This window comes from Dyella subtropica (assembly GCF_026283965.1).
Lineage (GTDB): Bacteria > Pseudomonadota > Gammaproteobacteria > Xanthomonadales > Rhodanobacteraceae > Dyella_D > Dyella_D subtropica.
Genome location: NZ_JAPDPD010000014.1, coordinates 111,403 through 155,437 on the forward strand (window position 1 = coordinate 111,403; position 44,035 = coordinate 155,437).

The following is a 44,035-nucleotide window of genomic DNA, read 5'->3' on the forward strand; positions in this document are numbered from 1 at the left end:
GGTTGCTGATGTTGCCGTTGTTGCTGCTGCCGCTTATGCCAGGTAACGCCCAGGCTGGCAGTTGGAGCGATCTGTGGCGACGGCCGGACCAACAGGCGGCACAAGCGCTGCGGCAAGGGCAAGCGAAACAGGCACAACAACTGGCCCGCGACCCGGCCTTGCGCGGCGCGGCCGCCTATCGTGCTGGCGATTACGCAGCTGCATCCCAGGCCTTGCAAGACGTGCCTGGCGCCGATGCGGCTTACAACCTCGGCAATGCTCTCGCCATGCAGGGCCGCTATCAGGAAGCATTGGCTGCGTACGATCGTGCGCTGAAGCAGAACCCAGCGAGCGAGGACACCAAAGCCAACCGCAAGGCCGTCGAGGATTGGCTGCGCAAGCAGCCACCGCCGCCGCAGCAGAACAAGAACACTCAAGACAAGAGCGGGCAGGACAAGGGCGACGATCACTCTTCCTCCGAGCCCAAGAGCGGCGAAAGCAAGCAAGGCGAGAACGGTCAGCCCTCATCGTCAGGGAAACAGGGCCAGGATCAGGCCGGCGCTCAGGGGCAACCCTCCGATCAGGCACACGATCCCTCGGGCTCCGGCAAAGACAGCGAACAGACAAAGAACGCATCTTCATCCGCCGCTGCGAAGCCGCTCACGGCACAGGAACAGGCCGAGCAAAAAGCGCGCGCAGAACAAGCGCAGCAGGCGTTGCAGCAGCAAATGAACCGCGCGCTGGAGGCGCAGGGCAAGCCGGCTTCCGATAAAAAGGACGCTGGTCATGAACTGGGTGCCGTAGCCGCGGATGACCCGCAATCCAAATTGCCTGCCGACGTCCGCCGCTCGCTGCAACGCGTGCCGGACGATCCGGGCGCGCTGTTGCGGCGCAAGTTCGAACTGGAATATCGGCAGCGCCACGGCGCGAATGCCGGGGAGGGTGACTGATCGTGCTGGCCCGTCGCATGTCCTGGTGTTTGTGCTTGCTGCTGTGGTGCTTGCCTTGGCTGGCCTCGGCCGCCGACGTGCAGGCCACGCTCGATCGCAACAAGGTGCAGCTCGGCGAAGCGGTGACGCTGAATCTGCGTGTGGCAGGCGGCGGTGCTTTCAGCGCGCCGGACCTGAGTGCACTGTCCGGCGATTTCACCGTGCTTGGCACGTCCAGCAACACCAGCCTCAGCATCGTCAATGGCCAGCGCAGCGCGGAACTCGTCTACGGCGTGGCGCTGCGGCCCAAGCGTATCGGCAGCCTGTCGATTCCCGCGCTGAACTTTGCCGGCGGCGCCACCGTGCCGTTACAGCTGGAGGTGGTGCCGCCGGATAGCCAGGCCGTGGTGGAGGGGCGCAAGGATCTGTTCGTCGAAGCTACGGCGGAGCCGCAACGCGCCTACGTTGGCGAGCAAATGACGTATGTAGTGCGTCTGTACTTCGCTGCCAGTCTCAGCAATGGTGCCATGGACGAGCCCCAGGCGAACGGTGCGGAGCTGAGCAAACTCGGCGGCGACCTCAATTACCAGGCCGAGCGCGGTAGCCGTCGCTACAACGTGATCGAACGGCGTTACGCGCTGATACCGCAGCATGCGGGGCGGATCGAGATACCACCGGTGTCGTTCCAGGGCGAGCTGATCGACATGGCTGACCCGAACAGCTTTTTCGGCAGCACGCGGCCGGTATCCGCCGCTTCGCCGGCCGTGTCGATCGATGTGCGCCCCGTGCCGGACAGCGCGGGTAAGACCGCGTGGCTACCGGCGCGCGAACTCTCGCTCACCCTCGAAGACAGTCCGACCCAGGGCGAACTGCGTGTGGGGCAGCCGCTCAACCTCAGCATGACCTTGCAGGCCACCGGCCTTCCCTATGAAGCCCTGCCGGCGCTCAGCTTGCCCGCGCTCGAAGGCGCCACGGTTTATCCGGACAAGCCGGTCAACGGCACCCATCTCAGTGGTTCTTGGCTGGTTGGGCGGCGTCAGCAGGCGTTCTCGGTCGTGCCCAGTCGCCCGGGTGAGCTGACCATCCCCGAGACCACGCTGACCTGGTGGAACGTCCAGACAGACAAGCTGGAAGTCGCCCGCGTTCCGGCACAGCACTACACCGTGCTGCCAGCGGTGGGCGCTGCAGCGACAACCGCGGCTGCTGTGCAGACGACAGCCGCCGCTCCGGTCGAGCCCAGCGAATCGGCCATGCCGCACCACGCGGTGCCGTGGCGCTGGATCGCTCTGGGCAGCGGCGGTCTGTGGTTGCTCAGCCTGCTCGGTTGGCTGGCGTGGCGCCGTCATCGGCTCGCGGAACCGAAGCGGGTCGCTGATGCCACGCCAGCGACGCCCCGTCACCTGCAGGCGGCGTTTCTCGCTGCGACGCGCAGCGAGGACGCCGCGTCGCAGGCCCATGCCCTGCTGGCCTGGGCACGCGCGGAGCGCCCGGGATGGTCGAATCTGGGTGCGCTGGCATCCGCGTTGTCGTCGGAGCCACAACGCGAGGCGATCCACGCTCTGCAGCGCAAGCTCTACGCAGGTGCCGGCGAGGCGGGATGGGGTGAACGCCTGGCGGCGGCATTCCGCGACGGCTTCCATTGGCGCGCATCCGGCGACACGTCGACCTCATCGGCGCTGCCGCCGCTGTATCCGTTCAAGCTGGATTGAGCGCCTCACGCCAGACCGACGCCATGCGCGCGTCGAAGCAGCACAGTTGCACCTGCATCTCGGCATGTTGCAGCAGGCATTCGCGCAAGGCAGCCAGTGCTACCGGCGCTGCGCGTTCGGGTGGATAGCCGTAGACGCCGCAGCTGATCGCCGGGAAAGCGATCGTATGCAAGCCATGCGCGGCGGCGAGTTGCAGGCTCTCCCGGTAGCAGCTCGCCAGCAGTGCAGGCTCGTCGCGGTCGCCGCCGTGCCAGATCGGCCCCACCGTATGGATGACATAGCGCGCCGGCAGCGCAAATCCGCCGGTGATGCGCGCTTCACCGACCGGGCAACGCACGCCAGGACTGACTTGAGGCAGGGCACGGCAAGCTTCCAGTAGCCCTGGGCCTGCGGCGCGGTGGATGGCGCCATCCACGCCGCCGCCCCCGAGCAGGGCCGGGTTGGCGGCGTTCACAATGGCATCGACCCCAAGGCGAGTAATGTCGGCGATGACGATCTCGATGTTCATGGCGTGGTTCCGCGGATTCTTGCGGGTCTCCCGCACATCATGACGGCTGCGTAGACTGGCTGAGAGCATCCCTGGAGGTTAGGCGGTCATGACCAAGACGGAAGACATCTCGTTCGGTTACCTGCTTAACGACGTGACCTTGCTGTTCCGTAAGCACTTCGACCGGCGTGCGGTGAAATTCGGCCTGACTCGCGCGCAATGGCGCGCGACCAAGGTGTTGTACCACCGCGAGGGTTTGCGTCAAACCGAGCTGGCCGAATTCCTGGAGATGGAGCCGATCGCGGTGGGGCGTGTGATCGACCGTCTGCAATCCGCCGGCTTCGTGGAGCGCCGGCCCGACCCGCGCGACCGCCGCGCATGGCGCCTGTATGTCACGGAACAGGCTCGTGGGGTCGTCGCCGATATGGAGCTGATCGGGCGCGGCCTGCGCAAGGACGCCACACGCGGCATCGAGCTGGCCGAGCTGCAGCAGGCGATGGACGTGCTCACCCGCATCAAGGACAACCTGCAGGCGCTGGATCAGCCGACGGATGGTGAGGCGCTTTGACGAGTCCAGTCGGAAGAGAGTTGCGGATTCAAGGCTGACCAGTGCCATCAGTCTCTGTGATGGCGTTGAATTCCGTGGGCATAGTGACGGTCTTTGTTTACCGAAAACCCGATACCGCAAACCCGTGCCAACGCTGGCATGCTTGCGCTATCCCCGCGCCAGTCGAACACGGCCGCGACCGAACTGCCCATAGCGAGTCCCCATGCCCTGGAAGAAATTACTCCTGATTGTGTTGCTGTTGGCGGTGCTCGCCGTCGCCATGCTGGCATTTCGCGGTCACGGTACGGCATCGTCCGGCGACAAGGCGGCTGCTTCGACGGCGAGCGCGGAAGTGCCCGTGCAGGTGGCCACCGCCATGCGTGGCGACGTGGATCTCAGCCTCAAATTGGTGGGCCGCGCCGAAGCCTGGTCCACCGTGACTTTGCGTTCGCGTGTTTCCGGGCAGTTGCAGGTGCTGGCGTTTACTCCCGGCGCACAGGTGAAAAAGGGCGCGTTGCTGGTGCAGATCGACCCTAGCCTGCTCAAGGCCCAACTGGACCAGACGCGCGGTGCCGTGGCGCGCGATCAGGCGCAGCTGCTCAAGGCCCAGGCCGACCAGCAGCGCTACAGCGACATGCTCGCCAAGGGCTTCGTCTCCAAGGCCGACTACGATACCTATCAAGCCAATCTTGCCGTGGCCAAAGCGGTGCTGCAGAGCGATCTCGCCGCCCAGGAAACCGCGCAAACCCAACTCGACTACTCTCGCATCGTCGCGCCGTTCGATGGCGTCGCCGGTGCGCCGCTGGTATGGCCAGGCGCACAGATCACTGCCGACAGCACCGACATCCTGGTGCTCAATCAGATTGAGCCCATCCGTATCGCCTTCAACATTCCCGAGGACAGCCTCGCCGCCGTGCGCGCCGCGCAGGCGCGTGGCGATGTGCCGGTGCAGGCGGTGATCCCTGGCGACAAGGGCGCGCCGCTGAGCGGCACGCTGGAATTCATCGACAATGCCGTCGATGTCACCACCGGCACCATCGTGCTGAAGGGGCGTTTCGACAACGCCGACCACCGCCTTACCCCTGGTCAGTTCGTGCAGCTCACCCTGCCCACCACGCGCATCGCCAACGCGGTGAACGTGCCGGTGGAGGCGTTGCAGAGTTCGTCCAAAGGCAGTTTCGTGTTCGTGCTCGGCCATGACGGCAAGGTGCAGCAGCGCTATGTGACCCCCGGTCCGACGTCGGGTGGGCGACTGGTGGTCGACAAGGGACTGGAGGCGGGCGAGCAAGTGGTGACGGAAGGCCAAATGCTGCTGATCGACGGCAGCCGCGCGCGCGTGAAGACGGGCGGGTAAGAGCCTGTTTATGGTCTCCCCGTGGCCCGCGTTGCTGTTGAGTGGCTGTCAGGTGGCAGCGCGTGGCGCAGCACCTGGCTGGCTGCCAGGTCAAGCTGGGCGCTGCCGCATGGCGGCCAATCAACAGCAACCCTCCGGGCCGGGTCTGTTTGCCCGCAGGCCGGCGTCATCACTCAGTCGTGTACGGCCGTACACTCCTTCGTTCTTCCTTGGCCTGCGTGCAAACAGATCCCGGCGCGGGCTACGGGGAGACCATAAACAGGCTCTAATGCCATGAATCTGCCTGAGCTTTGTATTCGACGGCCGGTGATGACCACGCTGCTGATGGCGGCATTGTTGGTGTTCGGCATCGCGGCGTATCCGCGTCTGCCGGTGAACGAACTGCCGAACGTCGACTTCCCCACCATCAACATCAGCGCCAACCTGCCGGGTGCTTCGCCGGAGACCATGGCGTCGGCGGTGGCGACGCCGTTGGAGGCGCAGTTGTCGACCATCGCCGGCATCAGCTCGATGAGTTCGACCAGCGCACTGGGCTCCACCTCGATCACGCTCACCTTCGAGTTGGAACGCAATATCGATGGTGCTGCGCAGGACGTGCAGTCGGCCATCTCCGCTGCGTTGCGTCAGCTGCCGAAAGAGATGACCACGCCGCCCACCTTTCGCAAAGTGAACCCGGCGGATGCGCCGATCCTGTTCCTCACCGTGACGTCGTCCACACTGCCTTTGTCGCAGGTGGACGAGTACGCGGAGACGGAGCTGGCGCAGCGCCTGTCGATGGTCGATGGCGTGGCGCAAGTGAATGTGTACGGATCGCAGAAATACGCCGTCCGGGTCAGCGTGAGTCCGGAGCGGCTGGTGGCCAGCGGCGTCGGCATCGATCAAGTGCAAAACGCCATCGCCAGCGCCAATGTGAACCAGGCGACCGGTTCGCTCTACGGCAGTCGGCAGCAGTTGCCGATTCGCAGCGAGGGGCAGCTGATGCGCGCGGCCGCCTATAACGACATCGTGGTGGCCTACCGCAACGGTGCGCCTGTACGCATCGGCGACCTGGGTCACGCCAGCGACAGCGTGCAGAACGACCAAGCCGCCAGTTGGTATAACGGCGAGCGCGCCATCGTGCTGGCCATCCAGCGCCAGCCCGGCGCCAACACGGTGGAAACGGTCAATCGCATCAAGGCGGTGCTGCCCGGCTTCACGGCCGGCCTGCCGCCTTCGGTCAAGCTCAACACCTTGTACGACCGCTCGCTGTCCATCCGCGCCTCGGTCGACGATGTGCAGTTCACCTTGTTGCTGGCCGGTGTGCTGGTGGTGCTGGTGATCTATCTGTTCCTCGGCAATTTCTCGGCCACGCTGATTCCGGCAGTGGCTTTGCCGATCTCGGTGATCGGTACCTTTGGCGTGATGTTCGCGCTGGGCTACAGCCTCGACAATCTTTCGTTGCTGGCGCTCACGCTCGCGGTCGGCTTTGTGGTGGACGACGCCATCGTGATGCTGGAAAACATCGTGCGTCACATGGAAGCCGGTCTGCCGCCGTACGAGGCGGCGCTGAAAGGCGCGAGCGAAATCGGCTTCACCATTTTTTCCATGACGCTGTCGCTGATCGCTGTGTTCATCCCGGTGATGTTCATGGGTGGCATTGTGGGCCGTCTGTTTCACGAGTTTGCGGTGACTATCAGCGTCTCCATCCTGATCTCCGGCATCGTCGCCATCACGCTGACGCCGATGCTGTGCAGTCGCTTCATCAAGGCGCACGACCACGAGAAGAAGAACTGGCTGATCGCGGGTTTCGATCGTGGCTTCGGCGCGGTGCAGCGAGGCTATGCCAGCAGTCTGCGCTGGTGCATGGATCGACCTCGCGTGGTACTGGCTGGCTTCGCCCTGAGTCTGTTGGCGACCGCGCTGTTGTTCTCTATCGCGCCGAAAGACTTCATTCCCGCGGGCGACACCGGTCAGCTGCGCGTGACCACCGAGGGCCCGCAGGACGTTTCCTTCGACAGCATGGCGGCGCGGCAGCAGAAGCTGGCGGAGATTGTCGCGAACGATCCGAACATCGCTGCCTATATGTCCAGCGTCGGTGCCGGCGGTCCGCGCAGCACGGTCAACAATGGCTCGCTGCTGTTGCTGCTGAAACCCGCCAGCGATCGCAAACTTGACCCGGACGGCATCATCCAGGAGCTGCGCAAGAAATTCGCACCGGTGCCGGGCATCCGTACCTACATCCAGAACCCGCCGTCGATTCAGATCGGTGGCCGCCAGTCCAAGGCGCAGTACCAATACACGCTGCAATCGATCGATCTGCCGCAGCTGTACGACTGGAGCGGCCGGGTGACCCAGGCCTTCCAGCAGCTACCGGGTTTTCAGGACGTCACCAACGACCTCGATCTCAACAGCCCGGCGATCATGGTGGAGGTGAACCGAGAAAAGCTCGGTCCGCTGGGCTTGACCATGGCGCAGGTGCAGTCGGCGCTGGGCACAGCATTCGGGCAAAACCAGATATCCACCATTTATGGTGCGGCCACGCAGTACTGGGTGATCCTGCAAGTCTCGCGTTCGCTGCAAAGCGATCCGAATGTGCTCTCGCAGCTCTACGTTGCCTCCGAAACCGGCAAGCTGGTGCCGCTAGCTACCGTGGCCACTTTCACGCGCAAGCCGCAGGTGCTCACGGTGAACCACCAGGGCCAGCTGCCGGCGGTCACCGTATCGTTCAACCTGGCACCGGGCGTGAGTCTTAGTGAAGCGGTGACGCGCATCGATGCGGCCATGCGCAAGATGGGTCTGCCCGCTACCATCAGCGGCAGTGTGCAGGGCACGGCGCAGGCGTTTCAGGATTCCATGCAAGGAATGGGCATGCTCCTGCTGTTGGCGGTGTTCGTGATCTATCTGGTGCTGGGCATTTTGTACGAAAGCTTCATCCATCCGCTCACGATTCTTTCGGGACTTCCTGCGGCAGCGGTGGGCGCACTGATTACGCTAGTGCTGTTCCACGCCTCGCTGGATTTGTTCGCTTTTGTCGGCATCGTGATGCTGATCGGCATCGTGAAGAAGAACGCGATCATGATGATCGACTTTGCGCTGGAGCGTCAGCGTGACGAGGGTATGGCGCCCGCGATCGCTATCTATGAAGCGTGCCGTGTGCGTTTTCGTCCCATCATGATGACGACGATGGCGGCGTTCGCGGGTACGTTGCCGATCGCACTGGGTGTGGGCGCGGGTGCGGAGACGCGGCGGCCGCTGGGTCTTGCTGTGGTGGGTGGTTTGGCGGTGTCGCAGGTGTTGACGTTGTATTTGACGCCGGTGATTTATTTGTATTTGGATCGGTTGCAGGGGCGGTTTTCTAAGGGTGGGAATGGGGCTTCTGCTGAGGCTCGTGCGAGCTGATGCCTTAGCAGCTTTAGCGCCCTATCCCTTCGGGCGAGGGCTGGGGATAGGGTTCAGTCGTTGTGATGTCCCCTCCTACTTCGTCATTCCGGCGTAGGCCGGAATCCAGAGCGTTTCCGCTTGGTTGTCGCGTCTGCTTGCCCGGGCTCGCCTGCGGCGGGCTTCCGAACCGCTGCCGCGGTCCGGGTCACTTTCTCTTTGCTGGTCCACGCACCCGCAGGAACGGGTGCGAACAGCGCAGCTGGCCCGAAGGGCGGAGGGCATGGATGCCCGGAGTAAAGAGAAAGTAACCAAAGAGAAATGGCCTGGGAGCACAGCGGTGTGCTCCGTAGCTACACGTCTTCCAGTGTCAGGCGTCGAGATAGTTTTCTTCGGGAGCTTATCTTGCGCCCTCACCGCTCACCGCTGCGCGGAGCTTCTGCTCCCTCCCCTGCAAGCAGGGGAGGGTTGGGGAGGGGTGAGTACTTGAGAAGGCGCTTAAATCCCGTGCAACAAAAAAGGCGGCCATGGGCCGCCTTTTTTGTTGGTGCAGTGAAACCGATCAATCGCTCGCGCCATCCTTCGCAAACGCACCTGGCGCCGAACCAAAGTCGCCATCGGCTTGTGCGGCCATGTACGAGAAGGCCGCATAGACGGCTACGTTCTGAGCCAGTTCCCGCGGGTCGATTTTGTCGAGGGTGTCGTTGGCGGTGTGGTGGTAGTCGAAGTAGTCGGTGCCGTCCTGGGTGAGGGTAAGGGCGGCCATGCCTTTGCCGTGCATCTGGGACAGGTCGGAGCCGCCGCCGCCGGGGAGCTTGGCGTCGTAGGCGACGCCGACGGGTTCGATCACTTTGGCGATCTGCTCGATGGCGCCGATGGCACTCGGTTTCACGCTGGCGCTCATACGCCAGATTTTGCGGGCGCCAAAGTCGGATTCGGTGCCGAGCTGGTGCTTGCCGACATCTGTCGCATGCTTGTCGGCGTAGGCACGACCGCCCCACAGGCCCATTTCTTCGTTGGCGAAGGCGATGACGCGGATGGTGCGATCGGGGCGCTGCGGCAGGTCGCGGATCATTTTGCCGGCGGCCATGGCAATCGCCACACCTGCGCCGTCATCGATGGCGCCGGTGCCCGGATCCCACGAGTCGAGGTGACCACCGATGGCGACGACCTGGTCGGGATGCTTCTTGCCGGTGATTTCGCCGATGACGTTGGCGCCGGTGTAGCTGCCGTTGAAGCCGACGTCGAGATCGAGCTTCACGCTGACCGGTTTGCCATAGGCCAGCACGCGCTCGAGCTGATCGGCATCCGGGTTGGAGAGTGCGGCAGCGGGGATGGCGTCTTTCGGATCGCGGAAACCGGTGACGCCAGTGTGTGGCGTGCGGCTATGCGCATCGGTACCGGCGGAGCGCAGCAGAAAGGCGGCTGCACCCATCTTGGCGGCGATCACCGGGCCGCCCACGCGCACGCCGGAACCGATGGCGTAGTCGTGGCCGTCCTTGTGGCGCTCCATGCGCGGGCCGACATAGACGATCTTGCCCTTCACGCTGGCCGGGTCGGCGTTCTTCAGCGCATCCAGGCTGTCGAACTTCACAACTTCGGCGGTGAGGCCGCCCTTGGGCGTGCCGGCGGAATAGCCCAGCGCGATCAGCGAGAGCGGCTGCGGGAACGGCGCGACGATTTCCGCGTGTTCGCTATGGCGCTCCCACAGCGGGTAGGTGACGGTCTCGGTGTAAACCTTGTCGTAGCCCAGTTCCTTGAACTTGGCCACAGCCCAGTCGCGGGCGCGCTGGTCGTTCGGGCCACCGGCGAGGCGTGCACCAATCTCGGTGGTCAGCGATTCCACGATTTTGTAGCCGGTGTTGTCGTCCATGGCCTTGTCACGCAGTTGCTCCGCCGTTTTCACGGCGTTCTGCGGGATCACGGTGGCCTTGTCGGCGGCGCTGGCGAGGCCAGTGGCAAGAGCGAGACTGGCGGCGAGCAAAGTAAGAGGCAGACGGCGCATCGGGGACTCCTCGGGGAAACCACGATTATGGCGTTGCGCCTGCAAGTCGCTTAGGCCAGAAGTCATGCTCATAAGTAATAAAGGCCGGACGCCTTTACAGGCCCCGGCCTTCGATGCTGACGACAGGCTTACTTCTTCAGCAGATCGCGGATCTCGGTCAGCAGCACCTCGGTCGCCGGCGGCGCGGGGGGCGCAGCCTGCTGCTTGCGGGTGAGCCGGTTGATGGCCTTGACCACCAGGAAGATGGTGAACGCGATGATCACGAACTGGATCATCACGTTGATGAAGGCGCCGTACTGAATCGCCACCTCGGCGATCTTGTGTTTGGGGTCGCTGTCGTCTGCCGGCTTGAGCACCCATTTCATGGCGGAGAAATCGATGCCGCCGGTGAGCACGCCGATCGGCGGCATGATGATCTGGTCGACCAGCGAGGTGACGATCTTGCCGAAGGCGCCGCCGATGACCACGCCGACTGCAAGGTCAATGACGTTGCCGCGCATGGCAAATTCTTTGAACTCTTTGATCATGCTCATGCTGCTCTCCAATGCTATGTATTAGCTTCGTATGGCGGAGCGACTTTAACCCAGCGTTCCGACCCACGAACAGGTCGCTCAGGCCACTCGGCCATCCAGCGTGGCGATGCCTTCCAGCTGGGCATGAAAATGGTCGCCGCGTTGCAAGGCTGCCACGCCGGCCGGTGTGCCGGTAAAGATCAGGTCGCCCGCCTTCAGCTCGAACAACGTGGACAGGATGGCGATGATTTCCGCCACGCTATGCACCATGTCCCCGAGATGGGTCTGCTGACGCACGCTGCCGTTGATGCTCAGGCTTAGCAGGGTGTCCGCGTTGGGCTGGACTTCCGTGGCGGGACGCAAGGCCGAGACCGGTGCGGAATGATCGAAAGCTTTTGCGACATCCCACGGATGGCTCTTGGCCTTGACCACGGCCTGCAGGTCGCGGCGAGTCAGGTCCAGGCCGACGCCGTAGCCCCAGATCAGCGACTCTGCGCGCTCAACGGGCACGTCGCGGCCGCCCGCGCCCAGCGCCACCACCATTTCCACTTCGTGATGCAGATCGGAGGTGGCTTGCGGGTAGGGCACGTCAGCTCCATCGGCCACCACGGCGTCGGCCGGCTTGCAGAAGAACAGCGGCGTGTCCTTGTCTACCGTGGTACCCATTTCGCGGGCGTGCTCGGCGTAGTTGCGGCCGATGCAGAATACGCGGCGTACCGGGAAGCGTTGGTCACTGCCTACAATAGGCAGGCTCGGAACAGATGAGGGCGGGATGACGTATGACATGGCGGGGAGGTTAGCAGTTCGACTGCCCTGGACCGATGACCGATAGATGTCGCGTCCAGAATCGCCTGTGCCGCTTTATCCATGTCGATTCCGGGGGTACAAGTTCGACGTATAAGGAGACAGCTGCCACCGAGACCCGGGCTCCACCCGCCCGATTCAGGTGACACCTGTCATTGCCAACGACTGATGGGGTGCTCTGGCTGCCGTGCGGCCCGTCCCTCATCGTGTCGGCCATCGTGCAACTGGCTGGGGCCAGGTAGGGAGCAGGTGTGAAGAACGCGGATCTTTTGAAGGAATTGCGCATCGAGCGTCACCAGCGCGACGAGCACAACCAGGGCCCGGGGCGGTGGCCATGGATCGTGGGCGCCGTGGTGCTGGTGCTTGCGGTGGCAGGGGCGCTGGGTTGGATGCTGCTGGGCCGCAGCGCGCTTGAAGTACAGACCGCCACGGCCGTCGCGCCCAGCGCCAGCACCGGGGCAGGTGCGGTGCTGCAGGCGACGGGCTACATCACGGCGCGCCGCCAGGCCACCGTCTCGGCACAGATCACCGGCACGCTGACCGAGGTGCTGATCGAAGAGGGCGACCACGTCGAGAAGGGGCAGGTGTTGGCCCGATTGGACGACAACGGCTATCGCGCCGCGCTGGATTCCGCCAAGGCCAATACCCTGGCCGCGCAGGCGCAGGTCGTGCAGTTGCAGGCGCAACTGGATCAGGCACAGCACGATGCCGTCCGCATGCACACCCTGGTTGCGAGCGGGCTGGTTTCCAAGCAGCAGGATGAGCAGGCGCGCACGCTGGCCGCCAGCACGGCCGCACAGCTCAACGCGCAGCGCAAGCTGGCCGCCGCTGCGCAGGCGCAGACCACGCAGGCGCAGGTCAACTTCGACTACACCGTGGTGCACGCGCCGTTCACCGGCGTGATTACGCAGAAAGCGGCCCAGGTAGGTGAGATCATTTCGCCACTGTCTGCCGGTGGCGGTTTCACCCGCACGGGCGTGGGCACGATCGTGGATATGGATTCGCTGGAAATCGACGTGGACGTCAACGAGGCCTACATCGGCAGAGTGAAGGCGAGCATGCCAGCCGAGGCCGTACTCGACGCCTACCCGGACTGGAAAATCCCCGCTCACGTCATCGCCATTGTGCCCGCCGCCGACCGCGGCAAGGCCACGGTGAAAGTGCGCGTGGCGCTGGACCAGAAAGACCCGCGCATCGTGCCGGACATGGGCGTTCGCGTGTCGTTCCTGGAGCAGGCCGCGAAGCATGAAACCGCGCAGATGCCGAAAGGCGTGCTGGTGCCGGGCAAGGCCATCGCACAGCGCGATGGGCACGCGGCGGTTTTCGTGGTGAGCGACGACACGGCGCATCAACGCACGGTGGAGCCGTCGGCGCAGGCGTATGGCGATCTGCGCCTGCTGCCCGCCGCGGTGCAGGCGGGCGAAACGGTGGTGGTCTCGCCATCGGCGGAATTGAAAGACGGCATGCGCGTGAAGCAGGCCGGCAAGCAGTAACTATCGCTGCACGACATCCAAGGTCAACGAAGCATCGGAGAGCAGGTATGAACATGGGTACGTTGATTGAAATCCGCGATCTTTCCAAGGTGTACGAGCGCGGCAAGCAGAAAGTGGAAGTACTGCATCACATCAACCTCGACATTGCCGAAGGCGAGTTCCTTGCGCTGATGGGGCCTTCGGGCTCGGGCAAGACCACCTTGCTCAATTTGATGGGTGGATTGGATTCACCCAGTGGCGGCAGCATCAGCGTGGGCGGCCAGCGCATCAACCAGCTCAGCGCCGGTGATCTGGCCAAGTGGCGCGCGGCCAATGTCGGTTTCGTGTTCCAGTTCTACAACCTGATGCCGATGCTGTCGGCGCAGCGCAACGTGGAGCTGCCGCTGTTGCTGACCAAGCTGTCGGCCGCGCAGCGACGCAAGAATGCCAGCATCGCGTTGCAGCTGGTGGGATTGGAGGATCGCGGCTCGCACAAGCCGAGCGAACTGTCCGGTGGTCAGCAGCAGCGCGTGGCGATCGCGCGCGCCATCGTCTCCGACCCGACCCTGTTGGTCTGCGACGAGCCCACCGGCGATCTGGATCGTCAGTCCGCCGAGGACGTGCTCGGCTTGCTGCGCATACTCAATCGCGAGCATGGCAAGACGATTGTGATGGTCACCCATGATCCGAAGGCAGCGGAGTACGCGAATCACACGCTGCATCTGGACAAGGGCACCTTGGTCGAGCAGGTCGTGGCGTGAGGACATCGCGATGAAATATCTTCATCTCATCTGGGCTTCGCTGTTCAGGCGCAAGACCCGCACCATTCTTACGCTGGTTTCCATCATCGCGGCGTTCCTGCTGTTCGGTTTGCTCGATGCGGTGCGCGTCTCGTTCGCCGAGGCAGGCCAGTCGGCGAATGGCGCCGAGCGCTTGCAGACCGGTGCACGTCTGTCCTTCATCCAGCCTCTGCCGCAAGGACTCGGTGCGCAGATCGCGGCGGTCAACGGCGTCAAGGACGTGGCCTATGCCAACTGGTTCGGCGGTGCCTATCAGGATCCGCACAATCAGATTTTCACCTTCGCGGTGAGCCCGAACTATCTGGATGTCTATCCTGAGGTCGAGGTTGCTCCAGAGCAGCGCCAGGCCTTCGACAAGAGTCTCAATGGCATCCTGGCGGGCGAAGTCATCGTCAAGAAATACGGCTGGAAGGTTGGCGACAAGATCCCGCTGCAGTCGCAGATTTTCCCCAACAAGGATGGCAGCAAGAACTGGAATTTCGAACTGCTCGGCGTCATGCATTCCAAGGATGAAAAGGCCTTCCAAAGCCAGATGATCGTCATGCATTGGAAAAACTTCGACGAGTCCACGCCCTACAATCGCGGCATGGTCGGCTGGTATATCAGCCGCGTCACCGACCTGAATCAAGCGGATCGCGTGGCCAAGAGCATCGATGCGCTGTCCGCCAATTCCGACCACGAGACGAAGACCCAGACCGAACAGGCGGCGACCAAGAATTGGATCAAGCAGATGGCCGACATCGGCCTCATCGTGACGTCGATCATGGGCGCGGTGTTCTTCACCCTGGTGCTGTTGACCGGCAATACGATGATGCAGGCCGTGCGCGAGCGCACCTCGGAGCTGGCCGTGCTCAAGACCATTGGTTTTTCCAGCCATAGCGTGTTGGCCATGGTTTTGGCGGAATCCGTGCTGCTGCTCTTGCTCGGCGGTGTGATCGGCCTGGGCTTGGTGAGTCTGCTGGCTCCCATCCTGACCTCGTCTAGCGGCGGCATGATCACTCACGCCAGTGTGGGTCCCAAGAGTTGGGCATTGGGCGTCGGGCTGGCCGTCGCGATCGGATTGATTATCGGTGGCCTTCCCGCGTGGCGTGCAATGCGCCTGAATATCGTCGACGCATTGGCCGGGCGCTAAGGAGCGATGCCATGAAATTTTTGATCGGTCTTCTTACCTTCGTGGTCGTCATCGCCGGCGTGGCCTTGTTTCTCTCGCTACCTTGGCCAGGCCTGCTGGTCTTGCTGGTCGTGCTGGCCTTGTGGATGTGGCTGACCCGGCACGGTCGGCAGGCGGCATCGATCACGGCCGTTGGCGTCAGCACGATGGCGCAGCGCCTGGGCTCTTCCGCGGTCATCGTCATCGGCATCGCCGGTGTGGTCGGTGTGCTGGTCGCGATGTTCGCGATGGCAGAGGGATATAGCGAAACCCTGCGCCGTACCGGCTCCGAAGATACGGCGATCGTGATGCGAGGCGCTTCCGCGGCGGAGGTTTCCTCGGTACTCGATCACGACAGCGCGCTGGTCATTGCGCAGGCGCCTGGCATTGCCAAGGACGACCATGGCAAGCCGATTGCCTCGCCGGAGCTGGTCGTCGCCGCCAACCTGCCGATGAAGGGAGGCAACCCGGAAGAGGATTTCGGCAGCGTGCAATTGCGCGGCATCGGCGATGAGGCCTGGCAGCTTCGCACCAACGCGAAGATCATCGCCGGGCGTAAGTTCGAGCCTGGCAAGTACGAGCTGGTCGCCGGCAAGGGTGCACAGCGTCAGTTCGCCGGGCTCGAGCCGGGGAAGGAGATCAAGCTGGGCAACCAGAAATGGACCGTCACCGGCATCTTCGCTTCGAACGATGCGATGGACTCCGAGTTGTGGGCGGATGCGGGCGTGGTTGGCCCCGCCTATCGGCGCGGTTCCAGTGTGACCACGGTGTTTGCGCGCCTCACTGGGCCCGCCGCCTTTGATCAGTTCAAGGCGGCGCTGAGCTCGGACCCGCGTCTGCAGGTCGATGCAACGACCACGCTGGACTATTTCAGCAAGCAGTCCGAAGGCACCTCCAAGGCCATTACCATCATCGGCATCGTGGTCGGCGTGATCATGGCGATCGGCGCGGTGTTCGGCGCGCTCAACACGATGTTCGCGGCGATCGCGGCACGTGCGCGCGAAATTGCCACCTTGCGTGCGATTGGCTTCCGCGGCCTGCCGGTGGTCATGGCAGTCATGCTGGAAACCATGATGCTTGCCTTGATCGGCGGTGCGCTCGGCGGTGCGTTAGCCTGGCTTATCTTCAATGGCTATACCGCATCGACGCTGGCAGCCGGTACCACTGGCCAGCTGACGTTCGAGTTCAGGGTGACGCCGTCGCTGCTTTGGGTCGGCCTCAAATGGGCGTTGGCGATCGGCTTTATCGGTGGCCTGTTTCCGGCGCTGCGCGCCGCGCGGTTGCCGGTGACTACGGCCTTGCGCGAGCTTTGATGTAACAACGGGATGGAGGGTCACCTCCATCCCGCTTTTGTAGGAGCCCGCCCTATGGGCGACCCACGGAGCATTCACGGCATCACGGGCGGCACGTAAGTCAGCGTCAACCCAAGCAGCCACAGTAACCCAAGCACCAGCGGCACATGCACCACCAGCTGCATGAAGGTGAAACCCACCACGTCGCGCGCCTTCAAGCCCAGCACGCCGAGCAGCGGCAGCATCCAGAACGGATTGATCAGGTTCGGCAAGGCCTCGGCCGCGTTGTACACCTGCACCGCCCAGCCGAGATGCACATGCAGGTCGTTCGCCGCCTGCATCACATATGGCGCTTCCACCAGCCACTTGCCGCCGCCCGAAGGCACGAAGAAGCCAAGCACGGCCGAATAGACGCCCATCACCAACGAGAAGGTGTCGGTCGAGGCGATGTGTACGAACAGGCCCGAGAGCCGGTGCGCCAGCGTTTCATCGGCAAATCCCGGTGCGTGCGTGAGCAGCGTGGCGATGCCGCCGTAGAGCGGGAACTGGATCAGCACGCCCGCCGTACTTGGCACCGCTCGCGCGACGGCATTGAGGAAACTGCGCGGCCGCCAATGCAGCAGCAGACCCAGCGTCAGGAACAGGAAGTTGTAGGTGTTGAGGTTGGCGATGGCCGTCACCGCGGGCTTGGTGGCGAACTCGTAACCCAGCCAACCGAGACCGAGCAGGCCGATGAGCACCGACAAGAGCGGGCTGTATTCCAGCCACTCGCCGGGTCGTGTGCGTGGTGGCAGAGGCGGCGTGGCGTTTTCGGTCACGCCGAAATCCTGCGCGGTACGCGCACTTGCATCCGAGGGCGCGGTGAACCAGCAGATCAGCAGCGACACCGCGATCAACGCAGCCGTCAGCACCATCGATTGCCACAAGAAAATCGTCTGACTGAAAGGCAGCACGCCCGTGATGTTGAGCAGCCCCGGCGGCATGCTCTTTGGGTTCGCCTGCAACTGCGCGGCCGACGAAGAAAGCCCCATCGCCCATACCGCACCCAGGCCCAGGTACGCAGCTGCACCAGCGGCGCGGTAATCCATGCGCAAGTCTTCGCGCCGTGCCAGTGCGCGCACCAGCAATCCGCCGAACACCAGCGAAAAGCCCCACGACAACAACGACGCCAGCATGCTGACCAAGCCGACGTAGCAAATCGCACCGCGCCCACTGCGCGGCACACGTGCAAGCAGATCAATGAAGCGCGCCACGATCGGTGCGGTGGCCACCACGTAGCCGCCGATCACCACGAATGCCATCTGCATGGTGAAGGGGATCAGGCTCCAGAAGCCGTCGCCAAACGCATTCACCGTTACGGTTGGCGTGGCGCCAAAACCCAGCGCTGCCGCGGCCACGATCACGACGCATAGTGCGGCGAATACCCATGCATCGGGAAACCAGCGCTCCGCCCAGGCCGAACTGCGTAGTGCTGCGCGTGCCAGCGCACCTTCTTTCGCGGTTTGCATAGATCCGCCTCCCTCGCCTAGTCGAGCGATGGTCCGCCATCGGGGAGGGGCGGGCAATACGCTATGGTCGCAAGTGTGTGACTAGGGCCGGGAAAGGTGATGGCTGGGTTGAGCGGGTTGTAGACGAGTGGGGTCGATTAGGTCTTCGCCCGCTGCTTGAACAGCGTGATGATGGCCACGCCCAGCAGGATGATCGCCATGCCGGCGAGATCATAGGGGCCCACATGTTCGCCGACCAATAGCACACCGAACAGCACCGCTACGGGAGGATTGACGTAGGCATAGCTGGTCGCCAAGGCTGGCCGTGCATGTTTCAGCACGTAGAGATAGGCGCTGAAGGCGACGATCGAACCGAAGATCGCCAGATAGCCGACCGCCAGCGTGGCACGCAGTGTTGGCTGTGCGGGCAAGTGTTCGCCGGCACCGAAGCCCACCATCAGCAGGGCGACGCTGGCGCAGAGCATTTGTGCTGCGGTATTCATGGGGCCTGCGGGCATGTCCTGGCGTTTGCTCCAGATCGAGCCGAAGGCCCAGCTGCCCGCGGCCACGATCAGGGCGATCGCACCCACTCGCGACGCCGACAGCCCCGTGCCAAGGTTCAGCACCACCACACCGGCAAAACCGATGAGCAGCCCGATGGTTTCGCGCCGGGTCGGCCATTGCCCGTACATGCCCGAGAACACAGCGGCGAACAACGGCATGCTGGCGACCGCGACCGCGGAGATGCCGGAACCCACGCTTTGCTCCGCAAAACACACCAAGCCATTGCCGAAGCCGAGCAGCAGCACGCCGGTGATCGCCGCATTGCGCCACTGACGCAAGGTCGGAGCGGCCATACCGCGTAAACGGAGGAAGCCGAAGAGCAGCACGCCGGCGCACAAGAAGCGCACGCCTGCGAGTAGGAACGGCGGGTAGCTTTCCAGCGCATAGCGGATGCCCAGGTAGGTCGAACCCCAGATCACGTACAGCGCGAACAGGCCAAGCGGAATCAACACTCGCGCGTCGGCGACGGAGGCGGACACCGCGCTGGTGGCGGGTGAGACGGACGAGTCGGTCATGAGCGGAGATGGGGAGGCAGACATCGCGGCGCGGATGCTCGGACTAGTCTAATGGGTCACCAAGATAATTCGTGGCGAAGTCCGGCAGTAGCGAGCACTTTGCAAGACAGGCTTGAGGCGGGATCAAGACGGTCAGCATTCGTTGTAGGAGCGCACAGGGTACGCTCCTACAAGGCCTTATCCCGTTTGGGCGTGTCGCGGTGCCACCGTGTTGCGGCGCTCGCGAGCCAGTAGTTCGCGTTTGCGCTCGACGCCCCAGCGCCAGCCACCCAGCGTGCCGTCTTCACGCACGATGCGATGGCAAGGCACGATCAATGCCACCCGATTACTGCCACAAGCGCGACCGACCGCACGCGCCGCTTTGGGCATGCCGAGCTCGGCGGCAAGTTCGCCATAGCTCTTGGTGACACCTTGCGGGATGCGGGTCAGCGCATCCCAAACGCGCCACTGGAAGGCAGTGGCAGCGATATCCAGCGGGGGCAGGGCTGGCGCTTCCGCATCGCTCCAGCCCAGTTCCGAAGCGATGTGTGCGATCACGGCATCCAGCCATTCCTCGCGCCCGGCATCCACGCGTTCACGCCCGGCATGCGGGAATTCGTCTTTGAGACGGGCTTCGAGTTCCGCGTCGTTGGCGCCCAGGGTTACGGCGCAGATGCCGCGCGTGGTGGTGGCGACAAGCAATCGTCCCAAGGGCGTATCGGTGGTGGTGTAACGGATGCTGGCGCCAGCGCCGCCGGCCCGGTAACTGGCTGGCGTCATGCCGAGCAGGCGGTCGCTGTGTTCGTACACACGGCTGCCGGAACCAAAACCGGCGTCGTAGACGGCATCAGTGACGGCTGCGCCGTCGCGCAATGCTGCCTTCAGCTGGCCGAAACGGCGAGCGCGATGGTATTCGGCTGGACTCACCCCGTAGCGGCGGCGGAAGGCGCGCTGCAGATGGGTAGGACTGAGCTTGGCGGCCTTGGCCAACGTTTCCAGGTTGGGTGCCTGTTCGGCGCGCTCGATCAGCGCGCGGACGTGTTCCAGGGCGATCTCAGTGGTGTTGCGCGTGTTCATGACGGCATCGCAGTTCGGATGCCGTCAGATTAGTCGGGAGGGACCGCGACAGCTATCCGGATATTGCTCAGTGAGCCGCCGGGCCGGTCTGGCGCAGCACCACGAACTCGCCTTCGAGCACTTCCGGTTTATGGGTGCCCGCCGCGGTACGCTGCGTGGCACGGCCACGCGTCCACTGACGCAAGGCCAGGAACAGGCCGCCGCCGACCAGCAGCACACCAGCCACCACCAACCCGAATACCAGCAGCACGCCCAGCAAGGCCACGCCGATCAGCAGCGACAGGGCACGGACCAGTGGATGACGGGAACGACGCGGAGAAGGCAGCACGAAACGCATGTGTTAAAAATCCGTGTGGTAAAATCAATGACTTACGTGCGTAACGATGGGGCTTTCAAGCCTGTGAGACAAGTGCCGATGGATACAGTTACCCCCGAGCAGTCGCTTTGCCGTCTGGACGATATCCCTGACGGGGAAGCCATCGCCGTCGACGCCACATTACGCGACGGCGATGAAAGTGTGATCGTGCTGCGCAAGGGCGAGGTCGTGCATGCCTACCTCAATATCTGCCCGCATGCGGGCCGTCGGTTGGACTGGGCGCCGGGCAAATTTCTGCTGAAGAACGATGTGCTAGTTTGCGCGGCGCACGGGGCCAGCTTCAATGCAGGGGATGGCTTGTGCATCGGAGGGCCGTGCCGTGGCGAACATCTGCGGGCGGTAGCCGTTGAGGTGGTGGATGGCGAGGTGCGGCTGACCTAGGAGCCTGTCGGACTTGAGTCGGCCGGGCTGCAAATCCGCCTGCGCGGTCCATATTTCCGTCGATTCTTGACCCATAGAACCACTATGGGCCTGCGACTCGCCGAAAATCTGTCCTCGCGCAGTCGAATTTTCGCCTCGACCACTCAAGTCCGACAGGCTCCTAGCCTTTCGTGCTGTGTCTCGTATCAGCGGAACATCAGGTTGATCACCACCAGGGTGATCGCCAGTACCAATCCTGTCAGCGGCAGGCCCACTCGCAGGAAATCCTTGCCGCGATAGCCGCCCGGGCCAGCCACCATCATTAGCGCGGGATGGCCCGAGGTGAGCAGGAAGGTGTTGGAGGACGACACCGCGACGATCAGCGCATAGGCCGACGGATTGCCGCCCGTGGCCACCGCCACGCTGATGGCGACGGGCACCATCATCACGGTGGCGCCCACGTTGGACATCACCTGCGAGAACAGCAGGGTGAGCACGGCCAGCGACAGCTGCAGCAACCAGGGCGAGGCGCTGCCGAGATGCGTCAACACTTCCTGCGCGACCCAGGCGGCGGTGCCGGTGGCGTCCATCGACCAGCCCAGCGGAATCAGGCAGGCGGTGACAAAGATGGTTTTCCAGTTGATGGCCTTGTAGGCCTCGTCCATGTTCAGCACGCCGGTGAGCAGCATGCCGATGGCGCCGGTCATCATCGCCACGGAGAGATCGAGGTGTGTAAATAGCGCCAGGGACTTGGCCAGCACGAAGAACCCCACGGCCTGCCAGATCTTGCCGGGGCGTTGTTCTTCCTTCGGGATGTCGGTGACGACCACCAGATCCTTGTCTTCGGTCGCCAAAGCGAGATCACGCCAGCTGCTGTGCAACACCAGCGTGTCACCGGCGCGTAGGCTTACCGAGCGCACGTCGTCGCGAAACACCTGATCGCCACGGTTCACCGCCAGTACCGAGATGCCATAGCGCTTGCGCAGACGCAGATCGCCGACGGATTGCTTGAGAAAGCGTGAGCTCGGCGGAATCACCGCCTCGGAAATACCGGCGCGGGAGGGATTGAACAGCTCACCCAATTGGCGCATGCGCGGCGACAGCCTGCACAGCTGGTTGTTGGCGAAATGATTGAGTTGCTCGCGCGGCCCCAGCACGCCGAGCACCGAGCCTACCCAGATCACGTGATCCACCGGCGGCGCCATGCGCGCTTCGGTGCCGCTCTTGATGGCCAGGATCAGCGGCGCGCCATAGAGCTGCTCCACTTCGCCGATGCTCATGCCCACCAGCGGGCTCTCCGCGGTGACGGTCAGCTCGGCCGTTTCGCCGACGATGCCGTAGGTCTCCGCAAAGTAGCTCTCAGTGCGACCCGGTGTGACCTTGAGGCGCTCATCCTCGCGCTCCGGCAGCAGCTTGCGCGAGAAGAGATAGAAAAACAGCACGCCCGTCAGCGCCAGCACCAAACCCACCGGCGTCACGCTAAACAGACCGAACTTCGGAATCGTATGTGCGCCAGCCGGCAGGTTGGCGTTGGCGCTGGCGATCAGGTCGTTGAGGACGATCAGCGGCGAGTTCGCGATCAGTGTGGTGTTGGTGGCGGTGAGGATGCAGAACGCCATCGGCAGCAACAGCCGCGATATGGGCACGCCGGTGCGCGCTGCCAGGCGGCTGGTGACCGGGATCATCAGCGCTGCGAGCGCCTGGCTGGGGATCACTGCGCTGAACAGGCTGGTGACGAGGTTGATCACCACGCCCAGCCGCGACTCCATGCCGCGCGCCATGCGCATCACGAAATTGGCGGTAAGGCCGAGCACGCCGGCGCGGTCCAGGCCCGCGCCCATGATCATGATCGCGATGATGGCGATAACCGCGTTACCGGCGAAGCCGTTGAACACGCGTTCGGAGGGAATCAGGCCGGTGAGGCCGATCACCACCACCACCAGCAAGGCCACCATGTCGGCGCGGATCCATTCCAGCACCAGCATCAGCATGGTGAAGCCCACCAGCCCGAGTACCAGGATCATTTCGGGGGTGAGCGAGAGTCCCACTAGCTGGCGTCCCTTAGAGCCTGTTCAATATCTTTTCGTAGCCCGCGTTGCCGTTGAGTGGCCGCCAGGTGGTAGTGCGCGGCGCAGCGCCTGGCTGGCTGCCAGGCCAAGCCGCGCGCTGCCGCCTGGTGGCCACTCAACGGTAACCCTCCGGGCCGGGTCTGTTTGCACCCATGCCTGCGTCATCACTCAGTTGTGTACGGACGTACACGCCTTCGTTCTTCCTTGGCCTGCGCGCAAACAGCTCCCGGCGCGGGCCACGAAAAGATATTGAACAGGCTCTACGACCCAGTGAACCGAGGTGGATGCGGTGGTGCAGTGGCTGCTTCACGCTGCGACGGCTAGTCCCTGTTTGAGCGACGAGTATAAGCGTGGTGGCGGGAGAGCTGGTGAATCGATGCCTACGCTGTGAGGCGCAACACGCTCCCACGGGTGCTCACACCTTGCGATAAAGCAGATCCCACACACCGTGGCCCAATTTGAGCCCGCGCCGCTCGAAGTGCGTCTCGATGCGCCACTCCGGTTTCTCGGCGTACTGACCGGCCCCGAGCTGGTTGCGCCAATCCGGCGCGGCTTCCATCACTTCCACCATGTACTCGGCATACGGCTGCCAGTCGGTCGCCAGATGCAGCAGGCCGTTGGGTGCCATGCGCGAGGCGAGCAGGGCGACGAACTCGGGCTGGATGATGCGTCGCTTGTTGTGGCGTTTCTTGTGCCAGGGATCGGGAAACCAGATGCGCGCTTCGGCCAGTGTGCCAGCGGCGATCTCGTGCTCCAGTACCTCGACCGCGTCATGCTTGTACAAGTGCACGTTGGAGGCATCGCGTGAGGCCAGCGCATTCATCAGGCGGCCCACGCCCGGGCCGTGCACCTCGATGCCGAGGTAGTCGCGTGCCTGGTCATGCTCGCTGGCCCAGGCCAGCGCCTCACCATTGCCGAAGCCGATTTCCATCACTAGCGGCGCCTGGCGGCCGAAGCGCGCGGCGAAGTCCTGCGTGGTGCCGGTGTAGTCGATGCCGAAGCGAGCCCAGTGCGCGTCGAAGGCGCGCTGCTGCGCTAACGTCATGCGTCCCTCACGCAGCACGAAGCTGCGGATGCGGCGCATGTACTCGGGCTTGCTGGCGTCGTCGTGGGTCATGGAAATTCCGGAGCGTTCAACTCCCTCCCCTGCTCGCAGGGGAGGGTCGGGGAGGGGTGAGTACTTGAGACAGAGCCTGGGGAAGGTTTTCGCAAGGGCTCAACCCTCCCAACCCCCTGCAGGCAGGGGGCGAGGCGTTCAACCAATCGTGCCGTCGATCGGGCTCGATGCAGAGGCAAAGCGCTTGCGCGGAATGCGCCCGGCACGGAAGGCGGCGCGGCCGGCCTGGATGGCGAGCTTCATCGCATGCGCCATCAGCACTGGATCTTTCGCACCGGCGATGGCGGTATTCATCAGCACGCCGTCGCAGCCCAGCTCCATGGCGATAGCCGCATCCGATGCGGTGCCCACGCCAGCGTCGACGATGATCGGCACCTTGGCGTTCTCGATGATCTCGAGCAGGTTGTAGCGGTTCTGGATGCCCAGGCCCGAGCCGATCGGCGCGGCCAGCGGCATCACCGCGACGCAGCCGATGTCTTCCAGGCGCTTGGCCAGGATCGGGTCGTCGCTGGTGTAGACCATCACGTCGAAGCCGTCAGCGACCAGCGTCTCGGCGGCCTTGAGGGTTTCCACCACGTCGGGGAACAGCGTGCGCTGGTCGCCCAGCACTTCCAGCTTCACCAGTTTGTGGCCGTCCAGCAGTTCGCGTGCGAGCTTGCAGGTGCGTACGGCGTCGACGGCGTTGTAGCAGCCGGCGGTGTTGGGCAGCAGGGTGAATTCTTCGGGCGGCAATGCGTCCAGCAAATTGGGTTGGCCGGCGTCCTGGCCGATATTCACGCGACGGATCGCCACGGTGACGATGTCCGCGCCAGCGGCCTGTGAGGCGCGGCGGGTTTCATCGAAGTCCTTGTATTTACCGGTGCCGGTGAGCAGGCGGGAGCCGTAGCTTTTGCCGGCAATGATCAGCGGATCGGTGGTATCGAGCGTTTTGGTATTCATGGCGTGATCTTGGGGCGGGGTGGGGCGCGGCTGGGGTTAGCCGCCGCCGATGGCGTGGACGATCTCGACCTGGTCGCCTTCGGCCAGCACCCAGCGGATGTGCATGCTGCGAGGGACGATTTCGCGGTTCACTTCCACTGCTACGCGGCGGTCGCCGTAGCCGGCTTCCTGCAGCAATTGGGCGACGGTGGTTCCGTTGGCGCAGTCACGTGGGCTGCCATTGAGCGTGATTTGCATCCGCCCATTGTACCGGCTGTGGTGGTGGATGCTGGGTTCGGGAACAAAAAAGCCCGGCTTGCGCCGGGCCTTGGAGTGAGCGGACGCTCAGTTGTGCTGATCGTCTTTGTTTCGGGGGCGATGATCGTCGCGGTTCTGTGGTGGCGCGGCGTGCGGCTGCTCGTGAGGCGGTGGCGGGTTGTTATGTGGCATCTGCTGCTGCATCGGCTGCGGCTGCGGCTGCGGCATGGGCTGTGGCCGCGGTGGCGGCTGGTAAGCCCGCTGCTCGATGGCCGGCGGCGGTTCGCGCATGCGCGATGGCTCCATGCGTGGCTGCGGTTCGGGGCGTTGGGTCTGGTACTCCGGACGTGGCGCAGGGTTGTCGACGCGCAGGTTGCCATAGTCGCGACCAGCGCGTTGCGGCATCGGCTCCGCGCGATCCACGGCGGGGTTAGGCCTGCTCTCTATGGGAGTGTTCACCCCGCGCGGATTGCGGATCTCCGGTTGAGCCGCGGGCGGCTGTTCTGTGACGCGGTTGTAGTGCGCTACGTCGGGCAGGGTGCCGCGTGGCTGAGCCGGGGCGGCCTGTTGGGCAGCGCGCGCACGGTCATCCTGCGCGTTGGGGATGTAGCTCACGCCAGGGCGAGGGGCCTCGTTCTGCGGAACCGGCGGGTGATTTCTCGGGTTTTGTGCTGCGGCGTCCGCATTGGCGTTCGGGTGCACAAAGCGAGCCGAAGGCAGCTCGTTCGGGCGCATGGCCGGGCGATCGGCGGCTTCCGCGCGGCGCGGGTTGACGTCGGCGGCCGTCGCCGGGGCGGCCATCGTCGGCGTCTGGCGATTGCCGACCGGCGGCAATCGAGCCGGTACGGTGGTTTCATTGCCTGGCGCGGAGCGGCCTGGTCCGGCCTGCGCATTCAGCAGCCGTACGTTCGACGGCATCCCGACGGCAGGCGTTGGCGCCCCGATCGCAGGGCGTTGCGCAAAGCCGGTGGGGCGCGCGCTATCCGGCTGGATCGTCTGGCGATTGGCGAAGTTGGCCGGCGGCGCGTGGCGGGCCACCACTTCGCGCTGGAATCCGCTGACGGGCAGGGGCTGCGCCTGCGGATTGCGGGGCGGGGCGAAGCTGGCCTGGTTCGGGCGGATGTTCACCCCACGCGGAAGCACCGGCGCGGCGGCGAGCTGGTGCGGGTCCATCTGCACCAGGTTGCGGCGCACATTTTGCGCGGAGGCAAAGTTCTGCCCGGACACGGCGGTGAGGGCGTGCGGTACTTCGCGATTCGCATAGGCGATGCGCGGCTGCGGCTGACCGTTGCGGAAGTAGTTGTACTGGTTGTTGATGTTGTTGATCACCGTGGTGCGGTTATAGGTGTTGTGCACGTTGATATTGGTGACGTTGACGTTGGTGTAGTAGTTGCGGCTGGCGCGGTACCACGGGTTGTAGACATCGCGCGGTCCCAGCGGGAACCAACCCACTGGCGCGCCACCGCCGACACCGATGGAGACGCTCCAGTTGTTGCCCCCGACGAAAGCCACCAGTGCCGGCGCATACACCGGACGCACTTCGACCGGTCCTGGCACCCAGCCCCAGGCACCGCTTACGTAGGCCCAGCGGCCGTAGTGATAAGGCGCGAAGCCCCATGGCGAGTCGTCCACCCAGGTCCAGCCCCAAGGGGCGACATAGGCCCAGTGGCCGTCGCGATAGGGCGCCCAGTCCACGGCGACGCGGGCCGGGTACCAGACGGCGCCATATTCGGGGTCGCTGCGCCAGTCGCCGTATTGATCCAGGTCCTGGTAGCCGACGACTTCTTCCGATACGTAGCGGCGGCTGGGCGAACGGGTGTAGCGCTGGTCGCGCTCGTAGCACCAGTCGTCGAAGGCATCGCCGCCGCCGCCGAGGTCATTCAGCGTCACATTGTTGAGCGAGGAATCGTCGAACTCGTAGCGAGTGCCCGCGTCCACCTGACGTTGCGCGCCGTTCTCGCCATACACCGTAGCGCGGCCGCGGAAGGCGGTGACTTCCGTGGTGCGGCCGTTGCGGTCCACATCCACGCGGAACGTGCCGGGACGATCGACCACCAAGGCCACGGTGGGCGTGTCGATCTCATAACTTTGCCCTTGGCCCAGGTTGCGCACGGCCAGGTTGAGCGTGCCCTGGGTCAGCTCTACCTGGGCCATCTGGTCGTTGAGGTCGAGGAAACCGAAGTTGGTGTTCTGCGCCATGCGCAGGCTGCCGCCACCCAATTCCAACTCGGCCTTGCCGTGCGAGCCGGTGGAGAGACGATCGCCGTTGGTTAGCGGGCGGTTGACGCTGGCATCGCTCCAGTCTTTGGCCCCGGCAGGCAGAAAGCCCAAATCGCCGGACAGAAAGGACAGTCGCGCCACGCGTGAGGGCGGGTCGCCGGCATCACCATCGGACTGGGCTTGCGCCAGGCCCGCTGCGCACAGCAGCAGCGACGCGGCGAGTAACGCCCAGTTGCGTGGAATGAATGGGAACGAGATACGCATGGCATTCTCCTTGAACGCTTGCACGGTGCGCCCGAAAGAACGTGTATGACCACTGGGCGCTGACGGCCTGATTATGCGCACGCTACGTTCGGCCCAGCGTGTGTTGAGGTGGCCCATCCAGAGAGAGCATTCAGCCGGCCGCCATGTGCGGTTCACTACGCATTCGGTTGCGCCTCAGCGCATCCAAAGATTCGGCGCGGGCCACGCGGAGGTCTTGAACAGGCTTTAGGGCAGTTCCAAACATCGCTGGTCCCGGGTTACCATCCGCCGACGTTGCGGGTGTAGCTCAATGGTAGAGCTGTAGCTTCCCAAGCTACTGACGAGGGTTCGATTCCCTTCACCCGCTCCAACCTGCTCCCGTCCCCACTGAGCCTTTCCGAAACCCTGCGGCGTGCGCTGATGATGGCGGATGTGATCACCCGGTCTCCGATGACTTTGGGCTGGCGGGAGCGTTTAGCGTTGCCTGAACTCGGCATCGCTTCGCTCAAGGCCAAGCTCGACACTGGCGCGCGCAGCAGTTCGCTGCACGTGGATACCCTCGAAAGCTTCGAGCGCGAAGGCGCCACCTGGCTGCGCTTTACCGTCAGCCCGGGGCGTCGGCATCATCTGAGCACACAGTGCGAGGTGCCTGCGCTGGATCGCCGCATCGTGACCGACACCGGTGGCCGGCGTACTGAGCGGTGGTTCATCCGCAGCGAAATATTGCTGGCCGGACAACGCTTCAGCGTCGACATCAACCTCACCGACCGCCGCCATATGCTGTTTCCCATGCTGTTGGGCCGTACGGCCCTGCTGGGGCGCTTCGCGGTGGATCCAGCGCTCTCCTATACCCAGCCGCGCGTCTTGCCCGTGGCCACGGATGCCCCATGAAGATAGCTATTCTTTCGCGCAACACCCGCCTGTACTCCACTCAGCGCCTGGTCGAGGTGGCGCGCGAGCGCGGCCACGTGGTGCGCGTGCTCGATCCGTTGCGTTGCTATGTGCGCATCGCGCCGGGCGATGTGGCGATTCGCTACAAGGGCAAGCCCCTGCGCGACATCGACGCGGTCATCCCACGCATCGGCACCAACAGCACCTTCTATGGCACCGCCGTGCTGCGCCAATTGGAAATGATGGGCGTGTACACCCCCAATCCTTCCGACGCGGTGCTGCGCGCGCGCGACAAACTGCGCGCGCTGCAGATCCTCTCCGCTCAAGGTCTGGACATGCCGGTCACCGTGTTCGGCGATAACCCGGACGACACCTCCGACGTGCTGGCGATGCTGGGCGACCCGCCGCATGTGATCAAACTCAATGAAGGCAGCCAGGGCACGGGCGTAGTGCTGGCGGAGAAGCGCAGCGCCTCGCAGAGCGTGATCGAAGCGTTCCGCGGTCTGTACGCGAACTTCATCGTGCAGGAGTTCATCGGTGAGGCGAACGGCAGCGACCTGCGCTGCTTCGTGGTCGGCAACAAGGTAGTGGCCGCCATGCAGCGCGACGCCAGTCCGGGCGAGTTTCGCGCCAACCTGCATCGAGGGGCCACGGCGGTGGCTGCCACGCTCAGTACAGAGGAGAGGCAGATCTCCGTGCGCGCCGCCAAGGCGCTGGGGCTTGGCATCGCCGGTGTCGACCTGTTGCGCTCGAAGCGCGGGCCGCTGATCCTGGAAGTGAATGCCTCCCCGGGCCTGGAGGGCATCGAGGCGGCCACCGGTGTGGATGTGTCCGCCCACATCATTCGCCACTTGGAACAGAACGCGAAGAAGTGACACGACAGGAGGCAGGTGTCGATCGATCGTGCTTTCGGCCGGCTCTGCTGAACGGTTAACAGCGAAGTGAGTACGGGTTAACCCCACCGTAACTCGAATCACCCTATAAAGTCCCCACTGCAATTTGCTCGGCACTTCAACCGCTAAGGTCTAGTGACAGCAGATTACGGTATCGGGGCAGTAGCTTGGGCCCGGGTGAGGCGGCTTCGTCGCGCACCCGGGCCTTTTTCTTTGCCCCATGCGTTGCCTGTCGCCCGGCAGGTATTCAACTACCGCCCGCCAGGCGCCACCTTCCGCGATGCAAGCTTGTTAAGCTTGTCGCCATGGCCGGCCGGGTGCCGGCGGCGACACGGAGTGGCATATGCGTGTACTGGTGATCGAAGACAACAGTGATCTCGCTACCAATATCGGTGACTACCTGGAAGATCGCGGCCATGTGGTCGATTTCGCAGGCGACGGCGTGACAGGACTCCACCTTGCCGTGGTGCACGACTTCGACGTCATCGTGCTCGACCTGACCCTGCCCGGCATGGATGGCCTGGACGTAGCACGCAAGCTGCGCCATGAAGCGCACAAACAGACGCCTGTGCTAATGCTGACCGCGCGCGACGCGCTGGAGCAAAAGCTCACCGGTTTCGAGTCCGGCGCCGACGACTACATGACCAAGCCCTTCGCGCTGCAGGAACTGGCCGCACGCCTGGAAGTGCTGGCGCGTCGCGGCAAGGGTCCGCAGAGCCGCGTGCTCAAGGTGGCCGATCTCACCTACAACCTGGACACGCTCACCGTCAGCCGCGAGGGCAAATCGATCCAGCTCAATCCGATCGGTTTGAAGCTGCTGCAGGCGTTGATGGAAGCCAGTCCGTCGGTGGTGACACGACAGGACCTGGAGCAGCGGGTATGGGGCGAAGAGCTACCGGACAGCGACAGCCTGCGCGTGCACATCCACGGCTTGCGCGCCGCTATCGACAAACCGTTCGAAAAGCCGCTGATTCATACGCGGCATGGCATTGGATATCGGATGGTCGAGCCGGATGCGGTCCAGGCGTAAGCTCAGGTTTCGCCTGATCGTTTCGTTCGCGCTGTTCGGTTTCGGACTTAGTGCGCTGTTTGCATTCTCTGCGTTGAATATCCGCACGAGAGTGGAAGACCAGCTGGTGAATGCCAGTCTGCTCGACGACGCCAAATGGGCCGCTCAACAGGCTTACGAGCATCCTGACCAGCCTGGTACGGGATCGCGCCTATTGACCGGCATGATCAAGAGCGAGCGCACGCTCTACAAGGCACCACTGGCGTGGCAGAACCTGCCCACGGGCGTGCATGACATCAATGAGCCCGGCGACGATAGGCAAATCCATCACTACAAGCTTGCCGTCTATCGCGAGAACGGCATCATCAGCTTTATCCGCTATGACGTGTCGCGCGAGGAGCTTGGCAAGCGTCAGCTGCTGACCGCTGTCATTGGCGCAGTATTCCTGTTCGGGCTGATTTCACTGGCGCTTGGCCTGTGGCTGTCACGCAAGGTGCTCAAGCCGGTCAGCGAGCTGGCCGCACGCATCCGCCACTTCCGCAAGAACGGCAAGGTCGAGCCGCTCGCCCCACATTTCGCCGACGACGAAGTCGGCGAGCTCGCGCTGGCGCTGGACGAGTATTCGAACCGCTTGACCGCTATGGTGGAACGCGACCGCGAGTTCAACTCCGACGTGAGCCATGAACTGCGCACACCACTGGCGGTGATCGCCAGCACCACCGAGTTGCTGCAGGGCTCCCCGGATCTCACCGATAAGTTGCGCGAGCGCCTCAAGCGCATCGAGCGAGCATCGCGTCAGGCCACGGAACTGATCGAAGCGTTGTTGCTGTTGTCTCGTGCCGAACGTCGCGGCCCCACCCGTGGCGAAACCACCGATGTGGCCAAGGTGGCTTCCGACGTGATCGAAAGCCAGCGTCCGCAGATGCGCGACAAGCCGCTCGGTGTCGAGTTGGTGGTGAACGCATCGTTGAACATCAACGCCCCGGCCTCGGTATTGTCGGTGGCGCTGACCAATCTGATCGGCAATGCCATCAAGTACACGCTCGAAGGCATGGTGACGGTGAAGGTGGAAAAAGATCGCATCGACATCGTCGATACCGGTCCGGGCATCAAGCCGGAAGATGCGGAGCGACTGTTCCAGCGTGGCGTGCGCGGCGAAGGTGCGGGTGGCAGTGGCGCGGGGCTGGGGCTGGCCATTGTGCGGCGCCTGTGCGAACTCTACGGCTGGGACGTGTCTATGCGTCCGCGCGCCGACACTAACGGCGCCATCGCCAGCATTGTATTTCAATAATATTTCGCTCGCTGCGATGTGCGGGCGCATGCGCTTTTAAATACATTAATCGTTTGACAAGCATTTCATGTTTGATCTGTTAACGCGTCCATATAATGTGTTCCTTGACGCGGATTTCATGTATTTGAAAATGGCGTGTATTGATTCGATTCGTCGCTTGAGAATATTTCGCCATTAATTTCGCATTTCGGGAAACAAATGCTGTTGCGTTGCACAAAACGTGACGTAATGCACACTTCCCCCCGTGGACAAATTCCAGGCCCGGCATAGACACTCGCTGCCGAGAGCGGTCAGGGGCCTTTGTTCCAGCGTATCTCCATCTACGCAAGGCGGAATCCCCATTCCGTTGTCGAGTGGTTATCCAGTGAGCAGTCATACCTGATGTCGGCGCCTGAAAGGCGGCGATGCGGATGGCTGTGTGTATAAAAAATAATGTCACGCGGGATTTTGAAACTTGGTCGATATCGGCCAGGGCGGCTGTGTTCGGCCGCGATTATGGGTGGGCTTCCCGGTCGGGGCTAATCCAAGGTCCGGGTAAATACAGTCGGCAATGGCGTTTTTCGCGGTGCAGTGGAAGCGTGCGGCGATAGCGGCGACAGGAGGTAATGCGATGAATGACAAGCGCGACGATACCCTGCCTTTGACGACCGCTCAGCGCGGCCTGTGGGTGAATCACAAAATAGACGCTGGCGGCGCGATCATGAATATCGCCGAGGCCGTGGAAATCTGCGGGCCGATCGAACCGGAGCTGTTCCGCCACGCGCTACACCGCCTCGTCGACGAGGCCGAGATGGCGCGCATCCATATCGTTGAGCACGACGGCAAGCCGAGGCAGGTGATCCGTCCTGTCTATCCAGGCAACTTCCCGTTCTTCGACATGAGCGCGGAGGCAGACCCGCGCGCCGCTGCCGAAGCGTGGATGCAGGACGAGTTCTCGCGGAACCCGGACCTGGAGCAGGACCCGTTATGGGCCAGTGCTTTGTTCAAACTGGCCGACGAGCGCTACGTCTGGTATCAGCGCGCGCATCACATCGTGCTCGACGGCTACGGTGGGGGACTGTTGGCGCGGCGTTTGGCGGAGCTGTACACGGCCTTGGCGGAAGGGCGCGAACCCGCGCCGTGTGAATTCAGCCCTGCAGCAACGGCAGTCGAAATGGAAACCGCGTACCGCCACTCGGACCGCTTCCGCCGCGACCGCGAGTACTGGATGCAGCAGCTGGCCGGGCTGCCCGAGGCGGTCACCCTGTCGCGCCACCACCACCACCATCGTCCTGGCCTGGGCGACCGCCTGTGCCGCAGCACGGGCTACCTGTCGCCGGAAACCGCGCGGCGGCTCAGCGAGCTGGGCAAGGTGACGGGCGCGAGCCTGCCGCAGGTCCTGATCGGCCTGGTAGCGGCGTACTACCACCGCGTCACCGGCGCCGACGACCTGGTCTTCGGTATGCCGGTGTCGGCGCGGCTCAACGCCGCGGCGCGTCAGGCACCGGGAATGTTCGCCAACGTGGTGGCGATCCGCCTGCATTTCGCGCCGGACATCACAGCCGCCCAGCTGTTCGAGCAAGTGTCGCGCGTGGTGCGGCAGGCACTGCGTCACCAGCAGTACCGCTACGAAGACGTGCGCCGCGATCTTGCACAAGTCGGCCAGGGGCGCAGCGTGGCCTGGCTAGGGATCAATATCGAACCTTTCGACTACCAGCTCGATTTCGCCGGCGCCGGCACGGTGTCGCACAACCTGTCGAACAGTTCGGCGGAAGACTTGATGGTGTTCGTCTATGACCGCGGCACGGATTCCGGCCTGCGGTTCGACTTGGACGCCAATCCGCTGCTGTACGGCATGGAAGAGCTGGATGAGCATCTGCGCCGCCTATGCCGCTTGATCGAGAGCGTGCTGGCTGATCCGTCCGTGCCTTTGCAGCAGGTTGATCTGCTTGGCGAGGAAGAACGGCATCGCCTGTTGGTGGCGTGGAATGACACAGCCGGGCCGGTCGAACCGGTCGGCTTGCCTGCGCGGGTCGCGCGGCAGGCCGCGCTGACACCCGACGCACCCGCGGTAGTCTTCGGCGACATCGTGTTGAGCTATCGCGAACTGCACCAGCGCAGCCTGCGCCAGGCGCGGCAACTGATCGCCGACGGCATCGAGCCCGGCGATATCGTCGCGGTAGCGCTGCCGCGCAGCGAACAGTTGTTGATCGTGCTGCTGGCCATCATGCATGCCGGCGCGGCCTATCTGCCGATCGACCCGGACGGCCCGGCCGAGCGCATCGCCATGGTGCTGGATGATGCCGCGCCGATCACCCTGATAGCTACCAGCGAGATCCACGACCGCCTGGCCATAGGGGGCGTAGCGCGGCTGTTGCCGGAGCAGTTCGACGACTCCACGTTGGATCAGTGGCTAGAGCCAGACTTCAGTCGGCCCGACGGTGTTGCTTATGTGCTCTATACCTCCGGTTCGACCGGCCGCCCAAAGGGCGTGGAGGTGACGCACGGTAATCTCGCCAACTTTCTGCAGGGCATGACGCTGCAGCTCAAACCCATGGCTGGCGACCGCTTCCTCGCCGTCACCACGGTGATCTTCGACATCGCGGGACTCGAGCTGTACCTGCCGCTGACGGTAGGCGCCTGTGTCGTGATGGCTGGCAATGGCGCCGCACAGCAGCCGCTGGAACTGGCGCGCCTGATCCGGCGCAGCGGTGTCACGCATGTGCAGGCTACGCCTTCGCTCTGGCGCATCTTGCTGGCCAGTCCGGAAACCCACCTGGCACAGGTGCATGTGCTGGTCGGCGGCGAGGCCCTCAGTGCGGAACTCGCCGCACGGCTCAAGGCCGCCGCGGCACGGGTGACCCAGTTCTACGGTCCTACCGAAACGACGGTGTGGTCCACGGCATGCGAACTCGAGGCGATCGGTTCCGGCACACCGCCGATCGGACGCCCCATTCTCAACACCCGCCTTTACGTCCTGGATGCCGCACGAAGGCCGGCAGTGACGGGCGCCATCGGCGAGCTCTGCATCGGCGGCGCGGGAGTGGCCAAGGGCTATCTGCACCGTCCGCAGCTGACCGAAGAACGTTTTCCGCTCGATCCCTTCGCCGACGACGGCAGCCGCATGTATTGCACGGGCGACCTGGTGCGCTGGCGCGACGACGGACTGCTCGAATTCATCGGGCGCGCCGACACCCAAGTGAAGATTCGCGGGCACCGCGTCGAATTGGGCGAGATCGAAAGTTTGCTGGCCCAGCACTTTGGGGTCGCCGCCGCGGCGGTGACTGCGCCGCGCGACGCCCATGGCGCGGTGGCGCTGGCCGCCTATGTCGTGCCGCGCGACGCCTCCGTGCTGGATCTCGACGAGTTGCGTGTGTTTCTGGGGCGCCGGTTGCCGGAGCACATGCTGCCGGGCAGCTTCACCCTGCTGGACGCCATGCCGCTGACGCCCAGCGGCAAGCTCGACCGTCGCGCGCTGCCGGCGCCGGACCGTGCCGGCAGCGCGGCCTTCGTCGAGCCGGGTACCCCCGTCGAGCGCAAATTGGCGGGGTTGTGGCAGCGTCTGCTGCGCGTCGAGCGGGTGGGCCTGCACGACCATTTCTTCGAACTCGGCGGAGACTCGCTGACCGCCATCGAGATGGTGGCGAGCTTCCCTGAGGAGTTCGGTATGGAGCTGCCCTTGGGCAGCCTGTTCGAGGCCTCCACGGTGGCCAGCCTGGCGGTCCTTATTGAGCGGCTCAACGGCGGGCACGACGATCCGCTGGGTGAGGTGCTCGTGTTGCGCGCGCCGCCCAAGTTACGCGAGGTCGGCAAGGCACAGCCGCGGCCGGTGTTCTGCATCCACCCGATCATAGGGCTCAGCCTGGGCTTCTCCAGCTTGCTGCGCCATCTGGATCCCGCCGTGCCGGTGTATGGCTTGCAGTCGCGCGGCCTGCGCGGGGACACGCGATTACCGGGCAGCATGGAGGAGGTGGCAGGCGATTACTTGGCGCAGATCCGGAGCATCCAGCCGGAAGGGCCGTACCGGCTGGTCGGGCGTTCGCTGGGCGGCCTGATCGGCCACGCCATGGCCGAGCAGTTGCTGGCGATGGGAGAACGGGTAGAGCTGCTGGCCATGATCGACAGCTACCTGTTCACGACCAGCGAGCGCTACCGGCCGCGCGAAGAAGCCAAGGAAGTACGGGCCGCCTTGAGTTTCCTGGGGCTGCACCATCACGCGCGCGAGAACGCGCCACAGACCCTCAAAGAGCTAGCCGCCCTGCTGCTGCATAGCTACAACGCGCGCTCGATCCCGCTGGTGCAAGAGATCATCAAGAGCCATCCGCAATTCATCGAGCACTTGTTCGCGGTGATGCGCAACAACCTGGATCTGGCGCGGCAATACGCACCGCACAGGGTGGATCTGGATCTGCTCTATTTCCACGCTACCGAGAGCGAAGGTGACCTGGACGGGATCCTCGATCATCGGCCCTCGGCGTGGCGGCCCTTTGTCGCGCGGCGCATCGAAGTGCATGAGCTGGCCTGCCACCATGAGGCGGTATTGGATCCCGCGCCGGCAGCGCAGATCGGCACGGTCTTGCGGCATCGCCTGTCCGATATCCTGGAGGAACGCGTGCCAGCCGCACTGCCGGTGCTGCCGGCGGCGCAGCAGGATCTCGCTGCGGTGTATGCCTGAGTGGGCCGCGGGCATGCATAAACCCATCGTGATCTTCACTATCGGTACCCAGGGCGACGTGCGGCCTTGCGTGGCGCTGGGGCAGGGGCTGCGTCGCGCGGGCTATCCGGTGCGCATCGCGACCAGCGGCAACTTTGCCGGGCTGGTGCGCGAGGCGGGCCTGGAGTTCTTCCCGTTGACCGCCGATTTCCAGGCCATGCTGGAGGCCGATCGCAGCATCGCCGATCAGGGCCTGGACCTGCGTGCGATGGCGCGCATCTTCCGCGAGCGCTACGCGCAATGGGCCGTGCACTGGGTCGACGAAGGGCTGGCGGCGAGCGAGAACGCCGGCCTGCTGATCGGGGTCAGCAACAGCACCCTGCTGGCCAAGGCGCTGTCCGAACGGCGCGGGGTGCCGTTCGCGATCGCGCGGCTGCAGCCGTTGACGCCTTCGCGCCTGCTGCCGCCCATGGTGCTGAGCGGTTCGCGCGAACGCCTGCCCGGCGCGCTCAGTCTTGCAGCACACCATCTGCTGTATCTGCTGGTGTGGCATGTGATGCGTCCGGCGATCAACGACATCGTGCGACCGCAGCTGGGTCTGCCTCGCTATCCCTGGCACGGTCCTTATCTTGGGCGCGGGGCGCTGGACGCCAAGGTGATCAACGGCTTCAGCCGGCACGTGCTGGCGCGGCCGGCGGACTGGCCTGACAGCTCCCAGGTCACCGGCTACTGGTTTTTCGATCCGCCGGCCTGGACCCCGCCGACCGACCTCGGCGACTTCCTCGCCGCGGGACCGAAGCCGGTCTATATCGGTTTCGGCAGCATGGTCAGCAATCAGGCGGCGGCGTTCACCCGCACCGTGCTGGACGGGGTGCGCAAGAGCGGCCAGCGCGCGGTGCTCGCAGCCGGATGGGGGGGCCTGGACATCCCCGAAGGGATGCTGGACGAACAAATCTACGGCCTGCGCCAGGCGCCGCACGACTGGCTGTTTCCGCGTATGGCCGCCGCCGTGCATCACGGCGGTGCGGGCACGACGGCTGCGGCCGCACGCGCCGGCATTCCCTCGGCCGTCGTGCCCTTCTACGGCGACCAGCCGTTCTGGGCGCGCTGCCTGCAGCGCCGTGGCGTGGCGCCGCCTGCGCTGGATCGCGAGCGTCTGGACGCGAACGCCGTGGCGACGGCGCTAGCCGCGATGCAGCAGCCGTCCATGATCAAGGAGGCGGAAGCGCTGGGCCGTGCTGTGCGTGCTGAAGATGGCGTGGGCGAGGCCCTGCGTCAGTTGCGGCGCTGGGGCTTGCTCGGCGAGCCGGCCGCCATCGAAGCATCCCAAGGACAGAAATGGAGCGTGGCATGACGGCAAGGCGTCCCTTTGCGTTGTTCGAGCGCGGCATGTATTTGGACGGCCAGCGACCCGTAGCCTTGGTGCTGCCGGCGACCGTGGTCGGCGCGCTGGACGAGGAACGCCTGCGCCTCGCCCTGGATCGCGTGCAGGCCCGGCATGCCGTGCTGCAATGCTTGGTGGAGCACGCCGCCGACGGGCATCCCTGGTTCGTGCAGCAGGCAACACCTCCGCCCATGGCCCTGCGTATCGTTGAGCGACAGACCGAAGACGATTGGCAGGAACAGGCACGCCTCGAATGCGAGCGCTTGTTCGACGGGCGGCGCCAGCCTCTGGTGCGCCTGGTCTGGCTCCGTGGTGCAGCGCGCAGTGAATTGTTGCTGAGCTGCCATCACTGCATTTGCGACGGCCTTTCGGCCGTGGGACTGATGCACGACATCCTCACTGCCTGTGGCCGCCCCGATGCGAAACTCGGGCGCCGTTTCGCGCTGAACAACAGCGAAGATGTCGTGCCACCCGAGGCGCGGGGCGACCGGTGGCTGCAACGGCGCGCCCGTTGGAAGGCTACATTGTTCAAATGGCTGATCCGCCTGCAGCGGATCGGCCCGCCGTTGAGCTACGGTCCGGCGTATACCTTGCGCTGGTCGATCGAGCCTGCGGCGATGCAGGCGCTGGTCCGGCGAAGCAAGCAGGAAGACGTTGGCGTGTTCGCCATCCTGAGTACGGCCTTCATGCTGGCCTGCTGGTCGGTGCGCGGCGCTCGCGGCGTGGAAAAATTCGTCGCGCCGGTCGATGTGCGGCGCTACCTGCCGGCGCTGCAAGGTGGCGCCCTGTTCACCATGGCACCGACCGTGCAGCTGTCGTTCGGCGGTCGCAAAACCATCAACGAGATGGCCGATTTCTGGGCGCTGGCGCGGGCCTTGAACGACGATATGCGCCGCAAGATCGACCGCCTGGCGTCAACGGTCTATGAGCGCCTGCTCGGCCTCGAAAGGCTGCATCCGCTGTTCGATCGCCTGATCGCCTATTCACGGTCGCGGCGCAGCGGCCGCAGCGTCTCACTGTCCTACCTGGGGCGGCTGGACGCCTCGACGCAGGACTACGGCAGCCTCCACCTGGAAGCCATTCATGCCCCTTCGGCGCTGCTGGAACCTACGCCTGCCAATCTGATCACCATGGTGGCTTTCGCAGAGCGGCTGGATATCGCTTTCATCTCGGACGAGAGCTCGCTTCCGTGTGCGCAGGCCGTGCAGATCCGCCTGCTGGCGATGGAGCTGTTGCAGACCGCCACTGCATTGCCGGCATCGGTCGCGTCCGGCATGAGCGCCGGCCCCTTGCCCGTGGAGAGCCTATGAAGAGCTACGGCCTGATCTTCGTGCTCTACCACCCCACCGAAGCGTTCTTGCGCAATCTGGACAAAGCCGCGGCGGCTGGGCAGAACCTGATCGCCGTGGACAACTCGCCGCAGCCGGACCTGGCGCTCTACGAGTTGCTGCGGCAGCGGGGTATGACGGTGCTGCACAACGCCAATCGCGGTGGGCTTGCTGGAGCCTACAACCGCGGTGCCGAAATACTGCTCGAACGCGGCTGCGAGGTGATCTTCCTGCTCGATCAGGATTCGGACATCGGCGAGAACTTCTTCGGCGCGATGATGCAGGCCTGCGAACACATGGAACGCGAGGAATTCATCCTCGGCCCGAAGATCTACGAGATCAACCTCGAAAAGTTCATGGTGGTGCTGCCGCCCGGACGACGCTGGCCCAAGCTGGTGAAGATGAGCGAGCCGACGGAAGGCCTGTTCGAAACCCTGTTCGTGATTTCCTCAGGCTCGGCGATTTCGGCGCCGGCCTATCGCCGCTTGGGTGCATTTCGCGAGGACTATTTCATTGAGTACATCGACATCGAGTACGGGTTGCGCGCCAACAGTCAGGGCATTCCGGTCTATATGAATGCGGCGGTGACGATGCGCCAGACCACGGGCGATATCGAGCGCCACGGCCGCATGTTCACCACCAATCATGCGGCCTGGCGGCGCTACTACGGAGCGCGCAACGGTGTTTTCACCCTGCGCATGTACCGGTCGCATTGGGCTCTGCATTGGCTGGGCGGCCTGCTGGCCCTGCACCAGTCGCTCAATGTCCTGCTGTTCGAGCCACAGAAATTGCGCAAGCTGCTAGCGGTCGCCTGGGGCTACATCGATGGACGTCTGGGGCGGCTGGGCACGTTCGAAAGCCTGCATCCACATATCGCTTCGTTCTGCAAAAAGATGCCGGCGCGGCGCGAAGCGCTCGCTGGTGGCTCGTCGGTCACGGCGAAATAGAGGCCATGAAGCGCAAACTCACCACGATCGAATACCTGATCGACGGCAACCTCAGTTATCGGCTCGCCATCGCCGGCGAGCTATCGATGGAACGCCTGCGCGCCGCGCTGGACCGCGTGCAAGGTAAACATCCGGCGCTGCGCATGCTGATCCGCGAAGAGCGCGACGGGCTGTACTACGAGCTGGATGCCGCTGGGCCGGTGCCTTTGCGTGCGGCGACGTGCATGTCGGAGCGGGATCTTGCCCGCGAAATCGAGCGTGAAGAGGCGATCACTTTCGCCCCTCACGAGCCGCAGCTGCGCGTGGCCTGGCTGCGCACCGATCATGGCGGGCTGTTGCTGATCACAACCGCGCACCGCATCTGCGACGGCATGAGTCTGCTGATCGTGGCGAAGGAGCTGCTCGGCGGGCTGCACCGCGAGCAAGCGCTGCTGCCGTATGCGCCGCTCAGTCCCCTGGACGTCGCCGGCGACGCGCATGGCCCGGACGAGTGGAAGCGCCGCTTGGCCGCCGCCGCGATCAATGGCCTGATCGGCCTGGTTCCGCCTTCGCGCCAGCCGCTGCTCCGCGATCCCGTGCGGCGGGAATGGCAAGTGGATGTGGGCCTGACTGCCGCCTTGAAGCACCGCTGCAGGCGTGAGCGGGTGTCCATGCACGCGGCCTTGCTGGCCGTCCTTGATCAGGCTTTGCAAGCGGCTCTGGGTAAGCGGGCGCCCACGCGCATCGACAGCCCGATCGATGCGCGGCGCGGGCGGCTGCCCCTGCTCAAGGACGACATGCTGTTCTTTGGCGGCGGCAGCTTCAAGATCGCGGTCGGCTGTGAGCGCGGCGCCGATTTGTGGGAGCGGGCGCGCGACATCTATCGGGAGATGGGCGAGAAGATCGAGCAGGAGCTGCAGGACATTCCCGGCAAGTACCGCTTCTGCGAGATGCTCAAGCCGCCTTCGGACGACAAGGTCCGCTCCATTGTGCGGCTCGGTGATGCGTTGAGCCGCAATGGCAACTGGAACCAGTTTTCCTTTTCCAACCTGGGGCCGATCGATCTGGTGGAACCGGATGCGCCGTTTCGCCTGGAGGAATTCAGCCTGTCCGTGCGCTCCTTCGGCGTGCGCATCCTCGGCCTCCTGGCCTTTTCGCTGCACGGCCAGTTGCGCTTCGTCTACGTGGGCGAGGAACAGTGCATGAGCCTGGCCGAGGTCGATGCACTGGAGCGCGTCTTCATGGAGCTGTTGCGGGAGCAGGTCGCCCGTGGGGAACGGGCGACCGAGCTTGCGAGGGTGTTAGAGCCGGCGAGTGAGTAGGTGGAGCGTTGTGGCCAGAGTTCACATCTCACATCGCGTCATTTCTCACGCCGCCTCATCCTGTGCGCAGGGCAGGGGATGTCACGGATGACGTGATGGGGCTGCTTACACCGGCTCCAGCCAACCCCACTGATCGTTGGTCTTGCCGTTGAACAAGCCAAAGAACAGCTCCTGCATACGACGCGTGACGCGCCCGGCCTTGCCGGCGCCAACCTGCTTGCCGTCCACCGAGCGGATCGGGGTGATCTCGGCAGCAGTGCCGCACATCAGCAGCTCGTCGGCGAGGTAGAGGAATTCGCGCGGGATATCGCGCTCGATCACTTCGATACCGTCCTCACGCGCCAGGGTGATCAGCGTGTGGCGGGTGATGCCGGTGAGGATCGAGGCGCTGGCCGGCGTGGTGTGCAGCACGCCGTCGAACACCAGGAACAGATTCTCGCCCGCACCCTCGCTGAGCAAGCCGGTGGAGGCCAGCGCGATGCCTTCGCCGAAACCGAGGCGGCGCGCTTCACGCGCGATCAGCTGGCCGGACAGGTAATTGCCACCCGCCTTGGCGCCCGCTGGGATGGTGTTGGGTGCGAAGCGCTGCCAGCTCGACACGCAGGCGTCGATGCCGCTTTCCAGTGCCTCCGGCCCGAGATAGGGGCCCATCGGCCAGGCGGCCACGGCCACGTCGATCGGCGTTTCAGCCGACAGCCCGAAACCGCCCAGGCCGCGGTAGGCCACCGGGCGCAGATAGGCCGCGCCGAGGCCGTTCTTCTTGATCACGTCGCGACACGCGGCGGCGATCTCGTCCTGCGTGTGCGGCAGCACCATGTCGTAGATCTTGGCCGACTGATACAACCGCTTGAGATGGTCGGTGAGGCGGAAGATCGCCGCGCCGTCCGGCGTGGCGTAGCTGCGAATGCCTTCGAACACCGAGGAACCGTAATGCAGCGCATGCGACATCACGTGCGTGGTGGCTTCATGCCAGGGCTTGATCTGGCCGTTCTGCCAGATCCATTCGGGATACTGCTGCGCCATGTCGGTTCTCCGGAAAAATGAGCGGCATGATACCTGCTGCCGTGTGAGCAGGCCTTTCAGCCAGCTTCCACGGCGTTATTCCGCGTTGCGCAGCCACAGGCAACCGGAGCGCCTGACGATGGCGAACCGGGTCTCGTGCGGTACGCCGCTGCCGTCGCTGGCGGCGGTGCGCAGTACCAATTGATGTTCGGACGGCGTGGGCGTGGGCGCTGGTGATGGATCGCCGCTGGCGCTGCCTCCGATGGGCGATGTGTCGAGGTTATAGATGTCGTTGGCCGGCGGTGGAGGCTGGTGCGACTCGGTCGTGTCTTCGCCGAAATCGAGCAGCGGCCGTTGCATCAGGGTCGTCAGCGCACGGATGTCCGCGACCGCGGCACTGCGCCCATAGCCACCCCATAGCATCAGGCCGGCCAGCCGATTGGGGTCGCGGGTGGCGAAGGCATCGGCCACGCTTTGGCGCAACTCGGCCACGTTGGAGGCGCAAAGGATCGGCGGCGGCTCGTTGGCCGGCGGGGCAAGGGCGGCGGGCGTGGATGGCCGTGGTGCGGCTTGTACCGGCGTCGCCTTCAACGCCGCGCACGGCTGGTCGGAAAACAGCGGGTTGCCGTCCGCGCCGATACAGCGATGGACACCGGTTTGTGCGAACGCGTGAGCGAAAGGCAGCAGGCACAACAACAAAAGAGCGAGGTACGGAAGGCGCATCCCGCCAGCATACGCTGGCGGCGCTGACTCAACCGTGCAGCCGGTCCAGAATCGCCTGCGTCGCCTTGGCGCGATTGAGTGTGTAGAAATGCAGCCCCGGTGCGCCGCCTTCCAGCAGGCGATGGCATAGCTGCGCCACCACGTCGGCACCCAGTTCGCGGATCGACTCGACATCGTCGCCATGCGCCTGCATGCGCTTGACGATCCAGCGCGGGATCTCGGCGCCGCAGGCATCGGAGAAGCGCTTGAGCTGGCTGAAATTGGAAATCGGCATGATGCCCGGCACGATCGGCACGCCCACGCCCAATCGCCGCGCGTCATCCACAAAACGGAAATAGGCATCGACGTTGAAGAAGTACTGGGTGATCGCACCGTTGGCGCCGGCCTCCACCTTGGCCTTGAAGTGGCGCAGATCGGCCAGCGCATCGTCGGCTTGCGGATGGGTCTCCGGGTAGGCCGCCACTTCGATGTGGAAATGGTCGCCGCTGTGTTGGCGAATGAAGCTGACCAGTTCAGCGGCATAGCGGAAGTCGCCCGGCGTCGCCATGCCCGAGGGCAGGTCACCGCGCAGCGCGACGACGCGGCGATAGCCGGCGGCGCGGTACGCATCCAGCAGTTCGGCGATCTCGGCGCGGCTGCCGCCCATGCAGGAAAGGTGCGGGGCTACGTCCAGGCCGTGATCACGATGCAGGCGGGCCACGGTGTCGCTGGTGTAACTGAGCGTGGAGCCGCCCGCGCCGAAGGTCACAGAGACGTAATCGGGCTCGTGCGCCTTCAGCAGCTTCGCGGCGCGATCGAGTTGTTCACGCTGTTCGTCGGTCTTGGGCGGGAAGAATTCGAAGCTGATCGACGGCATGGCAAAGGTCTCGGCTGGCGATGCCGGGAGTATATATCTCTTACTCGCGATAAAGCGATATATGCCGTTATGTGGGGGTGTCGCAAGGGCTTACCCCTCCCCAATCCTCCCCTGCAAGCAAGGGAGGGAGCAGGTCGCCGCGAGCTTCTAGCTCCTCCCCTTGCTTGCAGGGGGAGGCTGGGAGGGGGTAAGCCCTT

Annotated in this window: 35 protein-coding genes and 1 tRNA gene (1 of these 36 cut by a window edge); 20 read left to right on the plus strand and 16 right to left on the minus strand. The window is 64.3% G+C overall.

Annotated features, from left to right (window positions below; all coding sequences use genetic code 11):
- A protein-coding gene (locus tag OUZ45_RS13740) for a VWA domain-containing protein (RefSeq protein WP_266170685.1) crosses the window boundary here: on the plus strand, positions 1-929 show its 3' portion. It extends 982 nt beyond the left edge of the window; 929 of the gene's 1,911 nt are visible here — the last part of the coding sequence; the start codon falls outside the window, past its left edge; the stop codon is at positions 927-929.
- Positions 930-931: 2 nt separating this feature from the next.
- Positions 932-2,617 carry a BatD family protein gene (locus tag OUZ45_RS13745; protein ID WP_323137559.1) on the plus strand — a complete coding sequence of 562 codons (1,686 nt, stop codon included), beginning with the start codon at positions 932-934 and terminating at the stop codon, positions 2,615-2,617.
- Here OUZ45_RS13745 and OUZ45_RS13750 read toward each other — a convergent pair.
- Positions 2,604-3,125 carry an O-acetyl-ADP-ribose deacetylase gene (locus OUZ45_RS13750; protein WP_266170686.1) on the minus strand — a complete coding sequence of 174 codons (522 nt, stop codon included), beginning with the start codon at positions 3,123-3,125 and terminating at the stop codon, positions 2,604-2,606. The two genes, OUZ45_RS13745 and OUZ45_RS13750, sit on opposite strands and share 14 nt — an antisense overlap.
- 88 nt (positions 3,126-3,213) lie before the next feature.
- Here OUZ45_RS13750 and OUZ45_RS13755 point away from each other — a divergent pair, with 88 nt between their 5' ends.
- The 3 genes from OUZ45_RS13755 (at position 3,214) to OUZ45_RS13765 (ending at position 8,383) form a co-directional block, all read left to right on the plus strand.
- Positions 3,214-3,672: a MarR family winged helix-turn-helix transcriptional regulator gene (locus tag OUZ45_RS13755; RefSeq protein ID WP_266170687.1), complete on the plus strand. Its 459-nt coding sequence runs from the start codon at positions 3,214-3,216 to the stop codon at positions 3,670-3,672.
- 202 nt (positions 3,673-3,874) lie between these two features.
- Positions 3,875-5,005 (plus strand): efflux RND transporter periplasmic adaptor subunit, encoded by a 1,131-nt coding sequence (locus OUZ45_RS13760; RefSeq protein ID WP_266170688.1) that lies wholly within the window; start codon positions 3,875-3,877, stop codon positions 5,003-5,005.
- 273 nt (positions 5,006-5,278) lie between these two features.
- Positions 5,279-8,383 (plus strand): efflux RND transporter permease subunit, encoded by a 3,105-nt coding sequence (locus tag OUZ45_RS13765; protein ID WP_266170689.1) that lies wholly within the window; start codon positions 5,279-5,281, stop codon positions 8,381-8,383.
- A gap of 541 nt (positions 8,384-8,924) precedes the next feature.
- Here OUZ45_RS13765 and OUZ45_RS13770 read toward each other — a convergent pair.
- The 3 genes from OUZ45_RS13770 to OUZ45_RS13780 form a co-directional block, all read right to left on the minus strand.
- A complete protein-coding gene (locus OUZ45_RS13770; RefSeq protein WP_266170690.1) occupies positions 8,925-10,367 on the minus strand; it encodes a M20/M25/M40 family metallo-hydrolase in 1,443 nt (480 codons plus the stop codon).
- Between the two features lie 128 nt (positions 10,368-10,495).
- Complete coding sequence (mscL, locus tag OUZ45_RS13775) at positions 10,496-10,900, minus strand: large-conductance mechanosensitive channel protein MscL (RefSeq protein WP_266170691.1); 405 nt, start codon at positions 10,898-10,900, stop codon at positions 10,496-10,498.
- Positions 10,901-10,978: 78 nt separating this feature from the next.
- The gene (locus OUZ45_RS13780) at positions 10,979-11,665 is read right to left on the minus strand and encodes a fumarylacetoacetate hydrolase family protein (protein WP_266170692.1); all 687 of its coding nucleotides are present in this window, start codon (positions 11,663-11,665) and stop codon (positions 10,979-10,981) included.
- Positions 11,666-11,934: 269 nt separating this feature from the next.
- Between OUZ45_RS13780 and OUZ45_RS13785 the strand changes: the two genes are divergently transcribed.
- The 4 genes from OUZ45_RS13785 to OUZ45_RS13800 are packed head-to-tail and all read left to right on the plus strand — an operon-like array spanning position 11,935 to position 16,418.
- Positions 11,935-13,176, plus strand: coding sequence for an efflux RND transporter periplasmic adaptor subunit (locus OUZ45_RS13785; protein ID WP_266170693.1), 1,242 nt, complete (start codon positions 11,935-11,937; stop codon positions 13,174-13,176).
- A gap of 53 nt (positions 13,177-13,229) precedes the next feature.
- On the plus strand, positions 13,230-13,916 hold the full coding sequence (locus tag OUZ45_RS13790; protein ID WP_266170694.1) for an ABC transporter ATP-binding protein: 687 nt from the start codon (positions 13,230-13,232) through the stop codon (positions 13,914-13,916).
- A 10-nt stretch (positions 13,917-13,926) separates the two neighbouring features.
- On the plus strand, positions 13,927-15,087 hold the full coding sequence (locus OUZ45_RS13795) for an ABC transporter permease (RefSeq protein WP_266170695.1): 1,161 nt from the start codon (positions 13,927-13,929) through the stop codon (positions 15,085-15,087).
- 11 nt (positions 15,088-15,098) lie between these two features.
- Positions 15,099-16,418 (plus strand): ABC transporter permease, encoded by a 1,320-nt coding sequence (locus OUZ45_RS13800; RefSeq protein ID WP_266170696.1) that lies wholly within the window; start codon positions 15,099-15,101, stop codon positions 16,416-16,418.
- Positions 16,419-16,492: 74 nt separating this feature from the next.
- Here OUZ45_RS13800 and OUZ45_RS13805 read toward each other — a convergent pair whose 3' ends face one another.
- The 4 genes from OUZ45_RS13805 to OUZ45_RS13820 all read right to left on the minus strand — a co-directional run bounded on the left by OUZ45_RS13805 (position 16,493) and on the right by OUZ45_RS13820 (position 20,356).
- Positions 16,493-17,905, minus strand: coding sequence for a short-chain fatty acid transporter (locus OUZ45_RS13805; RefSeq protein ID WP_266170697.1), 1,413 nt, complete (start codon positions 17,903-17,905; stop codon positions 16,493-16,495).
- 137 nt (positions 17,906-18,042) lie between these two features.
- Positions 18,043-18,963 (minus strand): drug/metabolite exporter YedA, encoded by a 921-nt coding sequence (gene yedA / locus OUZ45_RS13810; RefSeq protein WP_266170698.1) that lies wholly within the window; start codon positions 18,961-18,963, stop codon positions 18,043-18,045.
- A 177-nt stretch (positions 18,964-19,140) separates the two neighbouring features.
- Positions 19,141-20,019, minus strand: coding sequence for a methylated-DNA--[protein]-cysteine S-methyltransferase (locus tag OUZ45_RS13815; protein WP_266170699.1), 879 nt, complete (start codon positions 20,017-20,019; stop codon positions 19,141-19,143).
- Between the two features lie 67 nt (positions 20,020-20,086).
- Entirely contained in the window at positions 20,087-20,356 is a 270-nt protein-coding gene (locus OUZ45_RS13820; RefSeq protein WP_266170700.1) for a hypothetical protein, read from the minus strand.
- A 78-nt stretch (positions 20,357-20,434) separates the two neighbouring features.
- Between OUZ45_RS13820 and OUZ45_RS13825 the strand changes: the two genes are divergently transcribed.
- Positions 20,435-20,776, plus strand: a complete 342-nt coding sequence (locus OUZ45_RS13825) for a Rieske (2Fe-2S) protein (protein ID WP_266170701.1) — start codon at positions 20,435-20,437, stop codon at positions 20,774-20,776.
- A gap of 185 nt (positions 20,777-20,961) precedes the next feature.
- On the opposite strand, the gene OUZ45_RS13830 is transcribed toward OUZ45_RS13825, so the two are convergent.
- The 5 genes from OUZ45_RS13830 to OUZ45_RS13850 all read right to left on the minus strand — a co-directional run bounded on the left by OUZ45_RS13830 (position 20,962) and on the right by OUZ45_RS13850 (position 27,601).
- Positions 20,962-22,779, minus strand: a complete 1,818-nt coding sequence (locus tag OUZ45_RS13830; RefSeq protein ID WP_266170723.1) for an SLC13 family permease — start codon at positions 22,777-22,779, stop codon at positions 20,962-20,964.
- 460 nt (positions 22,780-23,239) lie between these two features.
- The gene (trmB, locus tag OUZ45_RS13835) at positions 23,240-23,941 is read right to left on the minus strand and encodes a tRNA (guanosine(46)-N7)-methyltransferase TrmB (RefSeq protein WP_266170702.1); all 702 of its coding nucleotides are present in this window, start codon (positions 23,939-23,941) and stop codon (positions 23,240-23,242) included.
- A 138-nt stretch (positions 23,942-24,079) separates the two neighbouring features.
- The gene (locus OUZ45_RS13840; protein WP_266170703.1) at positions 24,080-24,880 is read right to left on the minus strand and encodes a thiazole synthase; all 801 of its coding nucleotides are present in this window, start codon (positions 24,878-24,880) and stop codon (positions 24,080-24,082) included.
- A 36-nt stretch (positions 24,881-24,916) separates the two neighbouring features.
- Complete coding sequence (gene thiS, locus OUZ45_RS13845) at positions 24,917-25,117, minus strand: sulfur carrier protein ThiS (protein ID WP_266170704.1); 201 nt, start codon at positions 25,115-25,117, stop codon at positions 24,917-24,919.
- Between the two features lie 87 nt (positions 25,118-25,204).
- Complete coding sequence (locus OUZ45_RS13850) at positions 25,205-27,601, minus strand: DUF6600 domain-containing protein (RefSeq protein ID WP_266170705.1); 2,397 nt, start codon at positions 27,599-27,601, stop codon at positions 25,205-25,207.
- Between the two features lie 275 nt (positions 27,602-27,876).
- Here OUZ45_RS13850 and OUZ45_RS13855 point away from each other — a divergent pair.
- From OUZ45_RS13855 to OUZ45_RS13900, 10 genes are all read left to right on the plus strand, one after another.
- Positions 27,877-27,950, plus strand: a tRNA-Gly gene (locus OUZ45_RS13855).
- 53 nt (positions 27,951-28,003) lie between these two features.
- Positions 28,004-28,471, plus strand: a complete 468-nt coding sequence (locus OUZ45_RS13860) for an ATP-dependent zinc protease family protein (RefSeq protein WP_266170724.1) — start codon at positions 28,004-28,006, stop codon at positions 28,469-28,471.
- The gene (rimK, locus tag OUZ45_RS13865; protein ID WP_266170706.1) at positions 28,468-29,346 is read left to right on the plus strand and encodes a 30S ribosomal protein S6--L-glutamate ligase; all 879 of its coding nucleotides are present in this window, start codon (positions 28,468-28,470) and stop codon (positions 29,344-29,346) included. Before OUZ45_RS13860 ends, rimK begins: the two co-directional genes overlap by 4 nt.
- Positions 29,347-29,707: 361 nt before the next feature.
- Positions 29,708-30,394 (plus strand): response regulator transcription factor, encoded by a 687-nt coding sequence (locus OUZ45_RS13870; RefSeq protein ID WP_266170707.1) that lies wholly within the window; start codon positions 29,708-29,710, stop codon positions 30,392-30,394.
- A complete protein-coding gene (locus tag OUZ45_RS13875; RefSeq protein WP_266170708.1) occupies positions 30,378-31,664 on the plus strand; it encodes a sensor histidine kinase in 1,287 nt (428 codons plus the stop codon). The genes OUZ45_RS13870 and OUZ45_RS13875 overlap by 17 nt, the downstream gene beginning before the upstream one ends.
- A 610-nt stretch (positions 31,665-32,274) precedes the next feature.
- Positions 32,275-36,318, plus strand: coding sequence for an amino acid adenylation domain-containing protein (locus OUZ45_RS13880; RefSeq protein ID WP_266170709.1), 4,044 nt, complete (start codon positions 32,275-32,277; stop codon positions 36,316-36,318).
- A gap of 13 nt (positions 36,319-36,331) precedes the next feature.
- Positions 36,332-37,651 (plus strand): glycosyltransferase, encoded by a 1,320-nt coding sequence (locus OUZ45_RS13885; protein ID WP_266170710.1) that lies wholly within the window; start codon positions 36,332-36,334, stop codon positions 37,649-37,651.
- Complete coding sequence (locus OUZ45_RS13890; RefSeq protein WP_266170711.1) at positions 37,648-38,991, plus strand: condensation domain-containing protein; 1,344 nt, start codon at positions 37,648-37,650, stop codon at positions 38,989-38,991. Before OUZ45_RS13885 ends, OUZ45_RS13890 begins: the two co-directional genes overlap by 4 nt.
- The gene (locus OUZ45_RS13895; RefSeq protein ID WP_266170712.1) at positions 38,988-39,956 is read left to right on the plus strand and encodes a glycosyltransferase family 2 protein; all 969 of its coding nucleotides are present in this window, start codon (positions 38,988-38,990) and stop codon (positions 39,954-39,956) included. Before OUZ45_RS13890 ends, OUZ45_RS13895 begins: the two co-directional genes overlap by 4 nt.
- Positions 39,957-39,961: 5 nt before the next feature.
- Entirely contained in the window at positions 39,962-41,257 is a 1,296-nt protein-coding gene (locus OUZ45_RS13900) for a condensation domain-containing protein (protein WP_266170713.1), read from the plus strand.
- A 105-nt stretch (positions 41,258-41,362) separates the two neighbouring features.
- On the opposite strand, the gene OUZ45_RS13905 is transcribed toward OUZ45_RS13900, so the two are convergent.
- The 3 genes from OUZ45_RS13905 to metF form a co-directional block, all read right to left on the minus strand.
- Positions 41,363-42,280, minus strand: a complete 918-nt coding sequence (locus OUZ45_RS13905; RefSeq protein ID WP_266170714.1) for a branched-chain amino acid transaminase — start codon at positions 42,278-42,280, stop codon at positions 41,363-41,365.
- 75 nt (positions 42,281-42,355) lie between these two features.
- Positions 42,356-42,982 (minus strand): DUF4124 domain-containing protein, encoded by a 627-nt coding sequence (locus tag OUZ45_RS13910; protein WP_266170715.1) that lies wholly within the window; start codon positions 42,980-42,982, stop codon positions 42,356-42,358.
- A 28-nt stretch (positions 42,983-43,010) separates the two neighbouring features.
- The gene (metF, locus tag OUZ45_RS13915) at positions 43,011-43,838 is read right to left on the minus strand and encodes a methylenetetrahydrofolate reductase [NAD(P)H] (RefSeq protein ID WP_266170716.1); all 828 of its coding nucleotides are present in this window, start codon (positions 43,836-43,838) and stop codon (positions 43,011-43,013) included.
- Positions 43,839-44,035: the final 197 nt, after the last annotated feature.

Coding starts and splice junctions, on each gene's coding strand:
- OUZ45_RS13750 (WP_266170686.1), bottom strand. CDS start 3,125: ATGAACATCGAGATCGTCATCGCCGACATTACTCGCCTTGGGGTCGAT.
- OUZ45_RS13755 (WP_266170687.1), top strand. CDS start 3,214: ATGACCAAGACGGAAGACATCTCGTTCGGTTACCTGCTTAACGACGTG.
- OUZ45_RS13760 (WP_266170688.1), top strand. CDS start 3,875: ATGCCCTGGAAGAAATTACTCCTGATTGTGTTGCTGTTGGCGGTGCTC.
- OUZ45_RS13765 (WP_266170689.1), top strand. CDS start 5,279: ATGAATCTGCCTGAGCTTTGTATTCGACGGCCGGTGATGACCACGCTG.
- OUZ45_RS13770 (WP_266170690.1), bottom strand. CDS start 10,367: ATGCGCCGTCTGCCTCTTACTTTGCTCGCCGCCAGTCTCGCTCTTGCC.
- mscL (WP_266170691.1), bottom strand. CDS start 10,900: ATGAGCATGATCAAAGAGTTCAAAGAATTTGCCATGCGCGGCAACGTC.
- OUZ45_RS13780 (WP_266170692.1), bottom strand. CDS start 11,665: ATGTCATACGTCATCCCGCCCTCATCTGTTCCGAGCCTGCCTATTGTA.
- OUZ45_RS13790 (WP_266170694.1), top strand. CDS start 13,230: ATGGGTACGTTGATTGAAATCCGCGATCTTTCCAAGGTGTACGAGCGC.
- OUZ45_RS13795 (WP_266170695.1), top strand. CDS start 13,927: ATGAAATATCTTCATCTCATCTGGGCTTCGCTGTTCAGGCGCAAGACC.
- OUZ45_RS13800 (WP_266170696.1), top strand. CDS start 15,099: ATGAAATTTTTGATCGGTCTTCTTACCTTCGTGGTCGTCATCGCCGGC.
- OUZ45_RS13805 (WP_266170697.1), bottom strand. CDS start 17,905: ATGCAAACCGCGAAAGAAGGTGCGCTGGCACGCGCAGCACTACGCAGT.
- yedA (WP_266170698.1), bottom strand. CDS start 18,963: ATGACCGACTCGTCCGTCTCACCCGCCACCAGCGCGGTGTCCGCCTCC.
- OUZ45_RS13815 (WP_266170699.1), bottom strand. CDS start 20,019: ATGAACACGCGCAACACCACTGAGATCGCCCTGGAACACGTCCGCGCG.
- OUZ45_RS13820 (WP_266170700.1), bottom strand. CDS start 20,356: ATGCGTTTCGTGCTGCCTTCTCCGCGTCGTTCCCGTCATCCACTGGTC.
- OUZ45_RS13825 (WP_266170701.1), top strand. CDS start 20,435: ATGGATACAGTTACCCCCGAGCAGTCGCTTTGCCGTCTGGACGATATC.
- OUZ45_RS13830 (WP_266170723.1), bottom strand. CDS start 22,779: ATGATCCTGGTACTCGGGCTGGTGGGCTTCACCATGCTGATGCTGGTG.
- trmB (WP_266170702.1), bottom strand. CDS start 23,941: ATGACCCACGACGACGCCAGCAAGCCCGAGTACATGCGCCGCATCCGC.
- OUZ45_RS13840 (WP_266170703.1), bottom strand. CDS start 24,880: ATGAATACCAAAACGCTCGATACCACCGATCCGCTGATCATTGCCGGC.
- thiS (WP_266170704.1), bottom strand. CDS start 25,117: ATGCAAATCACGCTCAATGGCAGCCCACGTGACTGCGCCAACGGAACC.
- OUZ45_RS13850 (WP_266170705.1), bottom strand. CDS start 27,601: ATGCGTATCTCGTTCCCATTCATTCCACGCAACTGGGCGTTACTCGCC.
- OUZ45_RS13860 (WP_266170724.1), top strand. CDS start 28,004: ATGGCGGATGTGATCACCCGGTCTCCGATGACTTTGGGCTGGCGGGAG.
- rimK (WP_266170706.1), top strand. CDS start 28,468: ATGAAGATAGCTATTCTTTCGCGCAACACCCGCCTGTACTCCACTCAG.
- OUZ45_RS13870 (WP_266170707.1), top strand. CDS start 29,708: ATGCGTGTACTGGTGATCGAAGACAACAGTGATCTCGCTACCAATATC.
- OUZ45_RS13875 (WP_266170708.1), top strand. CDS start 30,378: ATGCGGTCCAGGCGTAAGCTCAGGTTTCGCCTGATCGTTTCGTTCGCG.
- OUZ45_RS13880 (WP_266170709.1), top strand. CDS start 32,275: ATGAATGACAAGCGCGACGATACCCTGCCTTTGACGACCGCTCAGCGC.
- OUZ45_RS13885 (WP_266170710.1), top strand. CDS start 36,332: ATGCATAAACCCATCGTGATCTTCACTATCGGTACCCAGGGCGACGTG.
- OUZ45_RS13890 (WP_266170711.1), top strand. CDS start 37,648: ATGACGGCAAGGCGTCCCTTTGCGTTGTTCGAGCGCGGCATGTATTTG.
- OUZ45_RS13895 (WP_266170712.1), top strand. CDS start 38,988: ATGAAGAGCTACGGCCTGATCTTCGTGCTCTACCACCCCACCGAAGCG.
- OUZ45_RS13900 (WP_266170713.1), top strand. CDS start 39,962: ATGAAGCGCAAACTCACCACGATCGAATACCTGATCGACGGCAACCTC.
- OUZ45_RS13905 (WP_266170714.1), bottom strand. CDS start 42,280: ATGGCGCAGCAGTATCCCGAATGGATCTGGCAGAACGGCCAGATCAAG.
- OUZ45_RS13910 (WP_266170715.1), bottom strand. CDS start 42,982: ATGCGCCTTCCGTACCTCGCTCTTTTGTTGTTGTGCCTGCTGCCTTTC.
- metF (WP_266170716.1), bottom strand. CDS start 43,838: ATGCCGTCGATCAGCTTCGAATTCTTCCCGCCCAAGACCGACGAACAG.